Source organism: Mahella sp. (assembly GCF_020054945.1).
GTDB lineage: Bacteria > Bacillota > Clostridia > Mahellales > Mahellaceae > Mahella.
This window is the reverse complement of the sequence record NZ_JAIHAU010000006.1, coordinates 1-49,008: the sequence shown is the minus strand read 5'-3', so window position 1 is coordinate 49,008 and position 49,008 is coordinate 1. Positions and strand designations below refer to the sequence as shown.

The following is a 49,008-nucleotide window of genomic DNA, read 5'->3' as shown; positions in this document are numbered from 1 at the left end:
CGTCCATTTTTGAACTATATATATGCAATGGTTCCATATGTGATACAGGAAGCTGAGCTGATAAAAGTCATTGAAACTATGAAAACGTGGTTTCATCACGGAACAAAATAATTATTACTGTAGTAATTTATAGAGAAATCTATAAAATCAAATTAATGAGATTGTGAGAACTTATTTGATTTAAGTGATTTTCGCATTGCTCAAGCCAATATTGATTACTACGAAAGTGTGGGCAACCTCGCCGATTATGGCTTGGTTGCCCACTTTTTATTTCACCATCATAACCCAAGAATAGTCCAGATTATCCTTGCGTAAAGGCAATGGAAATTCACAGCAACATATGGTATTATGACTTTAACAAGGATTGAATTACTGATTATTTATATAATAGGGAGTAACTATGAAGAAGAAAACAAAAGTATCAATCATTATTATAGCTTGCATTGCTTTAATTGGAGTATTAGGGTACTTACTAATTGGCAATCCTATTATGTTTATCAATAATCAGAAATTAAAAAACTCAGTCCAATCTATTGATAGTGAGACGGTTCAGTTAAATGATGTCGTTCCTTTTGAGTGGGACTTCCTCTATACCTTTGATCCGTATCAAAGCAAAGAAGAAATTGAAAAAATTGTTAGATTTAAGAGTGCTGATATTAAGGAAAACAACATTAATGAAGGAATGGTACATTTGCTTTTCGTCAAGGGTGATAAAGTGGTGGCAAGTATCCTTGGATATGGTAGTAATTTAGGTTATAACATAGACTTCACATCCAAAGAGGAACAAAATGTAACATTTGTAGAAGATGCTCAATTCAATGTAACAAGGGCAGATGGAATTATAACATTGATCTACGCAAAATGAGCATAATGGGGACCTTAGTAGCAGGACGACTCTGTAAGGCAGGAGCCGTCCTGCTTTCCGATTACATCCCCAAAATCGTCCAAATATAGAGCGGTGCCGTTAAGGTAAACACCAGACAGGCAAATAATATTGCCGGGGCACTCCACTCAAATTGACCATGTTTGCGATAATCAAAATACGCCATCCCAAGTTTGGCAAAGAAAAACACAGCCAAAATAAGATCGATTGCTGGGAATACCACATTGTTTACTACCGTTTTTATCTGCCCTGAAGCATCTCGCCATGTGCCCTCAATTGCTCCCGCCACATCCCCGGTACCGGCTGCAAAAGCCGTTGTACAGAAAAGCATTGAGAGCGCAAAGGCACAAGTCAGTATCAAGACTCTTTTTTTATTTTTTGTCATATAGACCGCCTTTCTTTCTTTACATATTTTCAACACAAAATCCCTGCGGATGAGAATAATCATTTCCCGCCCACAGGGATTTCTATTGTTGTCTTTCCTTCTTTTAGGGCTTTAGCGGAGCGACATGCCAATCATCCCAAAGTGATCCCCTGATAACCAGACTATCAGTCAAATTTGCTGAAAACATTCCGACAGGAGTCCAGCTATCAAGCGCCCAGGTATTAACTTCATAGCTTCCATCCGGCATCCAAATCGGACTGAAGTGTGTTCGGTTCTTGTAAGTTGAATAATTGTTTTTTTGAAACTCAAAGCGAGCAGTGCTGCCACTTTGCATTCGCTCCAGCAGTCTCCAATAAGAACCATAGTTAAACTCAGGAAAATAGCTTACAGCATTCTGCGGATTTGTTATAGCAGTAGACTGATTGCTGCTAACTGATGCTGATACCTCTTGGTTAATTCCATAGCCTGATTTCATTGTGCGACCATTAGCTGTGGGATTTTTGCTGTCGCAAAGGATGGTCATACTCGCAGAAAAAGAAGCATAATATCTGTTTAAATCAAACCCCCACCATCCATGATCACACCAATATCCATCCTCGTCATCTCCGTGCCACACCCAATATGCTCTCCACCATGGACTCCAAACTGTCCAGTCAGCTCTTATTTTTTCTGCTCGCAGTGGAACAATGTTTTTCTGAAAACTATCGTTTCTATCATCAGCGATAGGGTTAGGCGGAGGATTCTTATCCATGTCTATAATCTTGCAGTTTATGATGCTCTTATCTGTTCCGCCTGGACCTCTTACAGATACATGAATTACCATGTCCTGCTCAGTCGCCGGGGTTCTCCATTTTACCCAAGCAAGCTGACTATCTCCACTTGGATAATAGACATTGCCTACATTATAGGTTGTGCCGTTTATGGTGAAGTCTACCCGAGTTGAATTATCGGGATCGGACTGGCCTCCGCTTACCCTTACTGATGTAATTACCTCGGTATTTACCCTATACTCATAATCATAGGCAGAAACCACAGGAGGTTCTGGTTCTTCCTGAAAACGAACAATACCAAGACCGAGGCTGGATTTAATATCCGCATTTGAGGCGGTAGTGGTTTTGCTGCCACTCCATGCCGGATAGCCAAGATCCGAAACCTCTAGAAACATAGAGAGAGGCAAGTTTTTATGGGACAATGATGTCATCTGTTTTCTAAGCAAGCCGCTTACCTGTTCATCATATAGGGCTGCTTCGGTAGCCGTGGTAGCAATCATCACACCCTCAAATTTGTAGAAGGCAAAGGGCTCGAGGAGTAGCTTGTAATCACCATTAATCAGCACATCATAGTCCATACCTGTATGATTTGAAATTAATTTCACCGTATATTCCGAGCAAAAAAACCTTTTTATAGCATCAATATTGTTACTGCCGCTAGTGCTTACTATACGCGGCATTGCTTGAGAAGGATTTATATATTGAAATGTTCCTTGTTGTGGAGATAGACTTTGCCCACTGCTATAACTTAACTTACTAACCTTGCCAAAATGAACTATAGTTGAAGGGGGAATTTTGTTAGTAAGATCAATTGGAATTGTCACTACTGCATGATCGCTGGCTCTTACCACAGTCACTCTTACACCATCATTCCCCGGTGTCCATGAGTTGGTGCTTGTGCCGTCACCCATTCCGCCTCCGCCGCCATCAATATTCCCATCTCCAACTGCAAAAGCTGGCTGAGAAGAACAGCATATCAAAGCAAAACACAGGCAAATTGCCATTAATATTTTCTTCATTCAAACTCCTTTCCGCAATAAAAAATGCACCGCCTATGCAGTGCATTTTATTGCTATATTTATTTACTCACCCATAATCCCCACTTGCTTATTAATATCTCCATCGCTTTCACCTGCGATTCCTTGATTCTCTCCGCTGTTTTTAATCCACCCGAACCCCGGAAGGTAGGTTTCACCTTTACTATTAACATCCCCGCCTTGAGGCTGATTATCACTCTTAGGTGGTGTGCTTGGTTTTTCTACCTTGTTATGCTCAACTGGTTTATCCTGTTCCGTGACCTTTTCGCCGTTGGGCTTTTGGTCTGGATTTTTAAGCTGTTCATCGGTATATTTAGGCTTTACAGGATCAGGCTGAATGGTCTGCTCAGTACCTTTATCTACTCCGTTGGCATTATTGGTTTCCATTTCGATTTCAATAGGCGGCACTTTAATATCATCTTCTTTTTCTGTTATATCAGGGCTTTCTACTGCTACCTTCTGCGTGTCGCTATTTTGGTCAGGCAGATCCAAGTCATTTATAGACGGTACCTTAAACTGGCTCATGATTGCTACGAAAAGTACCATACTTAGCACCAGCCCGCCTGAAATAATCAGCCATTTCTTCACTTTGTTATTTATATTTTTCATAAAGGCATTCTCCTTGTCTATAGTTTAATCTATTTTGTTAAGCCACACCCTACCACATGATAGTTCAAAAGTCTATCAATATTATAAAAAGCTTTTGAATACTCCATTAACATAGATTCTGTACTTAAAACCTTGGGGTATAACCGGCGCTGTTTTTCAATTTGATTTGCATAGGCGGCAGTAGCTTTCCACCAAAGGATACCGGCACTTCCAGCATAATGGTGCTGTCAGCTTGAAACCGTGCCAAGCTTTGATCCCCTGTCGCAAAGGGTGCATTTTTAATATTTACAGAGAGTCCCCATATACGAAATTCCAATTTATCTTCCGAGGTACGCTTTTCATGATATCCGCTACTTTGTCTGAGCCCAAGGATATTATCCAGTCTATTATATATATCGCCATAATCAAGACTTTCTTCAAAGTCAGATGCAATTGGCTGATAAGCTCCCGAATATCCTTCACGGACACCATGATATACATCATCGTAATTATCATTAACTGTCGAAATAACAGCGGCCTGCACGGCATCCCGAACACCTTGTGCTACAATCATCAGACGGAAATATTCCGAAATACCACTGAAAATCAAAACCAGAGATAAGGTGATGGCTATGATAAGGGGAAAGGATGCTGCTCTTTTATCTTTTATAATCCTTTTAAATTTTTCCATGTCACCACCTACTTCCAATAGACTTCTGATTTTCCTGCAGCATCTGAGCGCAGGGTAATGGGAAACGAACCAAAGCCTGAAAACAATCCGATATTAGCTTGATAGGTGACTGTTACTGTGAATTCCTCATTCAGCTGGATTTTGCCTGTCTTTGACCATGTTACCGTAGGATTAAGCCCTGTCTTTTCAGATAGCATCTGTTCCCGGCGGGTGGTTTCAGTACCTACACGGCCTGCAATTTCTGCTTCCCGAATCAGCTCTACAGCGAAGGTATCTATCTGCTGTTTTTGGATATAGACAGGAAAAACTTTCACAGCAAGTGCTATAACCAGCATGGCGGAGATTACCAGAATGCAGATATCAATGTAACCCTCGGCTCGCCTGCTTTTTAGAATGTGTTTAGTTCTTTTCAGCATGACACCGCCCTCCTAAAACATCCCGCCAAGGGAATGGATAATTTCATAGATAATAATTGCCATATATGTCATCAGAAAGCACATGAGCATGGCAAAGGAAAATATACGGATTTTAGGCGGTATCTTCATGGCCTGTGCTTTTAACCTTTGCAGCTCCAGCTGTTTCATATCATGAGAGAGCATTTGAAAATACATGGCACTGTCATCCCCTCGCAGTACGCCGATAAGACCACGGGTAATGTCTGAGAGCATGGGAGAATTAAACCTTGCTTCAAAGCGTGTGAGAGCAGCTTCATAAGAAGATGAACGCATATCGGCAGTAAGAATATCCAGCTCAGCGGCAAAGTCCTCTCCTGCATTTCTCTTAAAGCTTTCCAACATGGACAGTACATCCCGGCTTGCTTTCAGCTCCTGGGTGATGGTCGCCACAAACCTTGGAAGCTCCTGCTCAATCCTGTTTCTCTTTACAGACAGAGCCTCATCTGCCTTGCGAATCTCCTTAAAATAGATAAGAACGGCAAGAAACAATACGATAGGTGCTAAAAGGGGCAGCACCACAAGGCAGGGTATAACCACCAAGGCAACGGCAGTAGATTTAACAATGGCCATTGCTGTAAAGAGTTCCGGTGTTTCTGAAAAACCTGCAGCAGACAACACATTGGCCATGCGGCTTTTTTTATACTCGTCCATTGGGATATATGCTGACAGCTTTACTGCTGCTGAATGTAATGCAGTGTCAATGGTTTTGGGCTTGGATTTTGCCTGTTTTCCTGCCAATAGCATTGCCTTCTCCGTGGCAAGGGTAGGAAGTTTTAGCAGATCAGCGGCAATAAAAAAGAGTCCTAATCCAAGGAGGACTCCGAATAAAAGTATATAGATTGTCATCGGTTACCTCCTGTATTCAATAGGCTGAGTCAGCTTAATAACAAATGCCGTAGAAATGAAAATCACTGCGGCACATATAGTTAAAATAACCTGACCCAGCGGAGTATGCATCAAGGTATGATACCAGTCTTTGTTCAAGAAATATAAGAGGGGAATGTTTCCCACTACCAAAAGCTGCATGATGATAAATTCCTTTCGAGGTTCAAACACCATATTCTCCAGCTCACCGTTTACTACACGCATATCGCTGAGCTTAGTCACAATGGGTGTTAGAGTTGTTTTCAGACTCCTATCATGCTGGCAGGCAATGATTGCATCGCACCATTCCTGAAACACGGCGTTATCTATTTGTTCCTTTAGATCGAGTAGAACGGCTGTCACATCAGGATTTATTAGCTTAACACTTGATACAAATCCGCGAAAAACATTTAGTACCGGCTGATTAAGATAAGGAATATTTTCCTCCACCGCCGTTAGGATATCCTCATTTCTAAGATAGGCAGTAGTAATAATACTAAGGGCTGTTTCAAGCTCTGCTGCAATATCCTTTTTGAAATGGCCAGCCGTAAGCTTTACCCACCAAAGGGGCAAAAACATACATCCTACAGCCATAACAGGGACTAAAAAGATATTCCCCATCATGATAGCGATAGATGCACCAATGCAAAAGAACAGCAAGGCAGCCCCGCAAATCATAGGAAACTTTGCCGTTCTCCCGGTTACTTTGAGAATGCTCTGTACTTCAGCAATCTCCCGGCGAAGATAGGATTTCTTTTTACGGCGGGTACTTTCATTGATCTCATCACGAAGGGATCTGGGCTTATCAGTAAGTTTTGCAAATATGGTGTTCGTGAACTCCATAGGTGATAGGTTTAGCAAAATAAAAAAACCTGCAATCATTCCGATACAGGCAACAAGCAAAATGGTTATCATGCAGTTTTTACCCCCTCCCTTAAAGCAATGATGATTGGCTGGGGCATACCATTTTCCAGAAGCCTTTTAGCTAGACTCTCTGAAATAGTATTCACCTGCCTATGGTGTCCTTCAATGATGAAATTACCTTCCTCCATACGGTTTTCCTCTATAACATACTGAAACAGCGAACGAAAATGCCTTGTTCCGTCAGGCAGGATTTCACATTCCTGTATTTCCATCATTCGGCGCTGCTTATTTTCCAGCTGCTTGCAAAATACTACGATTGGATATGCTTCTGTCACATAATCCATAAGAGTGGCATCGCTCATATCTACGGCACGCTTACATAGGGATACCATACGGCGATAGGTTGCCTCACAGGAGTTGGAGTGGATGGTGGTAAGCACAGCTACACCTGTCCTTGCTGCTTCTTGAGCGGCATTAGCTTCAGCCCCGCGCATCTCACCGACTACCACAATATCAGGGTTAAAACGAAGAGCCATATCTAAAAGAGCAATTTGATCCACACGCTGGCGCTCATTATCGGAATCACGGGTAAGGGTATGAATGACTGAATTTGTCACTTTACCATCCTTTTCCCTCACCAAGGCAAGCTCACGGGAGCCATTTTCAATGGTGTAGATACGTTTGTTGTCCGGAATGGTTGTAAGTATCCACCCGGCAACAGTGGTTTTGCCACTGGAGGTAGCCCCTGCCACACACACGGAAATACCATAGCGGACACATAGGGATAAAAAGTCCAGCATGGGTTCAGTAGCGGTGCCGCTATTTACAAAATCTTCTTTTTGCATTGACTGTGGATTTACAATACGAATGGATGCCGCTACACCCACATCTTCGTCTACGATAGGGCTTTTTAATACTGCAATACGAATATTTTTAGATAGATGCCCCAGTACAATAGGACTTGCGTTGTCCAGCACCATACCGCTGATATGAAGCATGCGGCGAATAACATTGACTGCATGTTCGGGGCTGTCAAAGCTTTCTGTAAGCTTCACGGTGCGGCCGTCGCTATATTGCACTTCGATGTCCCTCCAGCTATTGATGTCGATTTCTTCAATGCCTGTGCCGAAGATATATTTAGTTAAAAAACCAAACTCCGCCATTTCAGTATAGAGTGCATCAGCAAGGGCATCACCGCTTATGCCGTTTACAGATATACGGTTATTCTGCAGATATTTGGTTATATATCGTTTCATCTGTACCTTGGCATCGGAGCGGTTACCTGTAATAAGAGTGCTATAATTTTCCGAAATATATTCCTGTACATCGCTTAATACCGTAGAAAAATCCTTGCCCTCGCTTTCCGGTGCAAAAAATAGTGCATGAGCTCGGGATATGCCTTTTAAATCAATGAGGCCATTTTCAGATTGTCTTTGTTCTTCTTTGGTAGCAACGACATTTTTATTTTTAGCTGACATCAAAACACCTCCTTGACGATTTTTTCAATTTCTTTTCTAAACTGGCGGCTATCCTTGAGGGATAAGTCTACAAGGAGATTCCCGGCAAGATATTGCTGTTCCAATTCCTGTGAATGATTAAGGATAAAGGCGGCAGACCCCAGTGCATGCACTGTCTGATCCTGTGCCTGCTGGGGCTTCACATTCGCAGACACCTTATATTGCTTATCCGCATCCCATTTGCTGTCACGAAGGAGCGTTAGCTGGCTGGACAGATAGCTGATGGACTTTAAATCCGCATTGGCAAGGCGCAGGACGCTATCGGATTCCATCAGTGCCAATGCAGAGAGGATGTCGCTTGCAATATAACTGCTGCAATCCACAACAATAAAAGAAGCCACCTTGCGAAGTTCACAAAGAAGCTCTTTTGCCTGCACCTCTGAATAAGGCGGGTAGGTATATTCATTTTCGCCCTTTTTCATTCCTAAAATTGTGAGATAGCTGTTCTTTTTTAATGTCACAAGATTGTGCTTTATTAAAGGCTCTGTCACATGGGTAGCGGCAAGAACACTGCCAAGAGAATGCTCGCTTTCAATCTCAGAGGGCGGACAGATACAAGGCAGCATCGGAGCAGTCATATCGCATAGCAGTAGCACCACATTTTTCTTTTTATCTGCAAGATATTTTGCAATTTTTACGGCAGTCACGGTTTTGCCGCTGCCCGGACTGCCCCAAACAGCAAGGATACCCCCTTGCAATTCTTCTTCAGTAGCCGGTTCCTCACTCCGTACAGAGCGGGAAAAGATGCCTTTCTTTTTAAAGTTCATTTATTCAGTCACCTCATTCTCAACAGGCTGTTCAGGCTTTGATTCCAAATCTGCTTTTTCCTGTTCCTCTGTATCATTGTTCTTCTCTATGGGATACAAGGCCTCGTTAATTTCATCCTGTACTTCAATAAACTTGGCAGTGTTTGCTGGTGTACCACGGTACACAAGAGAGAGGTGAAGTTTTCCGTCTGCCTCAAGTTCTGCCAGCACCTTGCTTTGTTCAGAAGATACAAGCAAGGTTACCGTAGAAGGTAGCTCCCTTTCATCATCATTGGGCTTTATTTCTCCTGTATTGGCATCATAGCCGCTGGGAGCAGTTACGCTGATAATTTCTACATATTTAAGTTCCGCAGGGATAACGGTTAAGCCCTGTTTCTTGTAATCAGGAGCAATAACAGACACTATATCTCCGCTTTGCAGTTTACCTGACAGGCCGTTTGCAAAGTTTTTAATGGTAACAGACATGGCCTGCTTACTCCCATCTAAATTATAAAGATAAGCATTTTCAGCAGCCGGTATATCGGACAGCTTGGTATTTAGAATATAGTCACCGATAGAAAGATCCGCTTTTGCGTATTTCCCTATCACGGTATCTTTTTGCCTGATAACATTCTCGGGCAGGCCAAATCCGCCGACTTCGGCAATCTGCACCATATCCTTGGTTATCTCATCACCGGCTTTAATCTCCTTTGTCACCCTAACAATTTCAGTTTTCTGACTGACTGTTTTATTAAACAGCGGTGTCACACCGAAACAGATGATCAAAGACAGTAAAATACAGATTACGCCCAGCACGGTGCGGTTTTTCAGTAAATTCATGAACTGTTCCTCCTTGATATTTAATTATGGATATTAAATAAATCCACCAAATCTTAAAATGTATGCCGGCAGGAAGCCTACGACTAATATAGGCAGCAAGGGCATTTCCATATGGACATTCCATAGTTTCTTTTTACGGTGAAGATGATTCGATGCTATTTTCCATATGCATATTCCTATGGGTAGCGGTAAAGCCAAGGCAAATGCCCAGATGGAAGCATCTATGCCCAAAACTGAGCAGGCAGCGGCAATGAATTTAACATCGCCTCCGCCCATATGCTTTTCATCAATCCATGCAGCAATAAAAAATGGGATGGAAAGCAGTGCCCCTAAAAAGTTGACGGGGCTGAAGTTAATCAGCCCCGTCAAAAATATTAGGATACAGATGCTGTCGGGAATCATTCTTTTCTGTAAATCCCATCCGGCAGCTGCTATAAGGAGGCTACAAAAAAGCACCCCCTGAAGGATGCCGTTAGCCTGCATAGTTAAACATTTCTTTGATTCGCTGAACCAAGGTCGGAAGCACAGTACCCTCCAGCAAGGCATAAAGTCCTGCAAGGAGCAGAGCCCCAAGCACAACGGCAATCAGAATCTTAACTGCTGTGTCAATATAGCCTTCCGCACGATTACTGACAAACACTGCTTGGCTTCTCATTTTAAAAATCTGCAATTTTGCAGGCAGGGACTGGATGCCGGTGTTCACATAATTTGCTGTATGGGCGATCCTTTTTTTCATATTACTAATGAGTCTTTTCATAGTGATATTCTCCTTTATATTTCAATTTTTTGTTGATAGTTTTGCTTACTCAAAATGGTAAGTTACAGAGTAGGTAATATTACTCTTGTTATACATGCAGTTGTGATTCGTATAATAATAAAACTCCAGCTGAGTATATACACCTGCACCGAGAGTACGGCTGAATGTAATGCCGTTTGAAGTAGTGCCGTAGTCCAGTTGATCCCACTGTCCTGTAAGCTTATTTAAGCCCCTCACTCTTCCGAAGTCAGAGCCGCTGTGACCGGAAACCGGCGGAACTGTGAATGTGTATTCGGTTATAGTAGCACCTTCAAGTCCATTTTCTAATATGACTGAATCAGGACCGGTAAGTGTCATGCCTCCGCCGCCGTTGGAATCGGCTACAAAGAACACAATGGCTGCCCATGGCGACTCAGCCCCTGCTGTATCAACCGCTTTTACTCGTACCAGATTTCTTCCCAGGGGATAAACTTGTGTTTTGGCATTTCTGTTTTCCCAGACAAGAGTTACTGCATCGCCATCCGGGTCTGAGCTTGCAGCTGTGATGGTGACAGGGGTTCCCGGTGCTACACTGTTGCCGTTTGGTGTTCTTGTGATAACCGGGGTTAGGGGTGCAGAGTTTGCAATGGTGAATGTCTTAGATACCCATTCCGAATATAGTTCTGTGCTGTCTTTGGCACGGACACGGATTGTATGGGTGCCCACAGCGTAGTAATCATCTGCGGTTTTGTTTTCCCATTCCAAGGTGGTTGAATCGCCGTCAGCATCGCTTGCCTTGGCAGTGATATCTACGAAAAACTTACCGTCTTTAGCGGTTCTGGTAGGGGTTGCCGTCAGTGTTACCGTAGGGGCTGAACTTGTGATGGTAAAGCTTTTTTCTGCCCAAGGAGAATACGCTCCTGCAATGTCCTTTGCCCTGACACGAATTGTGTGGGTACCTGGGATATAGTAGCCATCGGCTGATACTCCATCGTATTCCAATGTCACCGCATCCCCATCAGGATCAGTGGCATCAGCTTTGATATCCACAAAGAATTTTCCGTCCTGTACAGTTCGGGAAGGAGTTGCCGTAACCGTTGGCGCATCGGGAGGGGTGTTTGTAACGGTAATACTTTCGGAATGACTGATGGTTCGTCCGGCACTGTCGGTAATAGTTGCGGTCAGCATAAAATCGCCTACATCGTGGATAGAAATACTGCCGCCGTTGTTATCGAGTGTACCTTGGAATATGCTATCTTCACTATCCTTTTGCAGCTTCCAGACTGCGGTATAACCGTCAATATGCTGGACATCTTTAACGGCTACAGTGAAATTTGTTCCATAATGGATTGTTTTAGGGATTGCAAATGTGTACTTCATCACCGGCAATATATTTACCCTTTGGCTGTTAGAAAAGCTGCGGCCGAGATAATCGGTCATGGTAGCAGTAAGGACATATTCTCCATGAGACTTAAAGTTGATTTTGCCGCCTTGGGCATTAAGATTGCCGCTGAATGTTTCACTTAATGAAATGCTCTTACCGTCTTTTTCTACTGTCCATTCCACCGGAAGCACATTGTTGTTTCCGAAGGTGCGCAGATCAATGACCGTATCGGTATAGGCAAGCCCCGGAAGTTCAAATCCGATTGTCAGTACGGGTAAGACTTCACACTTGCCGCCCGGTTCAAATAAGAATACCCTGCCTGTTTCATCGGTGAGCCTTGCCACTAACTCATAGATACCGGCTCGTTTGAACCTGATAGTACCGCCGTTATTAGCAAGACAGCCGTCTATAAAGGTGTTCCAATCCTGAAAACCATAGGTGTTATCCACCAGCCATTCAATGGCAAGACCATCCAGATTAGCGGAATTGGTATTGACTACAATATCAGTATCGGTGTGTGCGTACCTTGGCAGACTAAAGCTTACAGTTGGCACAGGATATACATTGAAGCTTTGTTCATAGCTATAACTTCTGCCACCTTCATCGGTAAACTCTGCCTTTAAAAAGTAGCTGCCCTTTTCCTTAAATTGCAGACTACCTCCCGTATTACTGAGTGCACCTATGGCCGCATCAGATAGAGCAATTTCTTTTCCGTCACGAGTTAATGACCAAGCGGCGATATCACTGCCGATTTCATTAAAGACTGCCTCCACCGTAACGCTTTTATCCGTATGGAAGATTTCGGGCAAATAAAACCCGGCTGAGCCAACAGGATATACCGTGATCGTAGCCGTATCGGCAAACACCCTGCCCGTTATATCGGTGACAGAGGCTGTCAGGGTATACACGCCTTTTTCCTTGAAGCGAACACTGCCTTTAGTGAGATTCCCTTCTATAAATGTACTGATATTGGCAGGTTCACCGTTTCGACTCAGAGTGTAGGCTATGGTTAAGCCGTCTGCTTCCTTGGTTTCTGTCTGCATAGCAATGGTTTTGTCTGTATGGGAAACAGCAGGCAATTCAAGCTTTACTTCTGAAACAGGGTAGACATTGATGGTATCGGAGGCATTAACTGTTTTGCCAAGTCCGTCAGTGATAGCAGCGTTCAATACATAATTACCTTTTTCTTTGAACATCACTGTGCCGCCTTGGGAGTTTAGCTCCCCTAAGATACCTTCCGTGATATCTATAGCTGTGCCGTCTTTTTCCAGTGACCAAACCACTTCATTAATTCCAAGGTTTTCAGTTGAAAGCTCTACGGCAACAGCTGTATCGGTGTGTGCTGTCTCAGGCAATTTGAAACCTGCTGAAACCACCGGATAAATTTCAATAGCCTGCTCATGACTTGCCGTAACACCACGACTGTTTTTAACAGTTGCAGTAAGGGTGAAATTACCGGCTTGTAAAAACTGCACTTTTCCGCCATCTGCCGTCAGCTCACCTTTGATAACATCTGTTAGCTCCATAGGGACACCATCTCTTTGAACTGTCCACAAGATGCTACTGACATAGCGGCTATTTGGCTTTACTTCAATTTCATCGGTTGTGTAGGCAGTTTCCGGCAAAAGAAAGGAAAACTGAGGTGTCGGTACATAGGAAGAGCCGCCGCTGCCTGAAGATTTTTCCTCTGGTTCTGTAACAGACGGTTTTTCCGGTTCTTCATTTTTAATCTGTTCCTTAGCCTTTTCTGTATCCACCAGCATCTCAAAGGCTTCACCACGAGTTGCGTTCTTATCGGGGCGAACTGTGCCGTCCGGATATCCATCTATAATGTGGTAATACTTGCCGGTACAGATGTATGCCTTTTGTTCCTCGTTAAGCTGGCTCTCATCTAAGAATCCAAGCATACAGGGACAGGAGGGATCATGATTTTCCTTGCCCATAGCCCTCACCAGCATACGGATCATTTCCATTCGGGTGATAGGTTCATCAGGCAAAAACTTATTGCTAAAATCACCTTTTTGAATAATGCCTGCAATGACAAGAGCCTCTACATCCGATTCGGACCAATGCCCTGGAATGTCAGTAAAGTGGATTGTGATATCCTTGTCTGTGGACTTTGGCAGTTCCATTGTCCTTGCTATCAAAGTTGCAAATTCTGCCCTTGTAATAATATTGTCGGGGTGTACCAGACCATCGGGATAGCCTGCAATTACACCTTTTTCCGCAAGGATATTTATAGCTTCCTCTGCCCAATGCCCTTTGGCATCTTCAAAGTACCGATGGGCTGCATAGGCACTTCCTGCAAATAGCGAAAGCACTACACAGAGTATCAGCAAAAAGCTGGTAGGTCTTTTTATCTTTGTACTCATTGACATCCCCCTTACATTCCGGCCATCTGCTGGCTTTGTTCTTGTTTTGGAGCTTCTTGCACCTGTTCCTTGGACTGCTTTTGTGCCATCGTCTGCTCATAGGCAGAAAGCACTGCTTTATCAAAGGCTTGCTTTGCCTCCTTCGTGCAGGGAAAGCAGATGTCTTTGTATTCTCCGGTTTGCCCTTTATATTGGGGCATGGATACAAACAGGCCTTTTGTACCCTCTAAAATGCGGACTTTAGATACGGCAAAAAATCCGTTGATATTGACCGATGCATTGGCTTTCAGTGTACCGTCTGTTTTCACAGGATAAATGCGCACATTAAACTGCATCGGGTTTTCTTGCGGCAGCTCCTGCTTAGTGGCTGCTTGTGCTGCTGTTTTTGGCATAGCTTATTCCTCCTAAAATGATTGTGACATGGACTCTGCCATGCCCTTGATTTGACCATCTTCTTCAAAAGCAATCTGCTTAAATCCGAAACGGTCGCAGTAATGATATTCACTGCCTTCCTCGTCATATAGTTCCACCACATCGGACATAGACAGCGAATGCCCCCTATATCCGGGAGGATGATTTATATTGCAGCGGGTGTAAATAGCTTCAAGGTCGTTTGTTTCAAGCTGTCCATCGTACACGATGCCGTAATGCTCCGGAGAAGGGTCTCCAAATTGGCTTATCATTTCATCCAAGCCGATAAATTTCATATACACATCCGTATCAGGCTTAAGCTGCCAGATACGAACATTTTTCAGAGATACAGCGGCCTCTATACTGCCTGCAATCTGTTCCCCGACAAGAAGCCGTTCCATGACACCATCTGTCCACTGTGGAACTAATCCTTTCTTTTGCAGCCAACTTTCCAGTTCTTCATTTTGAAAGATAGAGTCCATAATGGCATTTTCTTTATTGACGTATCCGGCAGGATTGCCATAATAAAAAACGACACCGCCTTTCTCTTTTATACCTTGCATTTTCATCACCTGCCTTTAATATAAACTTGCTTCCGGAAAGCTAAAGCCTTAGTTTCAGATTTCTGCATCATTAACTATTGAAAATTTTTCCTTGCCCGTAGACAATTTCATCGAGCATGATCAGTTCATCAAGCTTTGCAAGGCAGATACCGGATGAGGCAAGAATTGAAACTATGCCGGAAGGCACATCAGTAATATCTTCTTGGATATCTGCTTCTGCAACAGTAATTTCGCCGCTATCCTCATCGGCATAAGCTTCTAATTTAGCATCTGTCGGGATACCAGCTTCCTCCAGGATATAGTCTGGAATACGAACATCTCCGCTTCCATCCAGTAAGCTCTGGCAAAGCTCGCACTGAGCTACCCAGCTTTCCGGGGTATTATGACAGCTCGTAGCTTCACAATCACTTTTGTTATCTGAATCTTCACATGGTTGTAAATCTCCGCAGTTATTGCAAAAACCACAGGCCTGTGCCAGTATCACTGTAAGGTCGGAAGCAAGTGTGCTTAGGCTATTTATTACCTTTGTAAGTTCCAGCACTGTCATTTTGCCGTCTAAAATCACACAGACATTTTCACCAGTTACGACATCAAGTACCTCAGCATCAGCAAGGGATGTTCCCTTCAGCATTTCGTCAAGGATATCTTTTTCTGCTATTTTCTCGCTTTGATTTTTCTTCATAGATATATTCCTCCATTAAATTATTGCCCTTAGATTGAAACTGTCTTATTCCTCATCCGATGTAAAACGGGGCGCTCTTATATCGAACAGATTCATCTGTGCCGGGATGCTTAAGCCTCGCTCCTGCATATCGTAATTAGCTATGAGAATTTCAGGAAACTGGGAACCCCCGTCATAACGCTGTTTGATATTATTGATGCGGGTATAAGCATCAATTTGAATACCCGGTGCATTGTAGAGTTCTCTGATAAATTCACAATCATTGTAGGAAAGCAGGAATTTACCTTGGGCTTTCATCAGAGAATCCCTTAAACGAATGTGGTCTTTTTCTGTAAATCCGTCCTCCCCGACATTTTTGTAATAGCCTTCAGTTTCAAAATACGGCGGGTCACAGTAGAAAAAACTCACTGGGCGATCATACTGCCTGATGAGCTTTTCAAAGTCCTTGTTTTCAATCACCACCTTCGCAAGCCTGCGATGTGCCTGCTCTATCAGCGGAAAATTGCTCCAAATATCGTGGGGCTGGCTGCCGAAACTGGTTAGCCCAGAAGCGTAGCTATAGCGAATTTGCTGATAGAACCATGCCGCTTTTTGTACATCGGAGACAGGGCTGTCACGGGCAAGACAGTTTTTTATATAGTCAAAATCTTCTCTGGAGTTGAGGCAATACCGCAGTGCATCCATCAGCTCATTTGGTTTTTCCCTTACACAGCGATAAAGGTTGACCAGCAGGCTATTAAAGTCGTTGTATACCTCAAAATCATTACCGGGATTTTTATGAAATAGTATCCAACCCGCACCGCCGAACACTTCGATATAGCGTTCGTAGTATAGGGGAAAAAGACTTACAATCAATTCACGAAGTGACTTTTTCCCGCCTATCCAGGACATGAAGCTATTCAGAGTCCTCACCCCCCTCCATAAAGGGCAGGCGGGTCTGTGCCTTGTCAAAATTTGAAAGAGAGCGGTTCAATCCACGAATAGCGGCACTGATACCGGCAATCCTGCGCCTCATATGACGGATGGTGGCTCGCAGTTCGCTTTCAGTTTTTGCATAGTAATAGCCGCTTTGGTCGCTGGCAATGGGGGTTGCTTCACGGCGCAGGATATTGATAATGTCTCGGAGTTCCTTGCCATTTACACAAAATAACTTCTCCAGCTCTCGGCTTAGGATTGCATTTTCCTTACCGAGATGATGGGCTTTGAGATATTCTGCAAGCTGGTCTTTGTCCATTCTTGCCTCCTTTCCGACCGCTTGCCCGAAAGAAAAACAAGATAGAGTAAAAAAAGCAAGACCGCTTTCTTTGGGGAAAACGGCCTTGTTTTTTTGATTGATATATGAAAAACACCGGATGTTATACCGGTGTCGTTTCGTTTTTATTTACTTACTGATAGATGAGCTTTCTTAATTTAAAGTAAAAAACATTACTGAGTTGAAATTTAGTAATGCCTTTTGGTCATTATTCATATAGGTTTATAATTTCAAGGTTTTCTCTTTCTGCCATGCGGACAGTCTGTGCTGTGCCGCTTCTGGCTTGCCCGTTCCAGTAACATATAATCCTATTGCTGCGTTCTACCATATACTGATTTCGATGAGCATAACATCGGCTGTTGTAATTGGTATTTAAGATAATGACATCATCGCATTTAGGCATGATTTCATAATATAGTTCATGATCTGAAAGCGAGTACCTCACTGCCTGTTCTTCAAAGGGGATTACGGCAATCAGCCGAATATACCGTGGATTGTTAAGGTCAATCACTTTTTTCTTTTTAATCACTTCCTCCGCTGCCATAAGGTCCCACCCATAGGCACCTCCAAACAAAAAGGTGTTGTAGCCATCTTGTATTGCTTTTTCAATTTCCTCTGACAGCTTTATTCTCAAATGTTTCAAGGTATCTCCTTTTGGAAGCTTTTCACTTCGATGCCCGGTAAAGCATACTGTTTTTTCTCTGATAAGTCTCCGGTTCACATTTCATCCTCCAGTCATATTGCTCATTTTTCATATTGATATACTCCATACACAGTATAAGCAACATGACTGTCACAGTCAACTTATAGGGATATACTTTATATTGATAATATCCATATTTGGAAGGAGTGATATTTATAGAACGTTTAAAACAGCTAAGGGAAGCTAAAAACCTGACACAGCTTCGCCTTGCAATGGAGCTTAATGTGTCGCAGGAAACCATCAGCGGCTACGAGATCGGAAAAGCGGTACCGCCTGCGGAAATGCTTGTGAAGCTCGCTGATACCCTTGATACTTCGGTGGACTATATTCTTGGCAGAACCGACATAAAATCCACGCTTCGGGCTTCTGAACTAAGTGAGCAGGAGGCGGAAATACTTACAATCCTACGCAAACAGCCGGAGGATAAAAGAATTTTTGTTTATGATTTGATAAAGGGACTTGAAAAATAGGGAAGCGGCAGGGTGTTTTGCATCTTGCCGTTTTTCCTATTTCATCGTTAAACCCATGCCTTGTTCTTCTTCCGGTTCAATAACTGAAAAGCTATCCTCGCCAACAATAACACCAAGGCTGCGCCCATTTTCGAAGCTGCAGTGCAGTGTACCGATATCATCCACAAAATCTACTATCCCTTCAATACCAGGCGGAATTGGTGCATAGGGATCGGACATAGATTCCATACGGATTTTAGTACCTGGTGGAAATTTTTCTTTAATTCTTTCAACCTGTTGTCTTGTAGGAAATCCATTCATTTCACATACCTCCAAACTTCATTTCATATTTTTGTTCTGTAATTCCCATTTCTTCAGCGGTTTTCAGGCTCCAATCATGAGAGTTCCAAAGACTTACATATACCTCCTTGCCGTTACACTTAATTTCACGCTGCTCGAGGCCTTCTCCAAAGCCGTCAGAGCATTGACCCTCGATGGCTTCCTTAATTTTTATAAGCTCTCCTTGATTTAAGGGTGCATTAAGAGTAAGAACTGCAACTCCCATCAGTTCTCCATCAATTACTTCTACATCAAACAGATACTTTTGTACTTTTGCATTCACCGTATCGGGCTCATCATAGTAATCCATCATGCCACGCTTTTCATCATCCAAACGATGATTTATAATAGCAGTTCTTATTTCATCTTCATAGGAACTTAGTTCTTCAGAATACACATCTATTTCATAATCTACCTGATAAAGATCCCCATAGTCATTTTCATCCTGATAGGTAACAGCCCTAAGAGGCATATACAGTTTAAGCTCCTGCGGTTCGTGCAGCTCTTTAATTTTAAGCCCGATATTTTTATTCAAAATTCCCTGCATTTCCAGGTCATATCCGTGGTAAAGCAGATAACCTTTAGAAGTAAATGCCCCGGTTTCACGGCTGATTTTGTCCTGCCCATAGGATTTAAAGTCGATATAGTTCTCCAAATTTTCGTCATATTCAAAGCGGCCGCTTTCGCAAATCATATATCTGCCGTATTGCTCCGGAGTGTGGATATCGGGAAAACTTTCAAACTCATACATACAGCCTGCCAGCGTTTTAAGTTCCTCTGCTTTAGTGATTTTTACAAAGGCTGCAAGTTCAGATAAAGATATAACCTCACGCTGTCCCATCTCCTTAAAAATTTCGGCAAATTGGTTGAGAGCATACATGTCTGACTGATTCTTAACTACCATATCTGCAAGGTTATCAGGGATATTGTGTTCCTCCACCTGCCAGTGGATTTCCACCAGACTCTCTGCGCCTAATCGTTCTAAAGCCTTATTCAGTTCGCTCTGCTTGATTGGCAGATACAGATATTCACAGCGATTCTGAGCACTCAACAGCAATGTAATGGGAGTATTCTCATATTGGTAGTACGGAAAGTTTCTGCCGTCATAGGTCTGTACAATTTCATTGCTGTTTCTATATACCACTCCATACGGTGTTATCATAGGATTAGGGTTTTCTGCAATCATTTTTTCAAAGTATTTTTGTCCGTCAAGGCTCTCAAAATCTTCTGTACTGACACCGATTTGTTCTGTTAGGTACATCTGCTTGCCTACAGCATTTAAATCGCTAAAATCGGCTACAAGGCTGTAACAATGAGTGTTAAAGCTGAGGTTAATAAGCTCCGTCATTGTTTCAGCTTTTTCGGCATAGGCAGCTGCGAAAAAAGTCGCAAGCTCATTTTGATTGAAGCTGTCTAACCGTTTCATCAGGAAATTCAGTTCGTCAAGATTTACTGTTTGATGGGAGAGCAGGGTTGACAATCTTTCATCGTTATGGACAGTACCGATTTCAACCTCTGTTTTTGCGGTATTGACAACACCAAGACTGTCGCATAAAATATTGAGTTCTTTTTCCTTACTGGGAAAGGTAAGGTTTTGATATTTGTTTTCATGTATACATTGAATCATTGCTCGCATAATTTTTTCCTCCTTTGATTGATTTTTTGCATATCGGTTCTTAGACAATCTCCTTCACGGTTATAACATATAAAGCCGTGGGATGCATAAGGGCAATCTCCACAGCTTTTAAAGGGACCAACAAGACGAGGGGGTGGCTCAGGTCTGCCGGTACTCGTAAGACTTTTAGAATCGTAACAGGCAAATTTTCTATTTCGTTTGTATTTTACAAGCATATCGTGTCCTTTCTGAAAACAAAAAAGCCGGAGAATCTGGGTGCAATAACGCACTTTAATTCTCCGGCAATAAATGTTTTTCTACAGTTATTTTATTTTATAATTCCTTTTGTCATAAAATGACTTTGCATCATTTTGAGAGCTATATCTGAAAAATCACCTTCTGCATCAGTATTTTTCGCTGAAAAAGGGGGCTAAAATCATGCATTTTTAACCCCCTTTTTTGCTCATTTTTTACCTCTAAACCACTACATGTAGTGGTCAAACCCTATTTTTCGTCTTCCAAACCACTACGCTGCATCAGAATCACGCACTCAACGTGTACTGTGTGCGGGAACATATCAACAGGCTGGACTGCCGTGGCTTTATAGCCGTGCTCGCATAAAAAGCGCATGTCGCGGGCCAGGGTAGCCGGGTTGCATGAGACGTACACCATGCAGTCCGGAGCCAGGCGCACAGCCGCTTCGAGGAAAGCCTCATCGCAGCCCTTGCGCGGCGGATCCATTATTATAACGTCGATATGTACGCCTTCTTCTATAAAACCGGCTATAACTTCCTCGGCCTTACCGCATATAAACTCGGCGTTATCTATACCGTTCACGTGCGCATTATCCCTTGCATCCTCTATAGCTTGCGGCACCTCTTCTATACCGTACACCTTTCTCGTCCTTTTAGCCGCCAAAAGCGATATGGTGCCTATGCCGCAATAGGCGTCGAGCACAGTCTGCGTGCCATCCAAGGCGGCATATTCGACGGCTTTTGTGTACAATACCTCGGTTTGCCTGGGGTTTACCTGGAAGAACGACAGAGGCGATATCTTAAATACGAGGCCACACAATGTATCTGTTATATGATCGCTACCATATATCACTTTGCATTGGCTGCCCAATATGACATTGGTACGCTGACGATTTATGTTAAGTGCCACTGATGTGAGGCCGTTTACGTTTTGCTGTAGCATATCCACAAACTGCTCAGCATATGGTATCGAATCGCCGTTTATAACCGGCACTACCATTACCTGCCCGCTGTTAAAGCCAACGCGCACCATTATGTGGCGCAGCAGACCTTTACCCGTCATTTCGTCGTATATTGGCACATTATACCTGCTAATATAGTCTTTGACCGTTTTTATCACGCCGTCAACCGCCGGGTGCTGTATAGGACAAGCATTTATATCAACTATATCGTGCGTATCTGCAGCAAAAAAGCCCATAACCGGCCTGCCGGAAGAAACGCCCACAGGCAATTGCGCTTTGTTTCTATAACGCCACGGGCTTTCCATGCCTATGGTATCCAATACCGGCACATCGTCCAAACCGCCTATGCGCTGCAGCGCATCCTTCACACGCCGCGTTTTATAAGCCAATTGGGCATCGTAGGCCATGGTCTGTATGTGGCATCCCCCGCAACGGTTCGCCACCGGGCACGGCGGCTGTATGCGGTAGTCGGATGGCTCGATAATAGATACCAGATGGCCTACGGCATATCGCTTGCTCACTTTATCTATTCTGGCCGATATTCTGTCGCCTATAATGGCTCCCGGGACAAAAACAGTAAAGCCCGTCACATGGCCTATGCCTTCGCCATCGCTGCCCATATCCTCTATAACCATTTCATATACACTATCAACCTTTACCGGTATATCCATATGCCCTCGCTTATTTTAAGTTTTAATGTCAATGCTGTATATATTATAGCATCTTTTTGCATCATTTGTTTCAGGCATTGAATGACCTGTAAAGCCTTCTTTTTATACTCATTTATTAAATATGAATAAATACTCATGTGCTATTAATAAAAAATTATACTTTATACTCTTGTTTATCCAGTAACTGGTTGAACTGCAATTATGTTGTTCCTTTATTACAATTTCCTTTAACTTAAAGCCTGCGCGTAAAAACGTCTCCATTACATTGAAACCAATGGGAATCATGTGACCCTTTCTCCGAGTATCCCCAATAAGAATCGCACAGAATTTATCTTTTTTCAGCACCCTGTAGCTCTCTTTTGCTACCTTCCCCATTTCTATAAGAAAGTCATTGATATCACAATGGGAAAGATCTCCCTGTATGTCTTCGCTATACTTAATAATATTACTATAAGGCGGATGAGTGCATATAAGATCTATGCTTTCATCGTTGATAAATTCAAGATGCCTGGCATCTCCAACATGTACTTCTACCTCTCCACAGCCTTCTCTTTCAAAGCTTATGTTATCCCGCGTCAAATTTACCGCTTTCGGGTTTATATCAACACCAATTCCTTTTCTCTTCAAAAGCTTTGCTTCAACAAGTGTTGTCCCGCTTCCCACGAATTGGTCGAGCACAGTTTCGCTTTCATTAGAATAGCGTAAAATAACATTTCTTGGAATAAAAGGCGACCAATTGCCTCTGTATTTACCGCTGTGCGTAGCCCAGTCACCCCTGTTAGGAAAGCTCCATACAGTGGTTGTCTCAAGATCGAAGTTATCTGGTTCCCATGATTTGATATTCGATTTTTGGGCAGAATAGCTTTCCGTATTCTCTTTAACGAGCAGCGTTGATTGCTTTGCCACTCTTTTAACAAATGCTTCTGTAATGTAATTATTAGCTGCTATATCTTTTACACTGTACCCATCTTGATAGTCATTCTTTATTCTATCAATAAGCATAATATACCCATCATTGTGACTCTTTTCAAGATGTTCAGGATATTGTGTCCTGGTATATTTTTGGCCACAATACGAGCACTTAACTTTTTTTGACATAACCCTCACACCCCCTGCGATATAATATTCTCAAGAATACCACTTTGTACCATGTTAAGATTAAGTATATAATCTACTTTATCAAATGCCTCTCTGAGAGGTTTTTCTGCAGTCTTCCACCCTATACCATCCGTAATCCAAATAAAACCGTGTTCCGGCGTTTCTTTCTTTAGAAAGTTAAACAGTGTTGTGAACTCTCCAGCTACAGACTTTAGTTTTGAACCGCCTCCGCTATAATAATTTGCTTCAACGAGATATAGCTTGGACCCATTATCTATCGCAAAATCAAATGAACGTTCCGATTTATCTACAGATACTTTATATCCTAGAACTGCCTCAATTTTGTGCGACGTAGCTTGTGATATATACCGGTAATTGTTTTCGGTACATATTTTTTTAATAAACAACTCGGTTATCATCTCCATGGCCGTTCCGCTTCGGTTTTTCCTTGCATTAGTGTCAAGGCCTACTTCAACGCCAATTACATAATCAACAATACTTTTTATGTTCTTTTTTTCAAACATTGCAAGAAGGCCAGTCTTTTCAGCAAATTCGGCCAGCAATTCTATTTCATCAGGGCTATATTCCTTCTTTTTATGAAACGTGTATTCTTTATAATTGAAAACATTGTCTTCAAATGGCTCGAGGACTTTAACGCTTTTCTCTCTTAAAGCAAGTAAAATAGGTAGAACCTCGACTATTTCAGGATACCTATCTACCAGTATTTTAAATTCTTCCTTTACGTTTTTCTTTCCAATAAGGTAATTCAGAATATTTAATATAACTTCGATACTCCCCACCTTATTCATCACCTTTTCCCATGCAACAAAAAAATCCCAACTTTTAATTGTCTCTTTCATATGGTCAAGCAAGTATTTAAACACCTCATCTGTATTCGCACATCCAAGTCGATTTTTAAAAATATCTGAGTATTTCATGCCATCCTCCTATTATTTTACTTTATAGTTCGTAACAAGAATCTCGCTTACTAATCCCCTTCGTCCACCGTTTGAATTGATTGCCCGCTTTGCTTTTATCCTATGTATATAAAAATTCCCATATAGTTCATCAAAAAAGTTATCGTCATGGTTTTCATTCTTAGGATCGGAATTACTTAACATAATCAAAGCACCTGTATCATTCATTTCTGCAAAAAAATGTGCAAGCTTTACCTGATCCTCATCTGTAAAATCAAACTTGCTATAGGATGTAAAGCTAGATGTAACATTAATTGGTCGGTACGGCGGATCAAAATAAACGAAGCTATACCTGTCAGCATATTTAATACTCTCCCTATAGTCACCGGTAAAAATATGTACCCTCTGAAGCAAAGAACTTGCAGCATACAAATTTTCCCCATCACAGATAGTTGGATTTTTATAATCTCCATGTGGTACATTGAAAAGCCCTGCACGATTAACACGGTAAAGTCCGTTAAAGCAGGTACGATTCAGAAAAATAAATTGTGCAGCCCGTTCAATATCTGGCTGATCGCTTTTGAATATTCGTGAATTGTATGTATCTCTTATTTCATAATACATCTCTTTTCGGGCTTTTTCATTTAAATCTAAATATTTGCACTCTAAACTAAAAAGATATTCCACTAGAATGTCTACATCATATTTAATCACTATGTAAGCGTTAATTAAATCCTGATTTATATCAAAAATAAAAGCTTCTTCAATTTTATACTTTTGCAAAATTTCAAACAAAACTGCTCCACCTCCTACGAAAGGTTCTATATAACGTTTTATACGACCTTCAAGGAGCGTTGAAGGATAATACTGTTTAAAAGTGTCGAGCAATTGTCCTTTCCCTCCAGCCCACTTTACGAAAGGTTTTGCACATATAGTAGGACTATTAATTGCAAGTTCCAATTTGTTATCTCCCCTCATACTTTCTTTTTCTTAATTCACGTGCATCTTTAGGTTCCTCAGCATCTGCCGGTATTGCCCATGACCATCCATGCCGCTTTATACTGGACATTCTGCCCTCACTGCATAAAATCTGGACACGATAGTCCGAAATTCTCTATTATCGGTATATCCATATGCCCTCGCTTATTTTAAGTTTAATGTCAATGCTGTATATATTATAGCATCTTTTTACGCTATTGGCACTGCTTCATTCCATGCCATATAACGGATATAAGCGAGATTGTTTCTTTCACCCAAAGGTAATATAATTATAGGATAGGTAGGCATATCAGCCTATCAAATCGTTATGGAAGAGGATGCTGTAATTTACGAAAATGGCTAATACGATGGAACTCCTGGCTCCGGCCGGCGACATGGACGCTTTCGAGGCAGCTGTAAAAGCCGGTGCCAACGCTGTCTACATGGGCGGCAGCGCTTTCAGCGCACGCCAGTACGCCGGCAATTTCGACGACCAAAGCTTGAAATATGCTTTGAACTACGCCCACCTCAGAGGCGTTAAAGTATATATAACCGTAAACACATTGGTACGCGATGATGAATTCAATATGCTGCTATCATATCTTGAAATGCTCTACGAATCTGGAGCCGATGGTTTGATAGTACAGGACATGGGCATAGCGTCGCTTGTCAAGAAATATTTGCCTGATATGCCATTGCACGCCAGCACACAGATGACCATACACAATGCATATGGCGCTACTATGCTTAAGGATTTTGGATTTAAAAGGGTGGTACCGGCACGTGAATTATCGCTGGAGGAAATATCGCATATGGCGCAGACCAGCGGCTTAGAAATAGAGGCCTTTGTACACGGTGCCATGTGCTATGCTTATTCCGGCCAGTGCCTGATGAGCAGTTTCATGGGCGGCCGCAGCGGCAACCGCGGCCGATGTGCCCAGCCTTGTCGCATGTTATACAGCCTGCAGGATGAAAATGGGATGTCCTATCCGCCTCAATATCTTTTGAGCATGAAGGACCTATGCCTTATAGAGGATCTGTCCGCTTTGGCTGATGCCGGCGTAACAGCATTAAAGATAGAAGGCCGCATGAAAAGCCCGGAGTATGTGGCGGTGGTCACGAGCAAATATCGCAAAGCGCTGGACAGGCTGGCAGCGGATACCCGGCCTTTGATAGACCCGGAGGATATGATGCAGCTTATGCAGGTCTTTAATCGCGGCGGATTTTCCAAAGGATATATTTACGGCAAAAGCGGTATCGACATGATATCCCCCGAAAAACCCGACAATTGGGGGGTGCCGCTGGGTATGGCCAAGTCCTATAATCCACACCGCCACATGATCGGCCTTGGATTGCAAGCGCCTTTATCGCTGGGCGATGGCATAGAGATAAGGGACGGCGCTTACAGCCACGGACAAATAGTGACTTATATGACGCGCAATGGTCAAGCCATAAGGGAGGCCGATACCGGTCAGGAAGTGTTTATACGCACCGATAAACCGGTTAGACCGGGAGCAAATGTTTACAAGACATCGGATGCCGAGTTGGATAAAAAACTGAAGGCATGGCTAAAAACCACACAGCGCCGCATCGATGTAAACGCCCGCATCGCTATAGCGGAGGGCCGGTTCCCTACGATGGAGGTATGGGATAGCAACGGCCATTATGTAAAATGTACGGGTGCCGGAACCGTACAACAGGCCGAGCATGCGCCGTTGCAAAAAGAGCACATTACAGCGCAGATAAACAGGGTGGGCGATATGCCTTTCAGATTTAACAGCATAGAAGTCAAGCTTTCGCCCAATGCCTGGTTGCCAATATCAGCCGTAAATGATATGCGAAGGCAGACCCTTGAGCAACTGGCTGAAGAGATAATAGATCAAACGCACAGAAAGACTGCCGCAATCCCTTCCGGCCATATTGAAACCGCAGGCGTAAACGTTCCGGCAAGACCGCTTATATACGTAATGCTGGATAAACCCGAGCATATCGGAACGGCTATAAAGGCCGGCGCCGACGGTATATACTTGCGCCTGAACGCCATGCAAGCTGTAGGCCAACGCGCTATGCCGTGGGTATTGCTATGCCACGACGCCGGCATACCGGTAATATGGGCTATGCCCCGCATAGCCCGCGATCGGGATCTGGACAATATAAAAGACTCTCTGGCATCGGCAAGGAATCTCTACAATGGCGTGCTGGTATCGGATACAGGCCAGATAAGATGCGCCAAAGATGCCGGTATAGAGTCTATATACGGCGATTTTCCCCTTAACATATTCAACAGCAGCGCCGCGGCCGCTTACGCCTGCATGGGCATAAGGCGCTTTACGCCGTCGCTCGAGCTGACGCTGGATCAGATACGCGTTCTCTCATCGGGCAGCCCTATACCGATGGAGCTCATAATTCACGGTCGCCTGCCTTTGATGGTAGCCGAGGGCTGCCCGATAGGTGCGATAGCCGCGCATTTGAGCCATGGGCGGACTTGTTCCAAACAGTGCATAAAGCATAGCTACAGCCTACGCGACAGGAAGGGCAAATCTTTACCCGTTCGCACATATCTCAACAAATCCGGTTGCTATATAGAAATACTCAACGCCTATGAATTATGCATGGCCGATAAAATAAAAGATCTGCTGCCGCTTCATCCTTACAGCCTACGTCTCGATCTCAGCGGCTATGACGGTGAAGGCATCGAACGCATCGTATCCCTTTATAAAAAGGCGCTAGACAGCGATGACGATGGGCTCAAAGGCCTGTGCAGCAGCAACATGACCAGAGGACATTATTACCGCGGCGTAGAATAATAAACGCGCATATCTTAGGCCCGCTGATTCACCTCGCGCTGCGGCACGACTTCCAGCGGTTCTTTCTTTGACGCATAACGCATATACGCCGCCGCCATAGCCTCCGGATAGGCATCTTCACCATGCTGGCTTATATCCATACCGACGTCCTCTTCATCTTCGGATGTTCTAAGCGGCGTGAAAGCGGCCACGAGTTTGGCAATGATAAATGTCATCGCCACAGCCATCATAACAGTAACTGCAACGCTTGTAAGCTGTATACCCAATTGAGCCGGATTGCCGAACAGCAAGCCGTTGCCGCCCGCCGGATTGACCGTTTTGGACGCAAATAATCCTGTAGCTATGGCACCCCACATACCGCCTATGCCATGTATGCCGAAAGCGTCCAACGCATCATCGTACCCCAGTTTGGTCTTTACGACGCTTACGGCAAAGTAACACATGGCTCCGCCTATCAAACCTATAATTGTGGCCGAACCTGCACTGACGAACCCGGCTGCCGGCGTTATGGATACCAGTCCCGCCACTGCTCCGCTTACCACGCCGAATACAGTCGGCTTGCCATTGCGCATCCATTCTATGGCAACCCACGACAGTGCCGCGGCCGCCGCCGACGTATTGGTGGTAACAAAAGCGTTTACAGCTATGCCGTTGGCCCCAAGGGCGCTGCCCGCGTTAAAGCCGAACCATCCGAACCATAATATGCCGGCCCCCAACACGATCATAGGCATGTTGTGTGGCAGAAAGGGGGCAGATGTATTCTTTTGCCTCTTGCCTAATAAAAGCGCCAGCACTAACCCCGAAACGCCCGAACTTATATGGACCACATTGCCTCCCGCAAAGTCCAATGCCCCCAGGTTGCGAAGCCAGCCATCGACACCCCATACCCAATGGGCTAAAGGATCGTATACCAAAAACGACCATAGCACCGTAAATGCGATAAATGCAGGAAAACGCATGCGCTCGGCAAAAGCGCCTGTTATAAGTGCCGGCGTTATTATAGCGAACATAAGCTGATATATCATAAATGCCTGATGTGGTATGGTAGCGGCGTAATCCGGATTAGGCTCAAGCCCTACGCCATTTAAGCCGAACCACGACAGGTCTCCTATTATATGAGCGTGATCGGGGCCAAATACAAGACTGTAACCGCCAAATATCCATTGTATAGATATGATAGCAATTATGATAAAGCTCTGCATTATCATATTCAGGACATTTTTGCGGCGTACCATTCCCCCGTAAAATAAGGCCAAACCTGGTGTCATAAACATCACCAGCGCCGCCGATATCAGCACAAAAGCCGTATCACCGGCATTCATTCCTACATCGCTTTCAGCGGCCAACGCCATCGCCGGCATCATCATAAATGCACCCGTTAAATAAATCCAGCGCCATAGCTGTTTTGCAAACCTCTTCATTTCTTACCCTCTCTTAAAAATATTTAAATGCAATAAAGGCGCCCTTGAATAAGCACAGATAACATCCGTCTTTTCAAGAGCGCCTTCGCTCACAAATCAAGGCATCGTTGCCTCATCGATATTCAATTATGAATCAATTATACATCAATCTTGCAAAGTGCGCAATAGGAATTTTTAACGAGCTATTTGCGGATATTCACGCTGTCCTGATCCTTCCCGGATTATGTTTCATTTGCCACTTTTCTAAAGGTATATCATTGGTGTATAATTCATAAGTGTAGAGTTTAATAGGAGAGGATTGCAGCAGTGAATTATATTTTGGATTTTGTCGAACTACATAGCAGCGTTATATTGCTTATATTGTCTTTATTGATGCTTATAACCCTTATAATTTTAGTAATCAACATCAGCCGAACTGGCAAATTGCTCAGGAAATATCGCCGCCTCATGCGCGGAAGCGATAACAAAAATTTGGAGGCTCTTCTGGAAGAATATCTTGCCAGGATAGAAGGGGCCATGGAAACTGTAGAAGAATTAAAACAGCATGGCCAGCAGCTTGATAGGCGCATACTGCGATGTGTCCAAAAAGTGGCCGTGATACGCTATAATCCCTTTGATGAGATGGGCAGCGATCAAAGCTTTTCTATAGCCTTATTAGATGGGCTGAATGATGGCTATATACTTACGGGCCTTTTTGGGAGAAATGCCTCCACCACCTTTGCCAAACCTGTAAAGGCCGGCCAATCGCCATACGCCCTGTCCGATGAGGAGCAGGAGGTTCTTAACCTGGCCATGGAACAGCGCTGATTGCTAATACCCATGTTTCCATAATGTATACTGTATGCCATTGGTTACTATATCAGCCATTTTCATAACCATGCTCAGGCGCGTATTTTGAAGCATCATATACTCCATATAGCCGGCTATATTGACTATGCCGGCTATATACATATCGCCCACAGGCGGCAGCTCTTTATTTACACCGGCACCTGGCTTGAGCTGGCCCGCGCCTAAGTTTATATATCCTATGCGTTCCATTTTGCCCAGACACGCATCTATGGCTATAATAAACGGTTTTATGTATGCGCTTTGGATCATATTCAATGTTTCGCTCAGATTTTTGGCGTGTACGGGGCTATGCAGCGTACCGTGCACATGTATATTTCTGTACCTGAGCATCTGCAGCTTATACCCTATAAGCGGTCCCAGGCAATCCCCTGTAGAACGATCGGTGCCGATACACAATATTATTATATCCCTATCTTTTTTATCGTATAAGCTGTTAAACATATATCCAAATGAATCAGTAAATTCCACCGTAGCGTGTGGCTTACTGGTATCTATCGATAATTCGGTGCTGTCCAAAAACATCCGGTCTTCTCCTCGTTCTTTCATATGCCTTTGAGATGCTTTAAGTTTGCCCAGATAACAGATTAAAAATTCATTTATGTTATAAATTGCTGCAAATACAAAAATAACCTATTGACCGCAGCGCCAATTAATAATATCATTATAGTGCAAAACAAACTATTGTTTCTCCTGTCTAACCGCTGTGGCTGCGTAGAGGCGGTGCTGTGCGGACGCGCCGGCCGCTGACATTGGCGAGGAGAGACTCGGCGACACCGGGTGTCGCAAGCCCTTTACGCAGCAAATGGGACGCATAGCAGCGCCCCCATAAATATGAAAGGAGGATATGATGAATTACATAGATTTGGCCATATTGCTGGTCATAGGCATAAGCGCTTTAGCCGGTATGTACCAGGGATTTGTAGTAGCCGTACTTAATATAGCAGGATTTTTTATATCGTGGCTCGGCGCATTGATATTCTATCCCAGGTTGTCTCAATATCTAGACAACAGGTTTCACTTATTGGATACTATCATATATTACGCCGAAGGATCATCTAAAATCCCCACTGCTGCCTTGAAACATGCCTCCCCCGTATCGGTCAACCCCGATGTTATAAAGGATATCATGGAACAACACGGGTTACCATCTTTTGTGGGCGATTTATTAGCGGATAATGCCAATACTGAAGTATTCAATCAATTGGGAAGCAATGAACTGGGTAAATATTTCGATGTGATGTTCGGAAATATAATACTGAATATAATAAGTTTCATCATAATATTGATAGGTCTGCGAATAATTATAGGCATAGCTATATCAGTAGCACGTCATATAACCGATCTGCCCGTATTGAAACAGTTGGATGGTGTGGCCGGTCTTGGTCTGGGCGCTCTCCGCGGCATATTAATAATAATGGTAATATTCGCCTTATTGGATATTGCTGTGATAGTCATGCCGGTGGGCTTTTTATTGGACGCTATTGAATCCTCGGCCTTTGCCCGATTTTTCTATCAGCACAACATCATAACCGGTGTGATAGGCGCGTTGATATAGCATAAGTCCGGTACATGTGAAATGCGCCGGACTTAATTATATTAGCTGCAAAATGCCTTACGCTTGAGCTCCAAATAGTATAAATAATTTTCATATGACACTGTTGGAGGGCATCTATGATCCACATGCGGTATATAGCCTCCCTCTTCCACTACCGGAGCTATACGCTTTATTTCGTTTTCTATCTCTTTTTTACCTTTACTCAGTTCTATTTTATTGACGCCGCCCAGCAGCAATATATCCTTACCGTATTTGCGCCTTAATTCTACCGGATCGGTTCCGCTATTAACCTCTATCGGGAACATGCAATTTATGCCGCCTTCTAGAAAAAGCGGTACCATCTCGTTGATGTTGCCATCGCAATCCACATATATCACATCTATGCCGTGCTTGTGCAGCACATCAGTTATGCGTTTGTATCTCGGCACCATATATTTCTTTATCATAGCCGGAGATATCATGGGCCCGTGATTATATGCCATGTCCTCCCATCCGGAAGCAAAATCAAATTGCACCTCATTTAGTGCTTTCTCCATCACGCTCAATGATAATTCGGTAAGGTGTTCCATCATATCCTCGATAAGTACCGGATCATCGTACATCATGACAGCTATATTCTCGAGGCCCATCCAATCCCTGAGCCGTCCGAATAAACTGCCGAAATGTATGCCGAGCGGATAATCCCGGTCAGCCCATTTTTGTTTCAGTTCTTCCCAATTTGACGGATATCTGTCCGGAGATGACGGATCCAAGCGCTTTTTGAATTCATTCCAGTCCTGGCGGCTTTTTATCGGAAACTCCAAAAAATGCGGTATTGACGATGTGCCATCCTTTTTGACCTCGCACTTTACACCGTCTACATCGCGTATAATCAAATGCGTTTCAGTTTCCTCCAATACGGTGTATTCGAAATGGGGGCAAAGATCCACATTAATCGGTGCTTCTTCCTTATAGTCAAACCCAAAGAATTCGTTAGCTTTAGCCTCATTGTCGATATATTCCGGTAGTCCTTGCTCATGCCATATATCGTAAGTTTCATCCCAGTAGCCGAATTCATAATCCGGCACCCTGTCCACGCTCTTGTAATGATACGTATTATACCATCTTTCCCTGGCATTCATAAAAAATCCCCTATCCTTTCATACCGATTTATAATATAATGATATTATAGAATACTTTAGTATTCTGCGTCATCATCTATTATTGTCGGAAAATATACTTTTTTTGCTGTCGAGGTGAAATACATGATAGATTTTAAATTGAATTTCAGCGCTGATTCCGAGTCAATACCATATACGCCTTCCGCGGCCTTTCTCCAGTTACCGTTCTACCTGAACGTATGGGGCTATTTCAAGGCCAAAGCCGGCTATTTTACCAGAAGAGAAGGCCAAGAAGATTTTCTTCTGATAAATACTGTAGATGGGTGCGGATTTTTGGAATATCGCGGGCAAAGGCACACATTACACAAAAACGATATTTTCTTTATAGACTGCCGCGAGTCCCAATATTACGGTACCGGCCCAGAAGATTATTGGGAATTCCAATGGATGCATTTTGCCGGCTCCGGATGCCGTCCTTATTTTGATATAATAAACGGTTCCGGATTAAATATAGTTCATTTAGATGATACCTCGGAGATCACCGACGTTATGAACGATATACACAATATAATAAGCGGCACTGATTTTCAAGCAGATATAAAGTTATCCATGCTCATAATGCGTATAATGACCTGCCTTGCTATCCGCTCACAGAAGTTTTATGTGGGACAATATCAACATTATACCGAAATAATAAACAATGCCATAGATTATATACGAAACCGCTACGATCAGCCGATAGACCTGCCGGATATAGCATCGGCCGTGCATTTAAGCCCATTCCATTTTTCCAGGATATTTAAGGCCCATACCTCCGCCAGCCCTCACGAATACCTGATCAGATACAGAATTGACACAAGCAAAAGATTATTGAGAGATACGGATATGAGCATAAATGAGATAGCTCTGGCTGTAGGCTTCACTAATGTCAACAATTATATAAGGAACTTCAAAAAATTAGTGGGAACAACCCCATCGAAATTTCGCCGATTTTGGGTGGAATAACGCTCGATTTTATGCGAATTATATCGAAAATGCGCGATATCGTGCGATATCATGCGATATTTGTATATACATGGTCATATATTAGCCTAATCGCCAATAAAAGCTCAAAATAAAAAAATTTGCTCCAAAAGAAGGATTTTTCAATCTTATGTAGAATATATAATATGGAGGTGTTTATCATGTTATCATTAAAAGGGGTTACAAGGGATAAACCAAAGAACGGCGACAACGCATACGACAATTCGCTTATATTAAAGATACCTATAGACGCTATAAGGCCTAATCCGTATCAGCCGCGCAAAGAGTTCGATATGGCTTCTCTGGATGAGTTGGCCCAATCCATAAAGCAATATGGTTTGCTTCAACCTATAACGGTGCGCCGTATGGGTAATTCTTCTTATGAGCTTATAGCGGGAGAAAGAAGGCTAAGGGCTTGTAAAATGATAAACCTCACGGAGATACCGGCTATAGTGCTGGATGCTTTGGAAGAAGACTCTGCCATGTTGGCTATGATAGAGAATCTCCAAAGAGAGAACCTGAATTTCATCGAGGAAGCCGAGGGCTATTACAGCCTGCTCAAAGATCATAATATGACTCAGGAGGAATTGGCCGCACGTATCGGTAAGAATCAATCAACAATCGCCAATAAACTGCGTTTGCTCAAGCTGCCCGTCGAGGTCAAACGAATGATTGTGGAAAACAACCTTACCGAGCGCCATGCAAGGGCATTATTGCGGCTCCCGGGATCGGATTTACAAATAGATGCATTAAAGCAGGTAATCGATAAAGGGCTGAATGTTAAAAAAACCGAGGAGCTTGTGGATAGAATTGTGGACAAGCTGTGTCAGCCGCAATCTCAAAATGTGAGTCTGCACAAAGGCCGGATGATAAGGGCTTATAAGGATATACGGCTATTCATAAATAGTTTAAAGCAACTTATAGGCAACATAAGCGATAGCGGCCTTAATGTGACTTATGATCAGCAAGAAAAGGACGATGTAGTGGAAATAACCATTTGCATAGCCAAGCATTGACCTTGCAGCTATTCGGCTCGAACGGCGGTTATCCGAGTTGGCCTGCGGCATCTATAGAGAAGATATCCGATGACATCGTTTTGTTGATGCCGCAGACTGAGTCTGCTATGGACGAAGATTTCCCTCTACAAGCGGAATACTCCAAATACCTATTCGGTTAACGAAACCATTCCGGTATAACATAGCCCGTTCGCCTAAAATGTCCCGAGGAGCTAAGGCTAATCAACCGGGCTTGGGGACATAAGACTGCCGCCTCGCGCTGCCCCAAGCCGGCGCCTCTACATGCCGAGTAGTTGGCTTATGGTACGTACTGTTCTATTAAAGTTATTACTTTGCCTTCTTTAACACCAATATTCCACAATGTATACTCATATTTCTCAATATACGGTTTTAAATCCTGAAATGGAACTTGAATATGCACCATTTCAGTGAGAACCCAAACCTCAACATCTTGTGCCAGCGGATACTGTATTACCTCCGGCGATGGATCTTCTATTTTAAAACCACTATCTTCATCGGTATTAGAAATCCAGGTAACTTCATTTATACCGATTTTATCATCGTCTATGGAGACAATATAACCCTTTATATTATCATTCAATTTATTGTTGAACCTTTCATCCGTACGATCACTATAATCCAATATTTCGCTGGGAATCCATCCAGGCTTATCCGCTAAAGTTAAATTATGTTCCCGTAAAAATTCGCTTACTTGTTCATTCATTTTCGGCGTTGGGTTTTCCTGTGAATTTGACGTACTGTTTGGCGGCGTAGAAATTGTATTGCATGCCAGTAACGTTGAACCCAAAAATACAGTGAAAAGGAAAACAAAAAGGCGGCGCATATACTTCTTTATAATATTTTGGCTAGTAGACATATCAAAACTCATCCCCCTATTAATAGATTGTTCTTTCATATAACCAATTGCCGACAGCCAGGTATTTGCTTATACTTCTTCCAATGGGATCATTTCCTTCCCTACTTTAGAAAAAGCAAAGCTCTTATCCATATTTCCATAATACGTCAAACCCCATCTAAAGTCAAGTATATCTTCAATAAGTTGTGAGTTTGCTTTGGTTGACCGTATCGAAGTATTTTTGCTTCTCTGATCAATAATATATCTTTCATTAATAGCTTAAATAATGTATAATTATAATGTGATATTTAATTGGAGATGGAAGATATGTCTAAAATAATAGCTATCGCTAACCAAAAAGGCGGCGTAGGGAAGACTACCACTAACGTCAACCTCAGCGCCTGTCTGGCCGTGGCAGGTAAAAAGGTGCTGACCATAGATATTGATCCACAAGGCAATACTACCAGCGGGCTTGGCGTGGACAAGGCGAAGGTGGAAAAATCAATATACGATGTCTTGATAAACGATATGGATATAACAGAAACCATAGTCCCGACCAATGTTGAAAACTTGTCCATAATACCGTCGAATATACAATTAGCCGGCGCAGAAATCGAATTGGTATCGGTGTTGTCCAGGGAGCAGCGCCTGAAGTTTGCCATGCAACCGATCAAGGAGCAATACGATTTCATTCTGGTGGACTGCCCGCCGTCCCTCGGATTGCTCACCATAAATGCCCTGACGGCGGCCGACAAAGTACTGGTTCCCATACAATGCGAATACTATGCCCTGGAGGGCTTGAGTCAGCTTATGAATACCGTAAAACTGGTCCAAAAGCATCTAAACCCTTCGCTAGAGGTAGAAGGTGTGGTGCTCACCATGTTCGATGCCAGGACTAATTTATCCATACAGGTTGTGGATGAGGTAAAAAAATATTTCCGCAGCAAGGTGTATAGAACCATTATACCGCGCAATGTACGGTTGGGTGAAGCGCCGAGCTATGGCCTGCCTATCATCCTGTATGACCCTAAATGTGTCGGAGCCGAAGCTTACACCGATTTGGCCGAAGAGGTCATAGAAGCCACTGAAGATGAGGAGGCGATATAAGTATGCCTAAACGCGCATTGGGAAAAGGTCTTCAAGCTTTGATACCCGAATCCGTAAATGAAACGGGCGAGCATGAAATACAGGAGCTGCGTATATCCGATATAGATCCTAACGGATTACAGCCGCGCAAGTTTTTCGATGAAAATGCGTTGAACGAATTGGCTCAATCCATAAAGCAGTACGGCGTAATACAGCCGATAACCGTCAAACCTGTCGACGACCGGTATATGATCGTAACAGGCGAGCGGCGCTGGCGTGCTGCCCGAATGGCCGGCTTAAAAACTATTCCTGCTATAGTAAAGGAATTCGATACCAGAGAAATTCTTGAGATAGCGCTTATAGAAAACCTTCAAAGGGAGGATCTTAATCCTTTAGAAGAAGCCATGGCCCTGAAGACATTAATAGATGACTTCGATCTGACCCAGGAGGAATTGGCAGCGCGTGTCGGCAAAAGTCGTTCAGCTATAGCGAATACCATACGCTTGCTCAATCTACCGCAAAGTGTGCAAGGCATGATAATGGAAGGCCTTTTATCGGCAGGTCATGCCCGCGCTCTGCTATCGGTCGAGTCTGAGGAGTTGCAACAAAGCTTGGCCAAGTCAACGGTAGAAAAAGGGCTTACGGTGCGCGAGCTTGAAGAACTCATAAAGCATCAAAATAAAGGGCATGATGGATCGGATAAGCGCAATAAAAACCCCCACACGCCATTTCAGGAATATGCAGACTCACTATCACGTATGTTAGGTACCAAGGTAAATATAATATCGGGAAAGCGAAAGGGCCGTATAGAGATCGAATATTACGATACGGAAGATCTTTATAGAATATTGGATGTGTTAAACAAGTAAAAATGTTTCACGTGAAACATTTTGGCGAAAATGCTCATTTCAAAGGGAAAATCGTCAAAAGAGAGGAGGTAGGCCGGCGTTTTACGCCGGATCGATTATGATGTTTGATAATAGAGAGCAGGCCGGGCAGCTATTGGCCCAAGAACTATTGAGGTTATCTGTCAAGAACCCTATAGTAATAGGTATACCCAGAGGAGGGGTTATCGTAGCATATCAAATATCTGCAGCCCTGCATTGCCCATTAGACATAATAGCCCCTCACAAGATTCCCTCCCCAATGGACCCGGAGATAGCCATAGGATCTGTGGCCCCCGATGGCACGGTTTTTTATGATGAAACGGTAATACATATCATGCACGTTCATCCGGATTATCTGGATGCGGAAACCAGACGCCAATTGGAAGAAAGCCAAAGGCGAATGCAGTTTTACCGTCGCAACCGCCCTTATCCCGATCTAAAAGATAGAACCGTTATATTAGCCGATGATGGTATAGCTACCGGCATGACATTAAAAGCGGCGCTCCACAGCATACAAAGCAAGCAACCTTCATCCATAATAATAGCCGTACCGGTGGCCCCGCGTGAAACCCTGAAGGAATTAAGAAGGCATTATAATGTGATATGCCTTCATGAGCCCGACACCTTCTACGCGGTAGGACAATTTTATAAAGATTTTGAACAGATAACCGATGATATGGTAATCGAATTATGCGATAAGTCGATCAACGCGCCCAAACAATGACGCCTATTCGCCATTCGCTTCTTCTGTTAGGCTGACTTTCATGCTGAATTCGGGAAACGGGGCCGTGTCCCGGTATAAACTTCGCCAAACCGCAGAGACTAAATCGATAAGAGACAACTTTGACAGGAGTGATGGAATATTGGCCCCGGCAGAATTTTTATATAAGTCCCGCAAAATATATGATTTTATATTTAACGTATTTCCCCTGGTTGATAAACAACTGGAAACATATGCAGGCATAGCCCGGCATATGCCCGATAAGACATTATCCAAACAAGCTCTGGACAGCATAGCCACAAAAAAATTCCATTGTCAGGGCGGAAGTATTTATGCACTCTATCCACATACCGACGTCGATAAAATGGTAAACTTTATAGTTGCTTATCAAACTATAAGCGATTATCTGGACAATCTATGCGACAGAAGCGGCGTATTCGATGAAACAGCATTTAGAAATTTACATCTGGCAATGACCGATGCACTTCTGCCCGATGAGCGGTTCGGCGACTATTACAGCTGTTATCCGTACAGCCAGGATGGAGGCTATCTTCGATATCTTGTAAATGAATGCAAAAATGTTGTAAACCTTATACCGGCATATAAGGTAATCAAAGATAAGATATTGTATTTGGCCGGAATTTATTCCAACCTGCAGATCTATAAGCATCTGGCGCATGATATCAGGGAAGATAAATTGATCCGCTGGTCAGCCATGCATATCGACTCCGGCTATCCCAATCTCAACTGGTGGGAATTCGCCGCCGCAAGCGGTTCAACGCTAGGCATATTCGTGCTGGTGGCATGCGCTTTCGATGCAAACCTCCGCGCCGAAACCGTTCAAGACATATACGACGCATATTTCCCATGGATATGCGGTTTACATATACTGCTCGACTATTATATCGACCTATACGACGACGCTGGAAACGGGGATCTCAATTTCGTCAGCTACTATAACGATGATCAGGATTGCGAAAAACACATAAAAGGCTTCTATGCGGCATCGCTGAACGCCATCGCACGCTTAAAGGAGGCATCATTCCATAGAATGGTGGTGGATGGCCTTCTGGCTATGTACCTTTCCGATCCTAAAGCCATAGCAAATGAGCACATAAAATACACTCAAGGAATCATAAATGCTTCTGAAAATTATGCACAGCTCTTATACCGCATATGCAAGCTGATAAGGCGCATGGGCAGGCTCTGAGCACCGCTGTATGCATGTCTTTATCGACCGGTAAGCGAAGATCTGCGTTTGTGGCATGACTTGACGCTTCCCTGCTGTTCCACCAAAGCCGCGATCCCATCAGCATCGGCTACAGTAGCATCCAGAGGCACCTTGCTCATCGAACGAAGTTATCTTGCATCCGGTTAGGCCCATTGCACGTCAGAACTGTCTGCCGATGATATCTAGCGCCAATGCTATGAGCGCCTGCCTATAGATACTATGCGGTAGCTGATAAAGCAATTCAACGGCCTCATCTACGTACTGCCTGGCTTTGCTTTGCGCCATATCCACCGCACCCGAGCATATAGCATCGTTTATCATGCCCTGCTTTAGATCGGCATCCAATGCTCTTTTATTCACCGCATCCGCATACCTGCCGCTGTTATCGCTTTTGGCCAACATATAAATAAAAGGCAAGCTTATATCGCCCTCGCTTACATCCTGTCCGACCGATTTGCCGAGCGTCTTTTTATCCCCTGTGACATCGAGAATATCATCCGTAATTTGAAATGCCCGACCTATCTTATAGCCAAACGATCCTATCAGATTTATTTCACGACTGCCGGCTCCTGCACTTTGCGCGCCGGCCATACAAGATGCGCATATTAGAGATGCCGTCTTTTTGTCTATGTAGTCCATATAATCCTGTTCGGTAACGCTTATATCGAATCTTCTGCAAGATTGTACTATTTCTCCCGAGCACATATTCTGTATGGCATTTACGAAATAAAGCATGCTGTTTATAAGTCCATGCTCTGACAGAATCTCAAACGCCTTAGCAAAAAGAACATCACCGGCCAATACGGCGACATGATTGCCGAAAATACTGTTTATAGTCGGATTATTCCGTCTGTAATCCGACATATCGATGATATCATCGTGGACCAGCGATGCCGTATGAATAAGCTCAGCCGCAACCGCTGCATGTATCATTTTCTCATTCATCTCGCCGAAGCACATGCCCGATAACAGGACCAGCCTCGGCCTTATTCTTTTACCACCATCAAAAAGGCCGCTGAGCATACCTCGAATTTTATCGTCGCCTTCCTCTATCGCATGCGACAGTTCATCCTCCACACATGCCAAGCCTTGGCTTATCTGCGGTATATCATATCCCTTAACCTGTATCACAAAGAAACGTCTCCTTATATGCTATATACATCAAGGTATTTTGCTCATCAATATATAATTTTATTCCCCAGCGGTTGTTTCACGTGAAACATCAAAGACTTTGCCGGCAACGGTATCTATGAGCAGCCATACCGGCTTTGACACAGGTTGAGCGGTATAACCGGAGGAAATGATGGATGGTATATCGTATTCAAAATGCTCCACATATGCATACTTTCTTATAAGCTTGGGATCAACATCCACAAAATGCGGCATATATTTCCGCACGATGCATTCATTATCGAGAATGGCCCTCTGCACGGCTTTTGCTCGTTCATCGCGCGAAGGCGTCGTCCACGTGGGATGCGACATAGCCGGATGCTTAAAGAGATAATCAAGGCGAATCAGCTCATGTATGAGCCCAATAGGCTCATAACCGGAACAGCGGGCAAAATCCGCCATTATACTGTACAATGCCTCATCCCTATGCTTGTATCCGTAATAGCCTCTATCATGCCAATAACAGCCCAGCAGGCAGTAAAAATCAAAAGCGCTACGATGAAAGTTTTTTATGATATAGTTCAACGTGTGTACCAGCCTGCCGCTATTGTAGTATTTATTCAACACATCTTCTACCCAGTGCAGCTTGCAAAGCTCATCGAAACTTATGCTGTCATTGGACAGCACCTCATATGGTGGATAGTCGTCGTATGCATAACCGAATCGTTCAGCCGTATTACGCAGCCCGGAACCTTTGAGTAGCTTCAGGAAACCAAGCTGCAAGACATCCGGTCTCAATTCATATGCATAATCAAAGGAACGGCCAAATGATTGAAGATCCTCTTTTGGCAGTCCGGCTATGAGATCCAAATGCAGGTGTATGTTGCCGCACCGCGCCAGCATACCGACGACATGCGCCAGGTGATCCAAATCAACGCGGCGCCCGACGGCCTCAAGGGATAAATCATTTGCTGACTGTATGCCTATCTCAAACTGAAACAATCCATTGGGTATGGATGAAAGAAATGCCAGCATATCGTCGTCCATTATATCGGCGCATATCTCAAAATGAAACCTCATGCCTTCCGGTCTTTTATCATAATCGGCTATAAAGCGCCATATATCCATGGCGCGGCGTTTATGAGCATTAAAGGTACGATCCAGAAACTTGACCTGCTTTGCGCCTGACCGCATTATACGTATAAGATCATCTTTGACGCGAGCCATAGGCACATACCTTATGCCATCGATGGTGGAGGACAGGCAATATGAGCACTTGAAAGGGCAACCCCTCGAGGTTTCATAATACACTATCCTGTTTGCGGCGTCTATATGGTCCACGGCATCGGCCATGCCAGGTATATCATCCATATGAGCCACTACGGCAAAACCAGCACCGCAAATAACATCGCCATTGCGATAGTATACGCCTTCTATCCCATCGGCTAACCTCCTGCCATCTTTCAACCGCTTTAGCAGTTCTGCAAAGACCCCTTCTCCTTCGCCGCATACTATATAATCGACCTCATTATGCCGCTCGAGCAGTTCCCTGGCATCATATGATACCTCAGGACCGCCCAGTATTATCGTAACATCCGGTAATACTTTCTTAAGCGCCGAGCATAGCCGCCATATCATATCTATATTCCATATATAGCATGAAAATCCAACTACATCCGGCCTGCTTGAATATATTTCTCCAAGAACATAATCTATTCCATCATTTATTGTAAATTCTTGTATTTTTATATTACCTATGCCAGTCGCGGCCGCTTCGAGCTGATATAGGGCCACCGCAGTATGGGTAAAACTGGAATTTAGCGCTATTAATTTTATAAACATCTATTTCGCCTCACAAAGGATATTTCCAAGGAAATCAAGGCCTACATTATCGGTTTTTTGGACGGTATACCGGCGCGGCGCGGATAAGCGGTGGGCGTACGAGTGACTTTATTGAGCACCACTATACGCCTTTCACCGCCAGACATGGGCAGCTCGGCGCGCAGCACGTCGCCCAGCCTTCCTCCCATAAGGCTCACGGCCTTACCCGCCTTGGCCAGCTCATCATCCACATCCGGCCCTTTCATGCACAGCACGTATCCGCCTAATTTGGCAAATGGCAGGCAATACTCGGCCAACACCGGCAGAGAGGCCAACGCCCTGGCCGTCACTACGTCAAAAGCCTCCCTATACCCTTTCTTGCCGGCATAATCCTCTGCCCTCCCCCATATGAGCTCGACATCTGCAAGCGAAAGCGCCTTTATGACATAGTCTAGAAAATTCAATTTCTTTTGCACCGAATCCATAAGGCATACCTTAAGCGACGGAAAGGCTATCTTCAGAGCCAGGCCGGGAAAACCCGCCCCCGTACCTATATCCATAAGGCGGGCATCCGGTCGTATAACCCCGGTGCCGCAGCACAGCAGGCTGTCTATGAAATGTTTTATTATTATACCCATATCATCGGTTATGGAAGTAAGGTTAATGCGCTCATTCCATTCGATCAGCATATCCTTATACGCCATGAATCTATCCACAGCCTCATCATCCAGCGATATACCGCATCTTAAAGCCTCGTCCCTCAAAAAAGCCCTCACATCTTCCATTGATATCCCTCTACAGCCCGTGCTGCTTCAAATATATAAGCAGCACTGATATATCGGCGGGCGACACGCCCGATATGCGCGATGCCTGCCCGATCGACTGCGGCCTTATCCTGTCCAACTTCTGGCGCGCTTCTATGCGCAGGCCTTTTATGGTGGCGTAATCTATATCGTCGGGCAGTTTATGGTCCTCCATCTTCTTAAACCGCTCTATCTGCATCCTTTGTCTGGCGATATAGCCCTCATACTTGATATTAATCTCCACCTGTTCTATAGCCTGCGGTAACAGATCCGGCGGTCTGCCCTTATCGATAGGTGCCAGCATAGCATAGCTTATCTCGGGCCGCTTGATCAGATCGTAGAGGGTTATGCCGGTCTTTACAGGTTGGCTGGACAGCTTATCCAAAAGCTCGTTTACCTCCGCATCGGGCGCTATAATGGTACTTTTCAAGCGCTCCAACTCACTTTGCACCTGATCCTTCTTAAGCAAATACCGCCCGTAGCGGTCAGCGCCGACCAATCCTATATCATATCCTACAGGCGTCAACCTCATATCGGCATTATCCTGGCGGAGCAAAAGGCGGTACTCGGCGCGCGATGTCATCATGCGATACGGCTCGGCAGTACCCTTGGTGACCAGGTCGTCTATAAGGACGCCTATATAGGCCTGTGAGCGGTCCAATATAACGGGCGGTCTGCCCTGTATCATGCGCGCGGCATTTATGCCGGCCATAATGCCCTGGGCCGCGGCCTCCTCATAGCCCGAGCTGCCGTTTATCTGACCGGCTGTAAACAGGCCGCGTATATGCTTCAGCTCAAGCGACAGTTTGAGCTGTGTCGGGTCTATGCAATCATACTCTATGGCATAAGCCGGCCGCATTACCTCAACATGCTCCAAACCGGCTATCGAGCGCAACATCTCGATCTGCACATCCTCGGGCAGGCTGCTGGACATTCCTTGGACATACATCTCATCGGTATTCAATCCCTCCGGCTCTATGAATATCTGATGGCTGGGTTTGTCGGCAAAGCGCACCACCTTATCCTCAATGGAAGGGCAATATCGCGGCCCCACACCTTTTATATCGCCCGAAAAAAGCGGCGATCGATGCAGATTTCTCCTTATTATTTCATGCGTCCGCTCGTTGGTGTATGTCAGATGGCACGGCACCTGCCTGACATCCAGTTTATCATCCATAAATGAGAACGGTACGGGCGGTTCATCGCCCAACTGCAACGCCATCTTTGAAAAATCTATGCTGCGGCCGGCTACCCTGGCCGGCGTACCCGTCTTAAAGCGCTGCAGCCTTATACCTAAAAGTAAAAGGTCCTGCGACAGATGCGTGGCCGGAAACATACCGTTGGGGCCGCTGCTATAGCTTACCTCGCCTATTATCACACGACCGTTCAAATATACGCCGGTGGTCAATATTACAGCTTTGGCGCGATATATCGCACCTGTATGCGTCACGACACCACGTACGGCGCCCTCCTCAACCAAAAGGCGCACCACCTCGGCCTGTTTTACATCAAGATTATCCTGTTGCTCCAGCGTTTGCTTCATAACAGCCTGATAAGCCTTCTTATCGATCTGAGCCCTCAGCGAATACACCGCCGGACCTTTTGACGTATTAAGCATACGCACCTGTATGGTTGTTTTATCCGTGGTTATACCCATCTGCCCGCCCAAAGCATCTATCTCGCGTACCAGATGCCCTTTGGATGTGCCGCCTATAGACGGATTACATGCCATCATGGCTATACTATCCAAATTTATGGCTAATACCAGCGTCCTGCAGCCCATTCGCGCCGATGCAAGGGCCGCCTCACATCCCGCATGGCCTGCGCCGACCACTATCACATCGTATGTGTTTAATTCAAATTCCATGTAAATATCTACTTCCCCACACAAAAGCGTTCAAAAATCCTGTCTACCACTTCATCCTCCACCGTCTTTCCGCTTATGAGGCCCAGAGCCTCTATAGCATCTTTTAAGTCGACGGATACAAGGTCCATAGGCATACCGTCGTCTATGGAAGCCAAGCATCTCTGCAGTGCCTCGGCAGCCGACATCAAAGCCTCTTTATGCCTTACATTGGTCACCATAGCCTCATCCGACGCTATAACTTTGCCATGATACACCATATCTGTTATCGCATTTTCCAAATCCTCGAGACCATGTCCTTCTTTAAGCGACATTTCTATCACCGGTACATCGGGTAAAACAGCGTTCACCTCAGCCTCTGTTACCATCATTCCAAGGTCTGATTTGTTCAATACGACTATGGCTTGTTTAGAGGATATAAGCGACGCTATAGTCCTATCGTCTTGATGCAAGGGCTGCGATCCGTCCAGCGTAAATATAACAAGGTCGGCCCTGTAAACAGCCTCGCGCGTTCTCTCAATGCCTATGCGTTCTATCTCATCGGCCGCTTCTCTTATACCGGCTGTATCTATGATATTGAGCGCTATTCCGTTCACATTGACATAGTCCTCTATTAAGTCGCGCGTAGTACCAGGTATATCGGTAACTATGGCCCTGTCCGCCTTGAGCAGCGCATTCAGGAGCGAAGATTTGCCGACATTAGGCCTGCCTATTATAGCAGTCTTCAAACCTTCGCGGATTATGCGGCCCGTATCGGCCGTAGCCAGTAGCTTTTCTATGTCGTCATACCCGCCTTCGAGCTTATTGCGCATATCCGCCGCGCTCAATTCATCGACATCCTCTTCGGGATAATCTATAAGCGCTTCTATATGCGTCAGCACATCCAAAAGCGCAGCCCTTATCTTTTCTATACTCTCCGACAGCTTGCCCTCGAGCTGCATAACGGAACTAGTCAGGGCCACGTCGGTTTTAGCCGATATTATATCCATGACCGATTCAGCCTGCGCCAGATCGATTCGTCCGTTCAAAAAAGCGCGTTTTGTAAATTCACCGGGTTGAGCTAAAACAGCCCCTTCCCTTACAGCGGCCTCCAGCACCCTTCGCAAAGGCAGCATGCCGCCGTGACCGCTTATCTCTACCACGTCCTCGCCGGTATACGAATGTGGCCCGCGCATAACGCTGACCAGTACCTCATCTATATCGTGGCCGCTAACCGGATCTTTTATATGACCGTACAATATGCTCCGATTCGGTGCATCTTTTATCTTCCGGCCCTTTATATTTATAAATATACTATCAGCTATATCGATAGCTTTTGGCCCGCTTAAGCGTACTATGCCTATACCACCCTCGCCTATTGGCGTGGATATGGCCGCTATAGTGGTCTCCGAAAATATTATATTTATCGCCTCCATCACATTTACACATATATAATAAATGCTCAGTATCTATCATACCGAGCATTTAAGCAAAAAAGCTTCTATTTCAATGTTATAACGACCTTGCGCCGCGGTTCCATACCCTCGCTATACGTCGTCACATCCGGATCGTCCTGCAGCGCCGTATGCAATATGCGCCTTTCATATGCGCTCATAGGTTCCAATACAACCCTACGGTGCGTGCGCTTTACCTTATCCGCCATCTTAAATGCAAGGTCGACAAGCGCTTGCTCTCTCTTTTTTCTATAATTCTCCGCATCCAATATTATCTTGCCCTGCTCCTCGCCATCGCGGTTACATGCCAAGTTAGCCAAATATTGCAAGGCATCCAGCGTTTCTCCCCTATGCCCTATCAAACGACCTATCCTTACGCCTTCAATATTCATTATAACATCGCCGTCATCGCGCTGTTCCACCACAATGCTGGCATCGACTTTCATGCGTTCTATAACGCCTTCCAAAAATTCCTTTGCTTTATCGGCTTTTTTATCTTTTACCGTAACCTTAACCTTAGCCGGCTTAGAACCCCATAACCCTAATATGCCCTTGCTGGCCGGTTCCAATACCTCGATATCCACATCATCCCTTGATACGTTCAGCTCGTCCAAAGCCGATTGAATAGCTTCCTCCTCGGTACGGCCAGTGGCTTCTACGAAACGCATTCTATATTAACCCTCCTTTACCGTCTCCGGTACTGCACTTGTGTTTTTAGGCCTTATAATCAAAAACTCCACCACCTGGAATATATTGCTTGCAACCCAGTATAAAGCAAAAGCCGAAGCATAGGTAGACGTTATATATACTGAAAACAACGGTAAAAATATGCTCATGGTTTCCTGGCTGCAACCCATGGGATTCTGCTGTTGCGCCGATGACGACGCCTGCGGTAGCATGGAAAGCTTCATATACAGATATTGAGTAATACCCGATAACGCCGGCAATATGAAATAACCGTTTATCTCACCCGCCTTGGTGGTCACCCAAAAAGCATCGGGCAGGCTTATATCCTTGATCCATAAGAAACTCTGCCCCACCAGAGCGCCCGGATTATCAGGCGTACCTACTAATTCCCTTATAACAGCGAATAACATAATAAGAAGTACCATTTGTACTATAGCAGGTAGGCAACCGCCCAATGGGTTTATTTTTTCCTTCTGATACAGCTCCATCGTTTTTTGCTGGAGCTTTTGCTTATCTTTTCCGTATTTCTTTTCCAATTCTTTTATTTTCGGCTGAATGGCATTCATCTTGTCCGTGGAACGTCTTTGCATTATATCGAGCGGCGCTAGCACAGTGCGTATCAATATAGTGAATATAATGATAGCATAAGCATAACTCCCCACCATTCCGTTTATCCATTCGAGAACCGATGCTAAAGCAGCAGTCATCTAATTTTCTCCTCTATTTTTCTCATTTCACAGGGTCATAACCGCCGGGATTAAATGGATTACAAGACAATATGCGTTTTATAGCCATAAATCCACCCTTCAACGCCCCGTATTTGGATATGGCTTCATAGGCATATTGGGAGCACGTAGGATAAAACCTACAGCTGGGACGTTTCAGCGGCGATATATACCTCTGATAAAACCTTATGGTAAACATCAATATATACTTCATATTTCATCAACCCTATTCTTTTTATCGATATACAATCCGGCCCTTTTCAATACATCCAGCACAGCGCGTTCCATATCGTCATATTTTAGACTTTTATTTCCGGTGCGGGCTATAAATATCAGGTCATAGCCCGGTTTTATATCATTTATATGCAGTCTGAAAACCTCTTTGATCAAGCGCCTCACCCTATTGCGCACAACACTTTTACCTATCTTTTTGCTGACAGAAAAGCCGGCTCTTACATTGCTCTGCCTATTTCTGGCAAAGTATAATACTATATCCTTATTGGCCACGCTCTTTCCAACTCTATAAACGACCCTGTACTCCCTATTATGCCTTAGCCTGTTATCCTTATTCCATCCTGGCATGCTATACACTCAGGCAGATAATACCTTTCTGCCCTTTTGTCTGCGGCGTTTCAAAACCTTCCGACCATTTTTGGTGCTCATTCTGGCCATAAAGCCGTGCACCCTTTGTTTATGCCTCTTTTTCGGCTGATACGTTTGAAGCATGTTAAACAACCCTCCTGTAAAGCTAATAATATATTACATCGTTTTATTATAACCTATGTCTTGATATTTGGCAATCCTTCAAACAATATTTTTCACCGCGCCCGAAACATATGAGCCATAAGATGAGCAGTTACCAAGCCTGACCATATTCCGAATCAACAGAACTTCAATTCGTAATATATAGCTGAAATGAGTAATATAAAGCGATGCAAGTGATATAAAGCCGGAGAACGCCTTGAAATATTGCGTAGGCGTACTCAA

At 44.1% G+C, this 49,008-nt stretch carries 50 protein-coding genes; 11 read left to right on the top strand and 39 right to left on the bottom strand.

Going from position 1 to position 49,008, the window contains the following annotated elements:
- The first annotated feature begins 400 nt into the window (after positions 1-400).
- Entirely contained in the window at positions 401-865 is a 465-nt protein-coding gene (locus JG770_RS02625) for a hypothetical protein (RefSeq protein ID WP_291954815.1), read from the top strand.
- A gap of 61 nt (positions 866-926) precedes the next feature.
- Here the strand turns inward: JG770_RS02625 and JG770_RS02620 are convergent, their stop codons facing one another.
- The 19 genes from JG770_RS02620 to JG770_RS02530 form a co-directional block, all read right to left on the bottom strand.
- Positions 927-1,268 (bottom strand): DUF3852 domain-containing protein, encoded by a 342-nt coding sequence (locus JG770_RS02620; RefSeq protein ID WP_291954812.1) that lies wholly within the window; start codon positions 1,266-1,268, stop codon positions 927-929.
- Between the two features lie 103 nt (positions 1,269-1,371).
- Complete coding sequence (locus JG770_RS02615) at positions 1,372-3,042, bottom strand: hypothetical protein (RefSeq protein ID WP_363320886.1); 1,671 nt, start codon at positions 3,040-3,042, stop codon at positions 1,372-1,374.
- 78 nt (positions 3,043-3,120) lie between these two features.
- Positions 3,121-3,684 (bottom strand): DUF6550 family protein, encoded by a 564-nt coding sequence (locus JG770_RS02610; protein WP_291954807.1) that lies wholly within the window; start codon positions 3,682-3,684, stop codon positions 3,121-3,123.
- Between the two features lie 124 nt (positions 3,685-3,808).
- On the bottom strand, positions 3,809-4,354 hold the full coding sequence (locus tag JG770_RS02605) for a hypothetical protein (protein WP_291954805.1): 546 nt from the start codon (positions 4,352-4,354) through the stop codon (positions 3,809-3,811).
- A gap of 8 nt (positions 4,355-4,362) precedes the next feature.
- Positions 4,363-4,770, bottom strand: a complete 408-nt coding sequence (locus JG770_RS02600; protein ID WP_291954804.1) for a DUF4320 family protein — start codon at positions 4,768-4,770, stop codon at positions 4,363-4,365.
- Between the two features lie 12 nt (positions 4,771-4,782).
- Positions 4,783-5,655 (bottom strand): secretion protein F, encoded by an 873-nt coding sequence (locus tag JG770_RS02595; protein ID WP_291954799.1) that lies wholly within the window; start codon positions 5,653-5,655, stop codon positions 4,783-4,785.
- A gap of 3 nt (positions 5,656-5,658) precedes the next feature.
- Positions 5,659-6,588, bottom strand: a complete 930-nt coding sequence (locus JG770_RS02590) for a hypothetical protein (RefSeq protein ID WP_291954797.1) — start codon at positions 6,586-6,588, stop codon at positions 5,659-5,661.
- On the bottom strand, positions 6,585-8,015 hold the full coding sequence (locus JG770_RS02585; protein WP_291954795.1) for an ATPase, T2SS/T4P/T4SS family: 1,431 nt from the start codon (positions 8,013-8,015) through the stop codon (positions 6,585-6,587). Before JG770_RS02585 ends, JG770_RS02590 begins: the two co-directional genes overlap by 4 nt.
- Entirely contained in the window at positions 8,015-8,821 is an 807-nt protein-coding gene (locus tag JG770_RS02580) for a ParA family protein (protein ID WP_291954793.1), read from the bottom strand. The genes JG770_RS02585 and JG770_RS02580 overlap by 1 nt, the downstream gene beginning before the upstream one ends.
- A complete protein-coding gene (locus tag JG770_RS02575) occupies positions 8,822-9,640 on the bottom strand; it encodes a Flp pilus assembly protein CpaB (protein WP_291954790.1) in 819 nt (272 codons plus the stop codon).
- 33 nt (positions 9,641-9,673) lie between these two features.
- Positions 9,674-10,123 (bottom strand): A24 family peptidase, encoded by a 450-nt coding sequence (locus tag JG770_RS02570; protein ID WP_291954787.1) that lies wholly within the window; start codon positions 10,121-10,123, stop codon positions 9,674-9,676.
- A complete protein-coding gene (locus tag JG770_RS02565) occupies positions 10,113-10,397 on the bottom strand; it encodes a DUF6133 family protein (protein WP_291954785.1) in 285 nt (94 codons plus the stop codon). The genes JG770_RS02570 and JG770_RS02565 overlap by 11 nt, the downstream gene beginning before the upstream one ends.
- Positions 10,398-10,442: 45 nt before the next feature.
- Positions 10,443-14,132, bottom strand: coding sequence for an S-layer homology domain-containing protein (locus JG770_RS02560; RefSeq protein ID WP_291954782.1), 3,690 nt, complete (start codon positions 14,130-14,132; stop codon positions 10,443-10,445).
- Between the two features lie 11 nt (positions 14,133-14,143).
- Positions 14,144-14,524 carry a SpoVG family protein gene (locus tag JG770_RS02555; protein ID WP_291954780.1) on the bottom strand — a complete coding sequence of 127 codons (381 nt, stop codon included), beginning with the start codon at positions 14,522-14,524 and terminating at the stop codon, positions 14,144-14,146.
- 12 nt (positions 14,525-14,536) lie between these two features.
- Positions 14,537-15,106: a YodL domain-containing protein gene (locus JG770_RS02550; RefSeq protein WP_291954779.1), complete on the bottom strand. Its 570-nt coding sequence runs from the start codon at positions 15,104-15,106 to the stop codon at positions 14,537-14,539.
- Between the two features lie 70 nt (positions 15,107-15,176).
- Complete coding sequence (locus JG770_RS02545; protein ID WP_291954776.1) at positions 15,177-15,788, bottom strand: hypothetical protein; 612 nt, start codon at positions 15,786-15,788, stop codon at positions 15,177-15,179.
- A 45-nt stretch (positions 15,789-15,833) separates the two neighbouring features.
- Positions 15,834-16,679, bottom strand: a complete 846-nt coding sequence (locus JG770_RS02540) for a DNA adenine methylase (RefSeq protein ID WP_291954773.1) — start codon at positions 16,677-16,679, stop codon at positions 15,834-15,836.
- A gap of 4 nt (positions 16,680-16,683) precedes the next feature.
- The gene (locus JG770_RS02535) at positions 16,684-17,022 is read right to left on the bottom strand and encodes a hypothetical protein (RefSeq protein ID WP_291954771.1); all 339 of its coding nucleotides are present in this window, start codon (positions 17,020-17,022) and stop codon (positions 16,684-16,686) included.
- A gap of 226 nt (positions 17,023-17,248) precedes the next feature.
- On the bottom strand, positions 17,249-17,761 hold the full coding sequence (locus tag JG770_RS02530; protein ID WP_291954768.1) for an SLOG family protein: 513 nt from the start codon (positions 17,759-17,761) through the stop codon (positions 17,249-17,251).
- A 128-nt stretch (positions 17,762-17,889) separates the two neighbouring features.
- On the opposite strand from JG770_RS02530, the gene JG770_RS02525 reads away from it, so the two are divergent.
- Positions 17,890-18,213 carry a helix-turn-helix transcriptional regulator gene (locus JG770_RS02525; protein WP_291954766.1) on the top strand — a complete coding sequence of 108 codons (324 nt, stop codon included), beginning with the start codon at positions 17,890-17,892 and terminating at the stop codon, positions 18,211-18,213.
- Positions 18,214-18,249: 36 nt separating this feature from the next.
- Here the strand turns inward: JG770_RS02525 and JG770_RS02520 are convergent, their stop codons facing one another.
- The 6 genes from JG770_RS02520 to JG770_RS02495 all read right to left on the bottom strand — a co-directional run bounded on the left by JG770_RS02520 (position 18,250) and on the right by JG770_RS02495 (position 25,008).
- Positions 18,250-18,513 (bottom strand): DUF4314 domain-containing protein, encoded by a 264-nt coding sequence (locus JG770_RS02520; RefSeq protein ID WP_291954764.1) that lies wholly within the window; start codon positions 18,511-18,513, stop codon positions 18,250-18,252.
- Between the two features lies 1 nt (position 18,514).
- Positions 18,515-20,167 carry an antirestriction protein ArdA gene (locus JG770_RS02515; protein ID WP_291954762.1) on the bottom strand — a complete coding sequence of 551 codons (1,653 nt, stop codon included), beginning with the start codon at positions 20,165-20,167 and terminating at the stop codon, positions 18,515-18,517.
- Positions 20,168-20,650: 483 nt separating this feature from the next.
- Positions 20,651-22,033: a 23S rRNA (uracil(1939)-C(5))-methyltransferase RlmD gene (gene rlmD / locus JG770_RS02510; RefSeq protein ID WP_291954761.1), complete on the bottom strand. Its 1,383-nt coding sequence runs from the start codon at positions 22,031-22,033 to the stop codon at positions 20,651-20,653.
- A gap of 108 nt (positions 22,034-22,141) precedes the next feature.
- On the bottom strand, positions 22,142-23,131 hold the full coding sequence (locus JG770_RS02505) for a DNA methyltransferase (protein ID WP_291954759.1): 990 nt from the start codon (positions 23,129-23,131) through the stop codon (positions 22,142-22,144).
- 5 nt (positions 23,132-23,136) lie between these two features.
- Complete coding sequence (locus JG770_RS02500; protein WP_291954758.1) at positions 23,137-24,069, bottom strand: type II restriction endonuclease; 933 nt, start codon at positions 24,067-24,069, stop codon at positions 23,137-23,139.
- Between the two features lie 12 nt (positions 24,070-24,081).
- Positions 24,082-25,008, bottom strand: a complete 927-nt coding sequence (locus tag JG770_RS02495; protein ID WP_291954756.1) for a DNA adenine methylase — start codon at positions 25,006-25,008, stop codon at positions 24,082-24,084.
- A 386-nt stretch (positions 25,009-25,394) separates the two neighbouring features.
- Here JG770_RS02495 and JG770_RS02490 point away from each other — a divergent pair, with 386 nt between their 5' ends.
- Positions 25,395-27,833, top strand: a complete 2,439-nt coding sequence (locus tag JG770_RS02490; protein WP_291954753.1) for a U32 family peptidase — start codon at positions 25,395-25,397, stop codon at positions 27,831-27,833.
- 14 nt (positions 27,834-27,847) lie between these two features.
- Here the strand turns inward: JG770_RS02490 and JG770_RS02485 are convergent, their stop codons facing one another.
- Positions 27,848-29,254, bottom strand: coding sequence for an ammonium transporter (locus JG770_RS02485; protein ID WP_363320884.1), 1,407 nt, complete (start codon positions 29,252-29,254; stop codon positions 27,848-27,850).
- Positions 29,255-29,560: 306 nt separating this feature from the next.
- Between JG770_RS02485 and JG770_RS02480 the strand changes: the two genes are divergently transcribed.
- On the top strand, positions 29,561-30,061 hold the full coding sequence (locus tag JG770_RS02480) for a DUF4446 family protein (RefSeq protein WP_291954752.1): 501 nt from the start codon (positions 29,561-29,563) through the stop codon (positions 30,059-30,061).
- A gap of 3 nt (positions 30,062-30,064) precedes the next feature.
- On the opposite strand, the gene yyaC is transcribed toward JG770_RS02480, so the two are convergent.
- A complete protein-coding gene (yyaC, locus tag JG770_RS02475) occupies positions 30,065-30,625 on the bottom strand; it encodes a spore protease YyaC (RefSeq protein ID WP_291954750.1) in 561 nt (186 codons plus the stop codon).
- A gap of 325 nt (positions 30,626-30,950) precedes the next feature.
- Between yyaC and JG770_RS02470 the strand changes: the two genes are divergently transcribed.
- Positions 30,951-31,658 (top strand): CvpA family protein, encoded by a 708-nt coding sequence (locus tag JG770_RS02470; RefSeq protein ID WP_291954747.1) that lies wholly within the window; start codon positions 30,951-30,953, stop codon positions 31,656-31,658.
- A gap of 41 nt (positions 31,659-31,699) precedes the next feature.
- Here the strand turns inward: JG770_RS02470 and JG770_RS02465 are convergent, their stop codons facing one another.
- The gene (locus JG770_RS02465; RefSeq protein WP_291954745.1) at positions 31,700-32,779 is read right to left on the bottom strand and encodes a uroporphyrinogen decarboxylase family protein; all 1,080 of its coding nucleotides are present in this window, start codon (positions 32,777-32,779) and stop codon (positions 31,700-31,702) included.
- Positions 32,780-32,902: 123 nt separating this feature from the next.
- Here JG770_RS02465 and JG770_RS02460 point away from each other — a divergent pair, with 123 nt between their 5' ends.
- A complete protein-coding gene (locus tag JG770_RS02460; RefSeq protein WP_291954743.1) occupies positions 32,903-33,763 on the top strand; it encodes an AraC family transcriptional regulator in 861 nt (286 codons plus the stop codon).
- A 179-nt stretch (positions 33,764-33,942) separates the two neighbouring features.
- Complete coding sequence (gene noc, locus JG770_RS02455; protein ID WP_291954741.1) at positions 33,943-34,797, top strand: nucleoid occlusion protein; 855 nt, start codon at positions 33,943-33,945, stop codon at positions 34,795-34,797.
- A gap of 298 nt (positions 34,798-35,095) precedes the next feature.
- On the opposite strand, the gene JG770_RS02450 is transcribed toward noc, so the two are convergent.
- Positions 35,096-35,686, bottom strand: coding sequence for a hypothetical protein (locus tag JG770_RS02450; protein ID WP_291954738.1), 591 nt, complete (start codon positions 35,684-35,686; stop codon positions 35,096-35,098).
- A gap of 294 nt (positions 35,687-35,980) precedes the next feature.
- Here JG770_RS02450 and JG770_RS02445 point away from each other — a divergent pair, with 294 nt between their 5' ends.
- The 4 genes from JG770_RS02445 (at position 35,981) to JG770_RS02430 (ending at position 39,557) form a co-directional block, all read left to right on the top strand.
- Complete coding sequence (locus tag JG770_RS02445; RefSeq protein ID WP_291954736.1) at positions 35,981-36,760, top strand: AAA family ATPase; 780 nt, start codon at positions 35,981-35,983, stop codon at positions 36,758-36,760.
- A 2-nt stretch (positions 36,761-36,762) separates the two neighbouring features.
- Positions 36,763-37,608: a ParB/RepB/Spo0J family partition protein gene (locus tag JG770_RS02440; RefSeq protein ID WP_291954734.1), complete on the top strand. Its 846-nt coding sequence runs from the start codon at positions 36,763-36,765 to the stop codon at positions 37,606-37,608.
- A gap of 97 nt (positions 37,609-37,705) precedes the next feature.
- Positions 37,706-38,350 carry a phosphoribosyltransferase gene (locus tag JG770_RS02435; protein WP_291954731.1) on the top strand — a complete coding sequence of 215 codons (645 nt, stop codon included), beginning with the start codon at positions 37,706-37,708 and terminating at the stop codon, positions 38,348-38,350.
- A gap of 40 nt (positions 38,351-38,390) precedes the next feature.
- Positions 38,391-39,557 carry a tetraprenyl-beta-curcumene synthase family protein gene (locus tag JG770_RS02430; RefSeq protein ID WP_291954728.1) on the top strand — a complete coding sequence of 389 codons (1,167 nt, stop codon included), beginning with the start codon at positions 38,391-38,393 and terminating at the stop codon, positions 39,555-39,557.
- Positions 39,558-39,737: 180 nt separating this feature from the next.
- Here the strand turns inward: JG770_RS02430 and JG770_RS02425 are convergent, their stop codons facing one another.
- From JG770_RS02425 to rpmH, 10 genes are all read right to left on the bottom strand, one after another.
- A complete protein-coding gene (locus JG770_RS02425) occupies positions 39,738-40,709 on the bottom strand; it encodes a polyprenyl synthetase family protein (protein ID WP_291954725.1) in 972 nt (323 codons plus the stop codon).
- A 60-nt stretch (positions 40,710-40,769) separates the two neighbouring features.
- Positions 40,770-42,530, bottom strand: a complete 1,761-nt coding sequence (locus tag JG770_RS02420; RefSeq protein WP_291954722.1) for a B12-binding domain-containing radical SAM protein — start codon at positions 42,528-42,530, stop codon at positions 40,770-40,772.
- Positions 42,531-42,571: 41 nt separating this feature from the next.
- Positions 42,572-43,294, bottom strand: a complete 723-nt coding sequence (gene rsmG, locus JG770_RS02415) for a 16S rRNA (guanine(527)-N(7))-methyltransferase RsmG (RefSeq protein WP_291954720.1) — start codon at positions 43,292-43,294, stop codon at positions 42,572-42,574.
- 10 nt (positions 43,295-43,304) lie between these two features.
- Complete coding sequence (gene mnmG / locus JG770_RS02410; RefSeq protein WP_291954717.1) at positions 43,305-45,179, bottom strand: tRNA uridine-5-carboxymethylaminomethyl(34) synthesis enzyme MnmG; 1,875 nt, start codon at positions 45,177-45,179, stop codon at positions 43,305-43,307.
- An 8-nt stretch (positions 45,180-45,187) separates the two neighbouring features.
- Complete coding sequence (gene mnmE, locus JG770_RS02405; protein WP_291954716.1) at positions 45,188-46,591, bottom strand: tRNA uridine-5-carboxymethylaminomethyl(34) synthesis GTPase MnmE; 1,404 nt, start codon at positions 46,589-46,591, stop codon at positions 45,188-45,190.
- Positions 46,592-46,656: 65 nt separating this feature from the next.
- Positions 46,657-47,277 carry an RNA-binding cell elongation regulator Jag/EloR gene (gene jag / locus JG770_RS02400; protein ID WP_291954713.1) on the bottom strand — a complete coding sequence of 207 codons (621 nt, stop codon included), beginning with the start codon at positions 47,275-47,277 and terminating at the stop codon, positions 46,657-46,659.
- Between the two features lie 6 nt (positions 47,278-47,283).
- Positions 47,284-48,003, bottom strand: a complete 720-nt coding sequence (locus tag JG770_RS02395) for a YidC/Oxa1 family membrane protein insertase (RefSeq protein WP_291954710.1) — start codon at positions 48,001-48,003, stop codon at positions 47,284-47,286.
- Positions 48,004-48,025: 22 nt separating this feature from the next.
- A complete protein-coding gene (gene yidD, locus JG770_RS02390) occupies positions 48,026-48,235 on the bottom strand; it encodes a membrane protein insertion efficiency factor YidD (RefSeq protein ID WP_291954708.1) in 210 nt (69 codons plus the stop codon).
- Positions 48,232-48,603, bottom strand: a complete 372-nt coding sequence (gene rnpA, locus JG770_RS02385; RefSeq protein ID WP_291954705.1) for a ribonuclease P protein component — start codon at positions 48,601-48,603, stop codon at positions 48,232-48,234. Before rnpA ends, yidD begins: the two co-directional genes overlap by 4 nt.
- 9 nt (positions 48,604-48,612) lie before the next feature.
- Positions 48,613-48,747, bottom strand: coding sequence for a 50S ribosomal protein L34 (rpmH, locus tag JG770_RS02380; RefSeq protein WP_291954701.1), 135 nt, complete (start codon positions 48,745-48,747; stop codon positions 48,613-48,615).
- Positions 48,748-49,008: the final 261 nt, after the last annotated feature.

Coding starts and splice junctions, on each gene's coding strand:
- JG770_RS02515 (WP_291954762.1), bottom strand. CDS start 20,167: ATGCGAGCAATGATTCAATGTATACATGAAAACAAATATCAAAACCTT.
- JG770_RS02615 (WP_363320886.1), bottom strand. CDS start 3,042: ATGGCAATTTGCCTGTGTTTTGCTTTGATATGCTGTTCTTCTCAGCCA.
- rlmD (WP_291954761.1), bottom strand. CDS start 22,033: ATGGATATACCGGTAAAGGTTGATAGTGTATATGAAATGGTTATAGAG.
- noc (WP_291954741.1), top strand. CDS start 33,943: ATGTTATCATTAAAAGGGGTTACAAGGGATAAACCAAAGAACGGCGAC.
- mnmE (WP_291954716.1), bottom strand. CDS start 46,591: ATGGAGGCGATAAATATAATATTTTCGGAGACCACTATAGCGGCCATA.
- JG770_RS02545 (WP_291954776.1), bottom strand. CDS start 15,788: ATGAAGAAAAATCAAAGCGAGAAAATAGCAGAAAAAGATATCCTTGAC.
- JG770_RS02585 (WP_291954795.1), bottom strand. CDS start 8,015: ATGTCAGCTAAAAATAAAAATGTCGTTGCTACCAAAGAAGAACAAAGA.
- JG770_RS02435 (WP_291954731.1), top strand. CDS start 37,706: ATGATGTTTGATAATAGAGAGCAGGCCGGGCAGCTATTGGCCCAAGAA.
- JG770_RS02610 (WP_291954807.1), bottom strand. CDS start 3,684: ATGAAAAATATAAATAACAAAGTGAAGAAATGGCTGATTATTTCAGGC.
- rpmH (WP_291954701.1), bottom strand. CDS start 48,747: ATGCTTCAAACGTATCAGCCGAAAAAGAGGCATAAACAAAGGGTGCAC.
- JG770_RS02605 (WP_291954805.1), bottom strand. CDS start 4,354: ATGGAAAAATTTAAAAGGATTATAAAAGATAAAAGAGCAGCATCCTTT.
- JG770_RS02565 (WP_291954785.1), bottom strand. CDS start 10,397: ATGAAAAGACTCATTAGTAATATGAAAAAAAGGATCGCCCATACAGCA.
- JG770_RS02560 (WP_291954782.1), bottom strand. CDS start 14,132: ATGAGTACAAAGATAAAAAGACCTACCAGCTTTTTGCTGATACTCTGT.
- rsmG (WP_291954720.1), bottom strand. CDS start 43,294: ATGGAAGATGTGAGGGCTTTTTTGAGGGACGAGGCTTTAAGATGCGGT.
- JG770_RS02445 (WP_291954736.1), top strand. CDS start 35,981: ATGTCTAAAATAATAGCTATCGCTAACCAAAAAGGCGGCGTAGGGAAG.
- JG770_RS02460 (WP_291954743.1), top strand. CDS start 32,903: ATGATAGATTTTAAATTGAATTTCAGCGCTGATTCCGAGTCAATACCA.
- JG770_RS02540 (WP_291954773.1), bottom strand. CDS start 16,679: ATGTCCTGGATAGGCGGGAAAAAGTCACTTCGTGAATTGATTGTAAGT.
- JG770_RS02555 (WP_291954780.1), bottom strand. CDS start 14,524: ATGCCAAAAACAGCAGCACAAGCAGCCACTAAGCAGGAGCTGCCGCAA.
- yyaC (WP_291954750.1), bottom strand. CDS start 30,625: ATGTTTTTGGACAGCACCGAATTATCGATAGATACCAGTAAGCCACAC.
- JG770_RS02395 (WP_291954710.1), bottom strand. CDS start 48,003: ATGACTGCTGCTTTAGCATCGGTTCTCGAATGGATAAACGGAATGGTG.
- yidD (WP_291954708.1), bottom strand. CDS start 48,235: ATGAAGTATATATTGATGTTTACCATAAGGTTTTATCAGAGGTATATA.
- JG770_RS02620 (WP_291954812.1), bottom strand. CDS start 1,268: ATGACAAAAAATAAAAAAAGAGTCTTGATACTGACTTGTGCCTTTGCG.
- JG770_RS02440 (WP_291954734.1), top strand. CDS start 36,763: ATGCCTAAACGCGCATTGGGAAAAGGTCTTCAAGCTTTGATACCCGAA.
- JG770_RS02600 (WP_291954804.1), bottom strand. CDS start 4,770: ATGCTGAAAAGAACTAAACACATTCTAAAAAGCAGGCGAGCCGAGGGT.
- JG770_RS02450 (WP_291954738.1), bottom strand. CDS start 35,686: ATGAGTTTTGATATGTCTACTAGCCAAAATATTATAAAGAAGTATATG.
- JG770_RS02430 (WP_291954728.1), top strand. CDS start 38,391: ATGCTGAATTCGGGAAACGGGGCCGTGTCCCGGTATAAACTTCGCCAA.
- JG770_RS02500 (WP_291954758.1), bottom strand. CDS start 24,069: ATGAAATACTCAGATATTTTTAAAAATCGACTTGGATGTGCGAATACA.
- JG770_RS02575 (WP_291954790.1), bottom strand. CDS start 9,640: ATGAATTTACTGAAAAACCGCACCGTGCTGGGCGTAATCTGTATTTTA.
- rnpA (WP_291954705.1), bottom strand. CDS start 48,603: ATGCCAGGATGGAATAAGGATAACAGGCTAAGGCATAATAGGGAGTAC.
- JG770_RS02535 (WP_291954771.1), bottom strand. CDS start 17,022: ATGGACAAAGACCAGCTTGCAGAATATCTCAAAGCCCATCATCTCGGT.
- JG770_RS02520 (WP_291954764.1), bottom strand. CDS start 18,513: ATGAATGGATTTCCTACAAGACAACAGGTTGAAAGAATTAAAGAAAAA.
- JG770_RS02490 (WP_291954753.1), top strand. CDS start 25,395: ATGGAACTCCTGGCTCCGGCCGGCGACATGGACGCTTTCGAGGCAGCT.
- JG770_RS02595 (WP_291954799.1), bottom strand. CDS start 5,655: ATGACAATCTATATACTTTTATTCGGAGTCCTCCTTGGATTAGGACTC.
- JG770_RS02485 (WP_363320884.1), bottom strand. CDS start 29,254: ATGAAGAGGTTTGCAAAACAGCTATGGCGCTGGATTTATTTAACGGGT.
- JG770_RS02470 (WP_291954747.1), top strand. CDS start 30,951: ATGAATTACATAGATTTGGCCATATTGCTGGTCATAGGCATAAGCGCT.
- JG770_RS02625 (WP_291954815.1), top strand. CDS start 401: ATGAAGAAGAAAACAAAAGTATCAATCATTATTATAGCTTGCATTGCT.
- JG770_RS02550 (WP_291954779.1), bottom strand. CDS start 15,106: ATGCAAGGTATAAAAGAGAAAGGCGGTGTCGTTTTTTATTATGGCAAT.
- JG770_RS02465 (WP_291954745.1), bottom strand. CDS start 32,779: ATGAATGCCAGGGAAAGATGGTATAATACGTATCATTACAAGAGCGTG.
- jag (WP_291954713.1), bottom strand. CDS start 47,277: ATGCGTTTCGTAGAAGCCACTGGCCGTACCGAGGAGGAAGCTATTCAA.
- JG770_RS02505 (WP_291954759.1), bottom strand. CDS start 23,131: ATGTCAAAAAAAGTTAAGTGCTCGTATTGTGGCCAAAAATATACCAGG.
- JG770_RS02580 (WP_291954793.1), bottom strand. CDS start 8,821: ATGAACTTTAAAAAGAAAGGCATCTTTTCCCGCTCTGTACGGAGTGAG.
- JG770_RS02590 (WP_291954797.1), bottom strand. CDS start 6,588: ATGATAACCATTTTGCTTGTTGCCTGTATCGGAATGATTGCAGGTTTT.
- JG770_RS02570 (WP_291954787.1), bottom strand. CDS start 10,123: ATGCAGGCTAACGGCATCCTTCAGGGGGTGCTTTTTTGTAGCCTCCTT.
- mnmG (WP_291954717.1), bottom strand. CDS start 45,179: ATGGAATTTGAATTAAACACATACGATGTGATAGTGGTCGGCGCAGGC.
- JG770_RS02420 (WP_291954722.1), bottom strand. CDS start 42,530: ATGTTTATAAAATTAATAGCGCTAAATTCCAGTTTTACCCATACTGCG.